Below are 57,671 nucleotides of genomic sequence, written 5' to 3'. Positions count from 1 at the left end.
TTTCTATGACCCGTTTATTGATGGTGGGGATGAAGGGGCGACAGTGCTACCGTTGGGGGCGATTGTTTTAGCTGCGCCGAACAATGTGGGCCACTACCGGGACCACTACGGCGAGGTTGGATGGGCTCGTGTGGAGTGCCCTGCGCTCGATGCGGAGACTCATCATCCATTGGTTGAAGTATGTGTTGCTGCAGCCAGAGTTGGTGCGATTGCGGCGTTTTCTGCGTAATCGCCGGGTGTCACCGAAGGCTTTTGGGCCTTCGGTGAGATTGGCGTGCTCGCGCCAGAAGTGACTATTAGAGGAGTGATACGGGCATGGAGCTGTTGGACCCCGTGCTGCAGTCGTACCCCTGGGGGTCTCGTACACATTTGGCGAGAATCACCGGTGCGGACGCTCCCACATCGAAGCCCTGGGCGGAACTGTGGTTTGGTGCGCATGCACTGGCATCGGCCACGGTGGCCGGCACGCCGCTGGATGAGCTCATTGCGCAGGATCCGGCAGCTGCGCTCGGATATGCAATTGACACCGACAACGGCAGGCTGCCGTTCCTGTTGAAGCTGCTCGCAGCCGATGAGCCGTTATCGCTGCAGGCACACCCCACCTTGGCAGAAGCTCAGGAGGGATTTGCACGCGAAAATGCGGAGGGCATTCCGGCCACTGCACATTTCCGAAATTACCGGGACAACAACCACAAGCCGGAACTTATTGTCGCCCTGACTACCTTCGACGCGTTGGCCGGATTCCGCCCGGTGGAGCGCACGAAGGAGTTGCTCGCGACGCTGGCGGTACCGGAGCTCGACCATTACATGGGACTGCTCGATGCCGCCGATGACGAGAGTGCTCTGCGGGCATTGTTTACAACGTGGTTGACGTTGCCCCAGGATGTCCTCGATGAGCTGGTCGAGGCCGTGGCTGCCAAGTGCGCGGATTACAGTGGCGATGACGAGGAGTTCTCGCGAGTAGCCGAGACCACTTGCGAATTGGCTCGAAAGTATCCGGGGGACCCGGGAGTCCTGGGGTCGATGCTGCTTAATCGCCTTCGCTTACAGCCGGGCGAAGCCATCTACCTTGGTGCTGGACAGCTGCATGCTTACCTCAATGGCATGGGCGTGGAAATCATGGCCAACTCCGACAACGTGCTGCGCGGAGGGCTGACCTCTAAGCACGTCGATGTCGTGGAGCTACTGCGCGTGCTCTCTTTCCGACCGCTGCCAGATCCGGTGCTGCAGTCGCGGCTGACCGATGATGGCTGGAATGACTATGACGCGCCGGTGCGCGAGTTTCGCCTTCGTTCGCGGGATCTGGAGCCGGGCGAACATGTTCTGCTCGACGAAGAATCCGCCACGGTTGTGTTGTCTACAGCGGGCACGGTGGCGTTGCGTCACGACGACTCCGTGGTTGAGGTTCCCAGCGGCCATGCGGCCTGGGTTCCGGCTGTCGACGCAGTCGATATTGAGCTGACTGCGCGCCAAGACGGGGCAACCGTCTTTGTCGCGACCGTCCCGCGGGTGGGTTAGTCCTCGTCGTTATCGAAGAGATTTCCCAGGAATCCGGAGTCCTTCGGCTTTTCCGGGATTGGGGAAATCTTGCTATTGCTAGCCCCATTGCCGCCAGTGGTGTCCTTCTCCGTCGAAGGGGTCTGGTCCTTCGGAGGTGTCGGCTCCTTCGGGGATGTCGGCTCCTTCGGAGGAGTCTTCTGAGGAGTCTCGGACGGAGTTGTGGTTTGCGTACCCGACTGGGACTGCGCCTGCGATGAAGGCGGCTTCGGCTCAGCTGCTGCACCACCATCGCCTTCCGGAAGACTGTCGTTCGGCTTTTCCGAGTTATCTTCCGGTAGCAGTGGCACCGGCTTGCTGGGCGTCGGCGAAGAAACGTCGTCAGAGGTGGGCTCTGTGGTCTCCGTGGTCGTCGGAGGTGTCGATGTCGTCGACGTCGGAGTTGTCGCACTTGAGCTTGTGGAAGTCGGGGGGATGTACGCCTGCGGTGGCAGGTACGGATCCTCAACGATCTCGGTGCTCGATGACGTGGTCGGACGAGATACTAGACTGTCGTTCGTCTCAGTCAGCGAGGAATCTGAATTCGGTTCAGTGGTCTGCTGCAGCTCGGCATCACTAGGAACTGGAGGCAGTGGAGCAGAGGTCTCCATTTCCGACTGAGAGCCGGCGTTTTCCGGATTTGCACCCTTGGCGGCATTGCTATCGGAGCAGCCTACGAGCGAAGCGCTCAGGGGAAGGGCTGCAAGCAGAAGAGCTCCAAAAGCCTTCTTCACCATGGTAGGTACTCCTTTCGTGTCATGCGTGAGGTCGCCCTGTAACGAAAAAGATAACAGTTGCATTACGAGGTCTGGGAACTAACTTAACATGCCCGTTATCTTCTCTCTAGGGTGAAAATTGTGTTGAAGGGATTAAATATGTCTCTCGAACTGTAAAAGTGACGAAAAGTCGGGTAGAACTTCGGTAAGGCCACATGCGGTTTTCCGGCTAGCGGTACGTGCAGGCGACAGCTTTTAGGTCGGCGGCCAGATTACCGTGGGCTCGTCGAAAAGCGCTCTTTGGAAAGCGCTCGTCGATAGGCGAAAACTGGCTATTGGTTCGAAGCGCGAAAGGAGCGTGGCCACCTATCATGTCCATCTGGGATACTGAGATTTTTGGTAGCGATTCGGTCATTGAACTCTTCGATGAGGTTCAGGATCTCGACTCACAGGATCGTGTTGGTGCATTGATTGATGCTGGCCGCATTGGGGTGGATTCCGAAAATAGCGATGAGAAAGCATGCGCACTCGCGGCGGCTGTGATCATTGCAATTTGGAATGGTGCGCCATTTAGCGGCGGTGACATTGTGGAGGACTACAGCTTCATCCGGGAGGGAATCTCCGAGGCGCACGGCAGCGAGGAAGATGCGTTGGCTATCGCATCCGAGGTCTTCGATAGTCTTCTGGGGGAACTCAGTGAGTCTGACCAGGCGGCGCTGGAAAACTGCGTCGAAGCGGTAGAGTAACTCTCGCGTCCCCAGTAGTAATTCTTTAAGAAGAATCTCACGTCAAAGAATCTAGAGAAAGCGTTACATGTCCTCGAAGAACATTGATTTCAAGGTTGCAGACCTCTCCCTGGCTGAGGCCGGTCGTCACCAGATTCGTCTGGCTGAGCACGAGATGCCAGGCCTAATGGCGCTGCGCGAAGAGTACGCAGAGCAGCAGCCACTGGCCGGTGCCCGTATTTCCGGCTCCATTCACATGACGGTTCAAACCGCAGTGCTCATCGAGACCTTGACGGCGCTGGGCGCAGAGGTCCGCTGGGCCTCGTGCAACATCTTCTCCACTCAGGATGAGGCCGCTGCGGCTGTCGTCGTTGGGCGAAACGGCACTCCGGAGGATCCGCAGGGTGTTCCGGTTTTCGCTTGGAAGGGCGAGACGCTGGAGGAGTACTGGTGGTGCCTCGACCGCATCTTTGACTGGGGCGATGAAGATGCCAACATGATTCTGGACGACGGCGGCGACGCCACCATGGCTGTCATTAAGGGTATGGAATTCGAGGATGCTGGCCTGGTGCCGCCTGCAGAAGAGTCGGATTCGGACGAGTTTATTGCCTTCAAGGACATGCTTCGCGCCAGCTTGGAGAAGGATGCCGGCCGTTGGCACCGAATTGCAAAGTCGGTCAAGGGTGTCACAGAGGAGACCACCACTGGTGTCCACCGCCTCTACCACTTCGCAGAGCAGGGCGTGCTGCCATTCCCGGCCATGAACGTCAACGATGCCGTCACCAAGTCCAAGTTCGATAACAAGTACGGCACCCGCCACAGCCTTCTGGACGGCATCAACCGCGGTACCGACATGCTGGTTGGCGGCAAGAATGTGCTGGTTTGCGGTTACGGCGATGTGGGTAAGGGCTGCGCGGAGGCGCTGGCGGGGCAGGGCGCTCGCGTTCAGGTCACCGAGGCCGACCCGATTAACGCATTGCAGGCATTGATGGACGGTTTCGACGTCGTCGCTACTGAGAGCGTCATCGCAGATGTCGACATTGTCATCACCGCCACAGGCAACAAGGACGTCATTACTTTCGAGCACATGCAGCAGATGAAGAACCACGCGCTGCTGGGCAACATCGGCCACTTTGACAACGAGATTGACATGCACAGCCTGCACCACCGCGATGATGTCCGTCGTGTGGAGATCAAGCCGCAGGTCACCGAGTACATCTTCCCGCATGCAGACGGCGAGGAGCGCTCTCTGATTGTGCTTTCCGAGGGGCGTCTGCTCAACCTGGGCAATGCCACCGGACACCCGTCCTTCGTAATGTCGACCTCCTTCGCCGACCAGACAATCGCGCAGATTGAGCTCTACTGCAACGGTGATAAGTACGACAACACTGTCCACCGTCTGCCGAAGATTCTGGATGAGAAGGTCGCTCGCATTCACGTCGAGGCACTCGGCGGTGAGCTCACCCGACTGTCCAAGGAACAGGCCGAATACATCGGCGTTGACGTCGAGGGCCCGTATAAGCCAGAGCACTACCGCTACTAGTTCTAGCCAAGGCTAGGCCGTAGCCATGTGTGCGAGGAGAAGAATTTGATTATCGCAGTCGAAGGAATCGACGGTGCTGGCAAGAACACGCTTGTCACAGCTGTTACCAATCAACTCCGAAGTCAAGGACACTCCGTTTCTTCGATGACCTTTCCGGCGTACCGGCAGACAATCTTCGCTGATTTCGCCGATCAAGCCTTGCACGGTCAGCTCGGCGACACCGCGGACTCCGCTTGGGCAATGGCACTCCTGTTCGCTCTGGACCGCAAAGAACGTCGTGAAGCGATTGTTGATGCAGTGCGCGAGAACGATGTTCTGATTATCGATCGCTACGTCGCATCCAACGCGGCATACTCCCTGGCGCGCACACAGGATCCGGCGATCGTCGGGTGGATTGAGAAGACCGAATTCGGAGATTTCCAACTTCCGCTTCCCGACGTTCAGGTCTGTCTGGCCACGTCGGTGGGAGTGGCAGCCGACCGCGCACGCAAGCGGGAAGCCTCTGATGTGCAGCGAACGAGGGATGCCTACGAAAAGGACTCGGGTTTGCAGGAGCGCACACTAGCGGCGTACCAGAAGTTCGCGGAAGGCTCGTGGCAGTCACCATGGTTGATGCTTACGGGGGATGATGGGGCGGACCGTCTTGTGGAATGGATCAGTGCACGCCTGCGCTAGCCACCTCAACGGGAAACTACAGAACTAGATAGCTTTACGTTTAGAATATGACGCATGAGCTCAAAAATCCTGGTTGTTGATGATGATCCGGCCATCGCCGAAATGCTCACGATGGTGATGGAGCGCGAGGGCTTCGACACAGTAGTAGTCGACGATGGCCTCGAAGCTGTCAAGGCAGCAGAGCGGGAGAATCCAGATTTGATTCTGCTGGATCTCATGTTGCCGGGCATGGGTGGTGTCGATGTCTGTCGCACTGTGCGAGAGACATCGGCGGTGCCGATCATCATGTTGACTGCGAAGACCGACACGGTCGATGTGGTCCTCGGCCTGGAATCCGGTGCGGATGACTATGTCACGAAGCCCTTTAAGCCGAAGGAGCTCGTGGCGCGTGTGCGCGCTCGGCTGCGTCGTCAAGAGGACAGCCCGAGTGAGACCCTCGAGGTCGGCGACCTGACTATCGACGTGCCCGGTCACGCCGTGTTCCGCGATGGCAAGGAGATTTCTCTGACCCCGTTGGAGTTTGACCTATTGCACACTCTTGCTTCCCGTCCGAAGCAGGTCTTTTCCCGTGATGAGTTGTTGGAAAAGGTCTGGGGATATCAGCACACCTCGGATACCCGACTCGTCAACGTTCACGTTCAGCGTCTGCGCTCGAAGATTGAATTGGATCCGGAAAACCCCCAGATTGTGCTGACCGTCCGCGGTGTCGGGTACAAGACGGGTGACTAATCAAGGTCAGTCAGCTTTAGTGGGAGCCGATTCTTGCGTCGATTAATAACGAAGCTTCGAGACTTCACCAACAGGGGAGTGACCTGGGCGGTTACGCTCTGGCGCACGTCTATCCAAGCGCGCATTCTGACCTCTGTGGTGGTACTGAGCGCGATGGTGATTGCGGTACTCGGTTTCGCGCTGGCGACTATTGTTACCCAGCGGCTTATCGACGCAAAGGTTACCGCTGCCGACGAGGAAATTGACCGTGCTCGCGCGGTGGTGGAGCAGGCGATTGAGAACTCTTCGTCCAACGAGCTGCAAGCTCTTCTCAACGTGGGGCGCGATGCCCTTGTGAACCGTGCAGCCGGTTCCGGTGCTGCGCCACTGACAAGTTATGAACCGCTGCTCGTGGCGCCGGTGCCACGAGGCACGGTGTTGGCTTCATCGCCGATTAAGGCCGATGTTCCAGAACGATTGCATGAAGTAGTCCGACAAGGGCAAATTGCGTATCAGGTACGCCAAGTCACTGATAACCGCGGCGATACGTACTCGGCGTTAATTATCGGTAGCCCTACTTCTACCTCGGTTGATGGGCTCGAGCTCTATCTGGTCACCTCTATGGCTGCAGAGGAATCGACTATTAAGTTGGTTCGTGGTCTCCTCGCCGGTGCGACAGTAGTCATCATGGCGCTTCTCGGCGGTATTACTTGGTTCTTCTCCAATCAGGTGACGACACCAGTGCGTTCCGCCGCCCAGATTGCCCAGCGCTTTGCCGACGGCCACTTGCGCGAACGCATGGTCGTGCAGGGTGAAGATGACATGGCGCGACTGGCCATGAGCTTTAACAAGATGGCCGAATCGCTGTCGACGCAGATTAGACAGCTGGAGGAATACGGCAGTCTGCAGCGACAGTTCACCTCCGATGTCTCGCATGAGTTGAGGACGCCTCTGACCACGGTGCGTATGGCCGCCGACCTTATTGCTGACGGCGCTGAGGACCTCGATCCGGCGACTCGCCGCGCAGCTGAGCTGATGAATGAGGAGCTTGAGCGTTTTGAGATGCTTCTCAATGACCTGCTTGAGATCTCACGCCACGATGCCGGCGTTGCTGATCTGTCCGCAGAAAAGGTCGATGTCCGTCGCTGCGTGGATGCTGCCTATCAGCAGGTAACGGTCGTGGCTAAGGAGACCGGTACACCCATCCGCTTCCACCTGCCCGATGAACCGGTAATGGCAACAGTCGACTCGCGTCGTATCGAGCGCGTGCTACGCAACCTTATGGCCAACGCTGTTGACCACAGTGAGGGCAATCCGGTGGATGTCACAGTGCGGGCGAGCAATTCCGCGGTCTCGTTTACGGTCGTTGACCACGGTGTGGGGCTAAAGCCGGAACAGCAAGAGCTGGTGTTTAACCGGTTCTGGCGCGCTGACCCCTCGCGTGTCCGACGCACCGGCGGGACCGGACTTGGCTTGGCGATCGCGCGTGAGGACGCACAATTGCATGGTGGGGAACTGGAGGCATTTGGCGTGCCGACGGTCGGTAGCTGTTTCCGCCTGACTGTGCCACTGGAGCCTGATGCGAGCTTCGGTGAGCATCCGCTCGGCCTGGAAGTTCCGCCGCTGCCCGATCAGATTCCGCATCAGCAGGAAATTGGTGCACGGGAGTTGGAATCGGATTCGATTGCACCGCAAGTCAAGAGCCAGGATCAGGGTAAGGGGCAGCCGACTAGCGATAGCGAATCCCGACAGGCACGAGAGGAGGATATTTAAATGACGGCGCAGCAACAGTCAAAGGCTCGTCGCGTCCTGCGTAAGACAGTGGCGCTTAGCTCAGTGATCATTTTGGGCACGGCCGCAGGATGTACCACCATTCCGAGAAACACCAGCCCCCAGGTGCTGCGTCCGTTTGAGCCGCCCCAAGTTCGTATTGAAGTTCCTCAGCCACGACCGAATGTCAATGCAGACATTGTCCTGCGCGACTTTTTCGCCGCGGCCGCGCATCCGGTTGATGATTTTCAAGCTATGCGTGCCTTCATGACCCCGGAACTTGCGGCCAGTTGGAAACCGCAGGATAGTGCCCGCATTCTCGACGGTGTCAACCTCATCGCCCAGAGGGATGAAGGAGGATCGCGACAGTCCTTCGTTGCCCGAGGTCGCAGCGTTGGTCAATTCGGTACTGATGGTGCGTATGAGCCCCAGTCCGGTGACTATGAGGAAACCGTGGAGATGAAGCTTGGTTCGGATGGGCAGTGGCGCATTTCCTCGCTGCCCGACGGTGTTGTCATGGAGCGTCAGGCATTCCTGGAAAACAATGTGCCTCGCAATATCTATTTCCTCGATCCGGCGGGTAATCATTTGGTCACAGATCGTCGTTGGCTCTATCGTGGCGTCACCGATGGCGCGACCAATCTGTTGACGAAGCTGAAGAACGGCCCATCAGCACCACTGCGGCCGGGCGTCACCACCGTGCTCAAGCCCAATGCCTCAATTGCGGTGGAAGCAGGACCTGTGTCCAACGCGGACGGTCGCAGGGTCGAAATCACCGGATTGGGTGATGTTTCCGAGGAACTGCGTGTCATGCTCGCGGCGCAGATTATCTGGACTCTCGACTCGGCAGATTTCCGTGGTCCGTGGATCCTCATGGCCGACGGCGAACCACTAGTTGCCAGCCACGACGAGCCGTGGACGAAGGACACCGACACAATCCAGCTCTACGACCCGAATCATCTACCGGCTGATAACGCACCGTTACGGACGGTCGACCGCAGCGGTATCTACGAGATCGCTGACGGCCACGCCACACCTGTGGGACGCGGCTGGACCGCCAGCGGCAGCACCGCGGTGTTCTCCGCGGCAGTGGGCACCAACCCCAATGGCAGCGAGCTCATTGCCGCCGTGTTCCGCTCGGCCGTGGATGGTCGTGCTGGGTCGTATGACCTCGGGGAGTCCACATTGATGCTCGGCGGAATACAAGATCAGCCGGTTCCTGTGCTGACTGGCGAGAGTCTCACCCGTCCGACATGGTCTCCAGACGCCGAGGCGGTCTGGACAGTGAAGGACGGTACAACCGTCGTACGCCTGGTTCGGCAGTCGACGTCATCTCGGATTCAGCAGGAGGAGGTTGATACCTCTGAGCTCAATCACCTTCTTGACGGCGGCGCAGGCACGGGGCGCCCGAGCGCCGGTATTTCTGAATTCCGCGTCGATTCTTCAGGCACGCAGGTAGCGATGATTATCGCTGGTGAAGTCTATATCGCCACCATCGAAAGGCATGACGATAAACCGTGGAAGTTGACGCACCCGCGTGCTCTGCCGCTCCCTGAAAACGTTTCCCCGGTGTCGCTGACGTGGTCGCCGAATCAAACGGTCACGGTGGGCGGTTACAGCGGGGACACCCCGATGTGGAGCGCCTTCCCGGACGGTGCGACCAGCTCTGTTCTGCCGAAGCTCAACCTGACACCGCCAATTCCTGTGGTTACCGCGACCTCGTCGAAGCGTTACGCATTAGATGCCACCGGTGTTATGGAGCTGATCTCCAGCGAGGGGCAGCAGCAGTTCTGGCGCCAGGTTCCGGGTGCGCGTGGTCGAATGGCTCCGGTGTCTGTGGAATAAGCGCAAATCGGGGAGGGGATTAATGGCGCAGGGGAGGTCATCGCAGGAATTTCTGCGCGTGCTTTACGACGTTACCCGCGATGCAATCGGCCTCGTGATACCGGAAACCTGTCCGGTGTGCGGCTGCTCCGGGACGCTGTGTCGCGATTGCAAGGACGATCTTCAGCAACCTCCAGTGCGGTTTTCACCGCGGGCTGCGTTACGCGCAGCAGCGTGGACCTGCGGTCCGTACTCGGGTGCGAGGAGACATCTCATTTTGTCGGCCAAAGAACGGGGCAGTGGTGAAGCCAGACGAATCATGGGGGCCGTGTTCGCCGCTGCGGTACGAAGGCTAGCCTCTGATGGCCATATAATGCCCCCGGAAATTACCCCCGTCATTTTGATTCCCGCGCCGACAAGATCGTCATCCCGTCGACAACGGGGTGGGGACCCGGTAACAATTGCCTGCGACTTTGCTTGCAGTCAGCTCCCCTCCAGTTCGGTATTGCCCCTGGTGCGCATTGGCGGGCGCACGCGGGATTCCGCGGAGCTGGGGGCTTCTCAACGCAGACGAAATCTTTCTGGCCACATTGTGCCGCTGACGCAATTCAAGCGCGGAATTAGCGACAAGCTGCGACAACGCTGTGCGCAGGCGACAGTAATTCTGGTTGATGATGTGGCCACTACTGGTGCCACTGCAGCGGAAACCGAGTTGGTGGCAGCGTCATTGGGGATTCGCATCGACATGGTGTTGGTGCTCGCCCGGGCGTAGACGCAGGGGTGTCGTCGGCAAGCGAAAAATAAACGAGGGGAACGTGGCATTGGTTACCCCCGGAACTGTATCCTGGGGGTGCAGAAAGACTCGTCACCGTAGACGCCGTGAGTAATCCCGCTCACGGAAGGGCGGTGGCCATACCGGGAGGTAGGTAGCAAGTGTCCACACCTGCTGACAACAACGAGGTACTCAGCCCGAACGCTCAGGTGACCATCACCGGGCGCAATGTTGAGGTTCCAGAGCACTTCGCAGATCGTGTTAAGGCGAAGCTGGCGAAGATTGAGCGCCTCGACCCGACTTTGACCTTCTTCCACGTGGAGCTCCAGCACGAGCCGAATCCGCGCCGTGCAGACCGCTCTGACCGTATTCAGATCACCGCTACTGGCAAGGGTCACCTGGCTCGTGCGGAAGCCAAGGAAGATAGCTTCTACGCTGCACTGGAGTCTGCTCTGGGCAAGATGGAGCGCTCCCTGCGTAAGGTGAAGGCTCGCCGCAAGATTAGCCGTTCTGGCCACCGTGCACCGATGTCCGTCGGCGAGGCAACTGCTTCGCTGGTTGCAGAGGCTGAGGCAGCGGCTCCGGAAAAGGCTGATCCGTACGAGGATCTGGTTGAGGACGTGACCCCGGGTCAGGTTGTGCGTACCAAGCAGCACTCCGCAACTCCGATGACGGTGGAAGATGCTTTGTCTGAGATGGAGCTCGTCGGTCACGACTTCTACCTCTTCGTTAACGAGGCAACCTCTCGTCCGTCCGTGGTCTACCGTCGTCACGCGTACGACTACGGTCTGATTGAGCTGGCAGACGAAGACGAGAAGTAAGTCTTCACCAAAAAGAGCACGCAATACCGCGCAGAGCTGTGTATTGGTAAGTAATTGCTCACATGAGCCCGTCTTCTCTTAGAAGGGAAGGCGGGTTCGTCGTATAATCAACCGTTGCACATTAAAGTTCGACGTGAATCGGCCGGAAAGGTCCCAATTTAGTGTTTTCGCTCAGCAAGTTGCTCCGCATTGGTGAAGGCCGCGCTGTCAAGAGGCTTGGCAATATTGCAGATCAGGTCATCGCCAAGGAAGACGAGTACGCAGCTCTTTCAGACGATGAACTCCGTGCCAAGACCGAGGAGTTTAAGAAGCAGCTGGCTGACGGTGCCGATGTAGACGATTTGCTTCTGGATGCTTTCGCCACGGCGCGCGAGGCATCCTGGCGCGTGCTGGGGCAGAAGCACTACCGCGTCCAGGTTATGGGCGGTGCGGCACTGCACTTCGGCAACGTTGCCGAGATGGGTACTGGTGAAGGTAAGACCCTGACCTGTGTGCTGCCCGCATACCTCAATGCGTTGGCAGGCAAGGGTGTTCATGTCGTTACGGTTAATGACTACCTGGCTAAGCGTGACGCGGAGTGGATGGGTCGAGTCCACCGCTTCCTGGGGCTTGAGACTTCCGTGATTCTCTCTGAGCTCAGCCCGGACCAGCGCCGCAAGGCCTATGCTGCCGACATCACCTACGGCACGAACAACGAGTTCGGCTTTGACTACCTGCGCGATAACATGGCGCATTCGCTCGACGATTTGGTGCAGCGTGGGCACCACTTTGCCATCGTCGATGAGGTTGACTCGATTCTGATTGACGAGGCCCGTACCCCGTTAATTATTTCCGGTCCGGCAGATGGCGATCCACACTGGTACCTGGCGTTTTCCAAGATCGTGCCGCGTATGAAGCGCGATATTCACTACGAAGTCGATGAGCGAAAGCGCACCATCGGTATTCGTGAAGAGGGTGTTGAATTCGTTGAGGATCAGCTGGGCATTGCCAACCTGTATGCTCCGGAAAACTCTTCGCTGGTCAGTTACCTGAACAATGCCCTGAAGGCCAAGGAGCTGTTCACCCGCGACAAGGATTACATTATTCGTAATGGTGAGATCCTCATTGTCGATGAGTTCACCGGTCGTGTGCTGGCAGGCCGTCGCTATAACGAGGGCATGCACCAGGCAATTGAGGCCAAGGAAGGGGTGGAGATTAAAAACGAGAACCAGACGCTGGCAACCGTTACGCTCCAGAACTACTTCCGCCTCTACGACAAGCTGTCCGGTATGACCGGTACGGCTGAGACCGAAGCGGCTGAGCTGCACCAGATTTACAAGCTGAATGTCATGTCGATTCCGCCGAATCGCCCGAAGCAGCGTGAGGATCTGCCCGACCTGATTTACAAGACGCAGGAGGCAAAGTTTGCCGCTGTTGTCGAGGACATCCGCGAATGCCACGAAAAGGGCCAGCCAGTTCTCGTTGGTACGACGTCAGTTGAGAAGTCCGAGTACCTTTCCAAGCTCCTGCAGCGCGAAGGTATTCCTCACTCTGTGCTGAACGCTAAGCACCACGAGAAGGAAGCTGAGATTGTCGCAGTGGCGGGTCGCCTCGGAGGCGTTACCGTGGCAACTAACATGGCCGGTCGTGGTACTGACATTGTGCTGGGCGGTAACCCGGACATCATCGCTGACCTGAATCTGCGCTCTCGTGGTCTGGACCCGGTGGAAACTCCGGAAGACTACGAAGAGGCGTGGGACGCTGAGATTGAGCGTGTTCGTCAGCAGTCGAAGGAAGAAGCTGACAAGGTACGTGAGGCCGGTGGCCTCTACGTCCTGGGTACTGAGCGTCATGAGTCACGCCGCATTGACAACCAGTTGCGTGGTCGTACCGGTCGTCAGGGTGACCCGGGCGTTACCCGCTTCTACCTGTCCATGCGCGATGATCTCATGGTTCGCTTCAACGGCCAGCGCATGGAAGCGCTGATGAACACTCTGAATGTCCCGGATGACGTTCCTATTGACTCCAAGGTCGTCTCCAACTCCATTAAGAGCGTTCAGGCTCAGGTGGAAAGCCAGAACTTCGAAATCCGTAAGAATGTTCTGAAGTATGACGAGGTTATGAACCAGCAGCGTAAGGTCATCTACGCTGAGCGCCGTCGCATCCTCGAAGGTGAGGATTTGAAGACTCAGGTCCGTGACATGCAGGACGACGTCGTCGATGCGTATGTCAACGGTGCCACCGCTGACGGTTACGTGGAGGATTGGGACCTCGACGAGCTGTGGAATGCCCTAGAGCAGCTCTACAGCCCGACGTTTACGGCACAAGAGCTTATTGATGGCTCTGACTTCGGTACCCCGGGTGACCTCTCGGCCGATGAGCTGTCCAAGGCTCTGCACACGGACATCTCGGCCAGCTACGACCAGCTTGAGGATGCGGTCTCCGCAATTGGCGGCGACGACCAGATGCGCAACATCGAGCGCTTCACCATCCTGAACGTCATGGACCAGAAGTGGCGCGAGCACCTCTACGAGATGGACTACCTCAAGGAGGGCATTGGCTTGCGCGCCATGGCCCAGGCTGACCCGCTGGTGGAGTACCAGCGTGAGGGCTACGACATGTTCACCGCGATGATGGACGGCATCAAGGAAGAATCGGTTCGTCAGTTGTTCCTGATCCGTAAGCAGGTTATGCCCGCAGTGGAAAACGCCGAGGGGCAGGAGAACCAGGCTCCAGCTCTGCCAACGGAAGCTGCTGAGCAAAATCAGCAGATGACTTACTCCGGCCCCAGCGAGGACGGCAGTGCAGAGCAGCAGCGCGTGGATCAAGAGTCTGAGGGCAACCGAGCGCAGCGTCGGAAGGCGGCTCGCAAGCGCCGTCGCTAAGCACTAAAGCACACGAAACGCGGTCATGGTCCATGGCCGCGTTTTTGCTGTTCCGCGGCGGAAAGTGCCCGTGAACGCGCGAACGCGCGGACCGACACGGCAACTACCCAGGAACTCGACCTTTTTGCCGTCCGCGGAAGCGCTGGCGTGGAAGGATTGCAACGCGACACCCTTGAGGCTGGTGTTCTTCGACAGCGTGAGTATCGCAGCGTGAATAATCGGGTCGATATTGATGCGACGCAAATCGTTGACTCGCCTGCGACCCGCGATGATGTCGAAGACGCGGCGAGTAATCGTGCCAAGCTCCTGTCTCAGATTCTGCTCACAGTGCTGGACGACGTGCGGTGTTTGCGGCGTCTTTTTCGCAGCAGGAGTGGCCACGGCGGGCGGTAATGCCGTCATGACAGCGGTCCCGGTGGCAGCGGAGCATCCGCTATAGGTCGGTGCCACTTTTGCGGTTTGAGAGGCGGCGGCATTAGCTGACTGGCCGAGTTGAATTGTGTGGAGAAGCGAAAAGCCCGTTGCCGGTTCAATGGATTCCCTGCCACTGGAGCGGTGCTCAGCGGCGTGCGACAGCGCGTAAGGCATCGGTGTCTGAGATTTTGGTACGTGAGACGTTGGTGCCATGGATTAATCCCCCTAAAAACTCTCCATTGGCAAGTTCCCCCTTGCTGAAGACCATTGTCCTACAAGTGCTTTAAGTGTGCAGCTTGTGAAGGGGAATTCACGGCCGGCGTGGGGGGATTGTGGAGAAGGCGCAGTCGCGAAATGGGCTGAGTGTTTCGCTGTTAATGGTCCTATCGGTTTCCGTCAAGGCCGTTCTGGTCGTCTACAAATGGGCGTAACGAACAGCCAATTAACACGCTGAACTGGAAAAAAGGCAAACGTGCAGGTCATGCGATAAACTACAGGCCATGCGCGGAATGATTATCGATTACTGTGGTGTCCTTGACGGCACGGATGAAGACCAGGCACGTTGGCGTAATTTGCTGGTAGAGGCGCGTGCAAATGGTGTTGGCCTGGCAGTCCTGTCGAATGACCCAGGTGGCCCATCGGCGGATCCGATTCGCAAGCTCGAAGATGAGGGCCTGGTAGACGCAGTTGTGCTCTCTGGTGAAATTGGCCATGAGAAGCCTTCGGCAGAGGCTTTTAATGCAGCCGCTGCGGCTATTGAACTGCCGGCACGGGACTGCGTGCTGGTAGATGATTCGATTGAGAACATCCATGCGGCCGTCTCTAACGGCATGGTGGGAGTCTTCTATCAGCAGTTCGACCGCGCAGTGGTCGAGATTGCCGGTCTGCTGGGTCTCGAGGGCGAGTTCTAATGCGCGTCTATATCCCAGCGACTTTCTCCATGCTTGAGGCGCTTAAGGAGGATGAGCTCTTCCACGCCCGCGGTGGTTGGGGCTTTGCTGTCACTGAAGCGCTGCGCGATTTCTTTACTGAGGGCGATGATGAGGAACTGGCAGACGTAGCCTTTGATGAGGCTGCGCGTGCGTCGCTCCGTCTGCTCGATGCCGCAGAAGAGAAGTTCCCGCACCGTCGAGTGGTCATTTCCGTTGATGTGGAGGCGGAGCCGCAGTCGGATATGGGAGATGCTGTGGTTAAGGTCGGCGGCCCAATTTCGCTTGCCGACGTTGCAGCTCTCCACATTGATGTGGAAGAGGCGGAAAGCAAGGTTGAGGCTGCGATTGATGCCGTCGATAAGGCAGATCTCGGTGACGAGGATGCGGAGCTGACTGTCGGCGATGCGCTGGAGATCCCGCTGGCGTGGTACGACGTAGCTGAGCTCGGCATGGTGGTCGACTTCCTGTAGTAGCGCGTGCTCGGCGTTAAAGAAGGGGACTGGGTTTAGGAACCCAGCCCCTTTTTTGTATGGCACAAGTGTTTTCAGTGGGGGTATAAAAGACGGGATTGTTTTGTGTGGATAAGCTCCATGTCAAAGGGGGTGTTTCGCACGGGAGTGGGGGTAATGACAATTTCGCTATTTGTGTCAAAATCATTTGTTTCTCTTGACCAATAACTTACCGCTCCGTAGTCTACGTCTAAGTAACCTACGGACACGTAATAATGAATCGGGTGGGGTATGTCTGCTGATGAACAGTGTTATTACTTGTTCGCCCGTGACAGTCAGGAGGGCCAAAAATGGGGCTTAAGACCAAAGTTTCCCGGGTATTCAAGCATTTATCCACGCCACTTTTGCCCGATGACTACACGCATTTGCTAAATCCGCTGTGGTCAAGTCGCGAGCTGCGCGGTCAGATTGAGGCCATTAATCCCACATCTCCTACTTCAGCAGAGTTGATAATCCGTCCGGGTTGGGGGATGCCAACAGACTTCAAGCCAGGCCAGTTCATCGGACTTGGCGTAGAGGTCAAGGGGAAATACCTGTGGCGTTCCTACTCGCTGACAAATGCACCGCGGCCTCATGACGGGCTGCTGACTATCAACATCCGTGCGCTAAACGACGGCTATGTGTCCCAACACCTCGTCGCCAATGTAAGGCCGGGTACTGTCGTCCGCCTGGCTGCCCCGGCTGGGGATTTCCATCTTCCGGAGCCGCTCCCAGCCCGCATTGCGTTTGTTACCGCAGGCTCCGGCGTAACTCCGGTGATTTCCATGCTGCGTGATCTTTCAGCTCGCAATGCCTCAGTGGAAGTCGAACACATTCACTCCTACCGCGGCGAGGCAGAAGCTGTGTTTGTCAACGAACTTCGCGAACTGGAACAGCGCAGCGCTACTAGCGCGTTGAAGTATCACCTGCATGCCCGGAATACCGAGACGCAGCCGCGGATTGACGCTGCGGCGGTTACCGACATCATTGCGGACTTTGGAGCGCTGGCATCGTCGGCAAGCGCCTATGCCTGTGGTCCGGTTGAACTGTTGAAGAACCTTGAGCCGGAGTTTCCCGGGCTGCGGACGGAACGTTTCACCGTTGACCGCTCGGCGGCGGGGGAGGTCGGCGGCACGGTGAGTTTCGGCAGCCGAGGCGATATCGACGTAGACGGTGCAACGACCATCCTGGAGGCGGCCGAGAGCGTCGGGGTTGACCTGCCGTACGGCTGTCGGATGGGAATTTGTGCGACGTGCGTGCAGCAACTCTCCGACGGCGCAGCGCGGGACATCCGCACCGGGGCGACGTTTGTGGCGGGGGAGCGAGTCCGAACGTGCGTCTGTGCGCCGGCGGGGCACGCGCGTATCGAATTGTAAGTTCGCCCCACATCTATCTCAACCTGCATTAACCAGGAGAAACTACCTAAAGGAGTTGGGACCCTTCCCATGGCAATTTCCGATATCGCATCGTATGCGCACTTGAGCGAAGAAGACGTCGCAGAGATTGGGCGTCGGTTTGCGGAAATCGAAAAGCAACACCGCGATTCGCTGGGGCAGAAGGATGCTCGCTACATCCGCACGCTCATCCGCATTCAGCGCACCCTTGAGGTGACTGGTCGAGGCCTGCTGATGGTGCCGACCGCCGGCATGGCCCTGAACAAATTGGGGATGCTGCCGAAGTCGTGGAAGAACACCGCGCACTGGGGTTTCAAATGGGCGGGCGTCTCAGCGCTGGGGTTGGCAAAGATTTTGGAAAACCTCGAAATCGGCCACAACACCATGCACGGTCAGTGGGACTGGATGAATGACCCCGAGATTCACTCGGCCACCTGGGAGTGGGACAATTCCTGCCCATCCAGCGGGTGGAAGCACTCCCACAACTTTGTCCACCACAAGTACACCAACGTGCTCGGTATGGACAACGATGTGGGATATGGCATTCTCCGGGTGACTCGTGACCGCCGTTGGAAGCCATCGACGCTGCTGCAGCCGGTGACAAACGTGGTGTTGGCCAGCCTTTTCCAATGGGCAGTGGCCTTCTATGACGTCGAGCTCGGGCGCGTGTTCGCCGGCAAGAAATCCTGGGATGAGGCCCGACCGCAGCTCATGGAGGTGCTCAACAAGTCGGGGCGCCAGGTGCTCAAGGACTACGTTCTCTTCCCGGCGATGGCGGGTCCGCGTTACCGTGAGGTGGCCTTTGCGAACATGATGGCCAACCTCGCCCGTAATCTTTGGGCCTACGCGGTCATCTTCTGCGGACACTTTCCGGATGATGCCGAGACTTTCACCAAGGAGCAGTACAACACCGAGGACAAGAGTGAGTGGTATTTGCGCCAAATGCTGGGCTCGGCGAACTTCCACGGTGGGCTGGCGCTGTCGGTGCTCTCAGGAAATCTGAATTACCAGATTGAGCACCACCTGTTCCCGGACATGCCGTCCAACAGGCTCGCGCAGATTTCGAAGCAGGTTCAGCAGATCTGCCGGGAATACGACCTGCCATACAACACGGGGTCGTTCCCGAAGCAGTTCTTCCAGGTCCAGCGCACACTACTAAAGTTGTCGCTGCCGAATCGCTTCTTAGTCGCTGACCCGGACAACGCCCCAGAGGTACGTTCGGAGGCGGCGTTCAAGAAGTATCCGCAGGTTGAAGCGGAGCTCCAGTCCAGTTCCCCGCAACGCAAGGGCTTAGCGACGGGGCTGCGAATGCTCCGCCGTCTTCGCCCAGGCGTCCGGGAAATTGTCCGAGCCTATACAGGTCGCTCAACGCACACTGCTGCGCACGGTTAGCCCTCGGCCCGCTTGCGGATCGCAGCTGCGGCTGCCGGTTTGCGGTTCCATGGCATTGATTGCTTGTGGGGGAGCCGTAGCCAGGCGCGAATTATGGTCACAGTTAGTGTCGCAGTTGCACCAGCGAGGAAGAGCGCTAAGTAAGCCGAGGAATTCTGGCCGGTAAACTCCACGGTCACGATCAGTGCGAACAGTGGAGCTGCCATGGACGCCGACAGGAAGGCCGCCGCGCCGAGAATCGCAAAGTCGCTCAACGGAACTGAGGGCATCAATGGCTGTACGAAGCAGCCGACGATGAAACCGCTGAGCGCGCCAAGGGCAAAGCCGGGAGTCAAGAGACCACCGACGGCACCAGAACGGAAAGTAACGAGAACCGCGATAGCTTTCGCAATCAGCAGGATGACTGCAAAACCCAGCAGCGGGCGGTCCATGAGAACTGTGGTCGCAGCGATACGGCCATTGCCCAATACTTCTGGAACCCACAGTGAAATCACACCAACCAGTGTGAATGCGAGGGGGATGGCCCAGGCAGAGTGCCAGCCAGTCGGTGCTGTGTCCGACATTCGAGAGCTGAGAATGCGAAATGCGTAGCCAATGGCACCGCAGATAACACCGATGAGCAGTGCTGCCCCGAGGTTGCCCCAGCCGTCTGAGAGATTAATTGGGCTGTAGAGCGGGCTACTGCCGACCACGATGCCCGACGTCACCGTGGCGATGGCTGAACACGCCAGCACCACCATCACCGCGGTAATGCTCAGTGAGCCCAGCAGAATCTCCAACGAGAAAACCGCTCCAGCCAACGGGATGTGATAAATCGCCCCCAGGCCGGCACCGGCTGCTGCTGCGACCAGAATACGGCGGTGTAGCGGATCGATGCGCAGTCGATGCGACATCTGTGAAGCCACCATCGCACCGAGCTCACGCGGGGCATTCTCGCGTCCCATGGATGCACCTGCAGCGACGGTCGCCATCTGCAAAAACACATTGACAAGAGTTGACCACACCGGCATGAGTCGACCGTTCATGCCTGCCTCAACGCTCTCAATGGGCGTGGCCTTTGTGCGCAGCGCTGCCCACACCGGTCCTGCAATCAGTCCCGCCAACACAATTCCGACAAAGCGCTGGAGGCCAGTGGTGCCATCGGTCACGACGGCTACGTCGCCCTCATGTTGTCCGTAAACTGCGTACTCGATGCCGTGCATTATTAGTGCGAGGCCGGCTGCGCCGAGTCCTGTCGCAAGACCCACGATAAGCGTGTAGATACACAGCCGAATCCAACTGCCGGGAGCAGGGTAGAGTCCGGAGCCCGCTTTGTCCGACTCAGCACCAGCCGAAGCTTCAGTGGGCGTCTCCACAGAATCGGTGTGGCTAGTCTCTTTCAATGTCCAGCTCCCAATCCTCGTTGTCGCTGATTGCACTCAACAGGCGACGCACAGCCATCGCTCGGCGGTGCTGAACTCCCTCCAGCTTGTCGAGGGCACACTCTGGATCCGCGGGCGGTCCCAAATGGGTGCAACCACGTGGGCATTCATCTGTCGCTGCCTGGATATCTGGAAACGCCGCCAGCAGCGTCTCCGGTGTCACATGGGCTAGACCAAAGGAACGAATGCCCGGGGTGTCAATGATCCACGACGTCGCGCTGTCTTCGCTTTCCGACGGCAGCATCAGCGCCACCGACTGTGTGGAGGTATGGCGGCCCTTACCCACACCGCTGACTTCGCCGGTCTCACGGTTGGCTTCAGGAACAATCCGGTTGACAAGGGTTGATTTCCCCACACCGGAATGCCCAACCAAAGCTGTCACTCGTCCGGGGACATCGATGAGCTCTGACAAGGGAGCCAAGTCATCATTAATACCGCAGACAACGACATCCACTCCGAGTGCCGAGAACTCCCCGGCAAATTCCTTTGGGTCGGCCAGATCGGATTTAGTCAGACAGAGCACGGGGCGGACACCGCCGGCGTAGGCCGCGACCAGCGCGCGTTCGACAAAACCGGTGCGAGGTTCAGGATCGGCGACTGCGCACACAATGAGCAGCAGGCTGGCATTGGCCACGACGATGCGCTCATACGGGTCATTGTCATCGGCGGTGCGACGCAAAACCGTGCTGCGTTCTGCCAGCTTGACGATGCGGGCCAGTGTGCCCTCACGGCCGCTGACATCGCCTACGACACCGACACGGTCACCGACAACGATATTGGTGCGGCCGAGCTCGCGGGCACGCATGCATGTCACTGCAACATCAGGGTTGTTATCGAGGACTACACCCCAACGACCACGATCCTTGGTCACCACCATGCCCCAGTGGGCATCGGCGTGGCGGGGGCGATCCTTCGTCCGTGGCCGCGACCCTTTACCGGGGCGGATGCGTACATCGGACTCGTCCCATTGCCGTCCACGCCTGCGTGCCGCCACTGTTATTTCCCTGCCTCGGTTCCGTTGTCCACACCATCAAGTCGAGCTTCGACTGACTTTTCCAACGAACTAGGGCTGGGGGAGGCCAGTCCGAGCATCTCCAGCCAGCGCAGATCGAATCCAGGCATGGTCTTAGCAGTGGTACCGATATTTTCGACTTCCACGCCCTCCGTGCGCAGGCCAACAATGGCACCAGCGGTGGCCATTCGATGGTCGGCGTAGCTGTGCCAGAGACCACCGTGGAGCGGAACGGGGTCGATCGCAATGCCGTCGTCAAGCTCGGTCGCGCGACCGCCGAGACGGTTGATTTCCGTGGTGAGCGCGGCAAGACGGTTGGTCTCGTGACCGCGCAGGTGTGCGATACCCGTCAGCTCGGTGCGGGTAGTGGCCAAGGCGGCGATGGCCGCGACGGTGGGGGTCAGCTCGCCAATCTCGGACATGTCCAGCGTGATTCCGCGCAGCTCGGACGGCTTTGGGCCCACGACGGTGAGGCTGGTGCGGCCACCTTCGTGACGGTTGAACGTCACGGTAGCGCCCATAGCGGTGAGGATCTCGCGGATGCGGTCGCCCGGCTGCGTGGTGTGCTCTGGCCAGTCGGGCACGGTGACGCTGCCACCAGTGACAGCCGCAGCGGCCAGGAAAGCGGCGGCGTTAGACAGGTCGGGTTCGACCTGCCAAGTACGACCCATCATTTCGGTCGGGTGAATGGTGAACGTTGTGCGTGGTCCCTCAGGTGTGTCGGCCGTGGTCTCCTCGACCTGCACACCGGCCTCGCGAAGCATGTCCAGGGTCATGTCAATGTGCGGGCGGGAAGGAATCTCACCGGTCGGGCGAAGTACCAGGCCACGGCCGTAGCGCGGTGCTGACAGCAACAGACCAGAGACGAACTGGCTCGAAGCCGAAGCGTCAATTTCCACTTCGCCGCCGATGTCCGGCAGATCCTGCTCCTGGACCGAGTCACCGAGGCGGTTGCCCTGATTCGGACCCTGCGGATTGACCGTGAAGGGAAGCCCATTGCCCGCGATGTTCACACCGAGGCTGCGCAGGGCATCCAGCACGGCCGACATCGGGCGAGCCTTGGCTTCTACGTCGCCTTCGAAGAACACCGACCCCTGCGCAAGAGCTGCGATAGGTGGCACGAAGCGCATAACCGTACCTGCGAGACCACATTCCACGACACCACCGCGAAGCATGCGTGGAGTGACGCGGAGCGTGTGGTTCGGGGCACCCGAATATGTCGAGTCGGCACTGATGTCAGTTCCCAGGGCCTGCAGTGCGCGAATCATAAGATCGGTATCGCGAGAGCGCAGAGCACCATGGATAACCGATGGTGTCGAAGATATCGCCGCGATGACAAGGGCACGGTTCGTAATCGACTTCGAGCCGGCAATCTGCACCGTGGCGCTAAAAGGCTGTCGACCGGCCTCGGCACCGTCGACACTTACAGTAGGGGCGGACCAATTCTGATTTTGGGAACACACACAACCAATTATGGAACACTTTCACTCCATACCTCGACTAGAGGGGGAGTCAACGGCACAATCAGTTGGTATGTGTGGTCGTTTCGTCAATTTCACAGTCGCCGAAGAACTGCTCAGCACCACGGCTGAGATTCCCGGTTTGGCGCCCGTGCGTGCCGACGGCCCGTTGCCCACCTCCCGCTACAACATCGGACCGACCATGCCAATAGTTGCTCTTGCCCGCGAGCACCCCGGCCGCACAGGAACCATTGCTGCCACCGTGCGCTGGGGTTTAATTCCGCAGTGGGCCCGCGAAGTGCCAACAACACCTTTCTTCAATGCTCGTGCGGAAACCTGGCAGTCCAAACCGACTTTCCGGGACAGCCTGCCCTGCGCAATCCCCATGAACGGTTGGTACGAGTGGAAGAATCGCCAGCCCTACTTCGTCAGCTTCAGCGATGACGCACCGCTTTTCACCGTCGCGGGGCTGTGGGCGCGCTGGGGCGATATCGTCTCCGCCACAATTCTCACCACCGACGCCGTGGGACAGCTCGCGGATCTGCATCATCGTATGCCGCGCGTGCTTGCCGACGACGAAGTCAGTGACTGGTTGGATCTCTCGGCCTGGGCAGCAGACGGAAATGTTGGCATGACCAGCGCAGAAGTGGTGGACAAGCTGACCATCCGACCGGTCAACCGCGCCGTCGGCAATGTTGCGAATGAAGGGCCGCACCTGCTGAATGGGCCCGATGGAGCAGCACCCGGCCACAACGAGGAGCTGTTTTAAGGCCGTATCAGCGGGGAGGTTGCAGGAGTAGCCGCAGGGTTAGCGGGCGATGTCGGCGACCGTGGCGTCGCAAAGCGAAACCAGATCAGCGGGTGACAGTTCGATGTCCCACCCGCGGCGACCACCGGAGACAAACACAGTGTCGGCGAGAGTGGCTGTCTCATCAATGACTGTGGGGAGCTTGCGGCGACCGCCAAGCGGGGAGATGCCGCCGGGAACGTAGCCGGTGGCAAGTGACGCGTCATGGGGGTCGGCCATCGTTGCCTTGGAAGCCCCGACAGCCGCGGCGGCGGCCTTGAGGTTGAGCATTCCGGTGGCGGGGACGACGGCGATGGCCAGCCCAGTGCGTTTGCCGGATAGCTCGATAATGAGAGTTTTGAAGATGCGTTCGGGCTCGACTCCGAGATGCTCTAGTAGCCAAGAGGCGGCCTCTTCGCCGAAGTTGTCGCTGCCGTGGGGGAATTGGTGAACGTGGAAGTCGATTCCGGCGTTCTGACAGACGGCGATTGCCGGGGTGGCGGCAGCGGATTTCTTGGCGGACTTCTTCGACATAATTTCCCATCGTTGCACACCAGTGCAGCTACGCGACGAAATGCCTGGTGACGGGGGTCTGGCCGACTCGTGGGTGCGGATGTTTTAGGATAGGTAGCATGTCAGGTGATCAGACAGGAACATCGGCCATCCGGACTGATGAGTCGGATGAGGAGCTTGCGCAGCGCTTTGAGCGTGATGCCATGCCGCTTTTGGATCAGCTCTATGGAGCGGCGCTGCGGATGACACGCAACCCCGCCGATGCCGAAGACCTGGTGCAGGAGACCTATATCAAGGCTTTTCAGGGCTTCCGCTCCTACAAGCCGGGCACGAATCTGAAAGCGTGGCTCTACCGCATTCTGACGAATGCGTACATCAACAGCTACCGCAAGGCGCAGCGACGTCCTGCCGAGTACGCCACCGATGACATCACGGATTCACAGATCGCGGAAACCGCGTCGCACACTTCGATAGGGCTGCGCTCTGCTGAGGTTGAAGCGCTGGAAAAGCTTCCTGATGAGGAAATTCGTGACGCTTTGATGAGCCTCAAAGAGGACTACCGGATGGTGGTCTACTACGCCGATGTCGAGGGATTGCCCTACAAGGAAATCGCCGAAATCATGGGCACGCCCATCGGAACTGTGATGAGTCGGCTCCACCGTGGAAGAAAACAGCTCCGAGACGCGTTGCACAACGTAGCCGTGGAACGTGGATTCTTGAAAGAAGAGAAGGGAGATTCTCCGCGATGAGCCGAGAGTCGAGCCAAGATATGGAGCAGACGCCAGAGCGCGGGCACGCCTGTGAAGATGCTTTCTGTCAGGATGTCCACTCGCGCCTACACGCATTTTTGGATGGAGAGTGTGATTCGGAGGAACGCCGCTTTCTCGAGGAACACATTCACAAATGCCCTCAGTGCTTGGAAGAGTTCGGTTCCGAGCAAGCTATACGACGGCTGCTGCGCCGGTGCTGCCAGCAACCTGCCCCTGAGGACCTCCGTCAGCGCATTACCACTCGGATTCGTGTGTCCTATACGCGGGTGGAGTATCGCAGGTAGCTGCTGGCGGCTAGGTTAGGTGCGTCATCTTTTGGCGCGTATTCCTTTGATGCTTAATGCGATGTTGCGTAATACGGTAATGCGTAATGCGTAATGGGAAAATCCCAGGTCACGGTGATGTGGCCTGGGATATTTTTGTGGAGCTATTTGTGGAGCTAAGGGGAATCGAACCCCTGACCTTCGCATTGCGAACGCGACGCTCTACCAACTGAGCTATAGCCCCATTGCTTTCGAGCAACCTAGCTGGAGCTGCTGTAAAAGCTCTGTTTTCAGACGTTACTCCGGTGGGGTTTGGGCTCCAAACTCGCTGGTAAGGTTCTGGCGGATGGTTAATCCGGAAAGCGAGGATGCGGTATCGACGAGGCATCGAAAAGGTGTTGAAAGTGACTAGGTTTATGACAAAAAACCGCGGGTGAATTCAATTCATGTGTCATAAACCTAGTCACTTTCAAATCTGCTACCCGTTGAGGTATCCGCTGGAGGCTTAAAAAACTCCACCCCGTCCCTCGGTGCAATACCGAGTTGTGCTGGAGTGGAGTGAGATGTCTTAGCCGGTGATGGCTAAGACTGCTGCAACTAAGGGCAACTTAGCTGTTCGGACGCTTGCCGTGGTTAGCCTTGTTCTTACGGCGGTCCTTGCGCTTACGGCCACGCTTGCTCATAGCTGGGCTCTCTTTCTATCGGGTTAAACAGGTATCAACCGGTATAGATTACACGGTACGAGGGTAAGTCCTTTAATTAGACCGTGGTGCTGGTGCGAGTGCGACGGGTGCGGCCACGGTTGCGACGGCGCTTCAGTGCGCGACGCTCATCCTCGCTCATGCCGCCCCAGACACCTGCATCCTGGCCGGTCTCAAGTGCCCAGGCCAGGCACTGAGCAGTAACGGGGCAACGGTTGCAAACGACCTTGGCCTTAGCAATCTGGGCGAGGGCCGGGCCGGAGTTACCGACCGGGAAGAACAGCTCCGGATCCTCTTCACGACAAACGGCCTTGTGACGCCAATCCATGACAAACTCCTAAAACATTACGAGCCCCGGGTGAGGGCAGGGTTAAATTTCCTTGCGGGAAGGCAGCTCCGGAAATGGATTTCGTCAGACACGACAAATCGCCGTATCTCAACGAAGGTTGGGGTTCATTCCCGGTTGCCCAGGGGTATTAGGCATCTTGGGAGGGGCCACCTGTTCCATCGCCTATACGACGTGAAAGGTAGTGGGGACTCACCAAAGAGTTTGCGCCTAAAAAGGCGAGACTTGCATGGTTACACAACCAGTGAACTGCGTGCCTGTCTCGCTGACGATTTACATGTTTTCACGACTGGGGCGGTTCGTAAAGAGCAAAATGAATAAAAGTGCCAAACCTCACAGAAAAGTGAAGTTTTGGTTAAAACGCCAGGTCAAAACTAGCCCTTTGTGGGGGTAAAATTAGTTTTGGTAATTGCAGTAGTGAGGGTGTATGGCGCATTTTTGTTGGCTTGTCAGTAAACAGTTGCAGTTTAAGTCGGGTTTGCCTCGGCTTTTTGGCTAGCACTGAACAGTCGGCGTGTGCGATCCATGACCTTTTTTGGTCACCACAACGAGCAAGCGCTCGTCCACGGGGCGGGTAGCGACTTTCTTGGTGAACTGGTCCTCGGTGTAATCGTCGGCACGCGCCACAAAATTGATAGCGCCTTGCTTAACACGGATGTTGAGGGACTCACACTGATTGATGTACTCGCCGTCCAACTGGAGACGAAGTGGGGCAGTAGCGGTGAGCTCGATGTGCTGGACGTTGTCGGCGCGTCGTTCGCGGGCTTCGACGTGGAAGGGGGAACGCAGTCGGGTGAAGAAACCGGCTAAATTGGCTGCGGCGACAAGTCCCGTCACTCCCCTCAGGGAAGTGAAGCCATAAAAGCCCAGGCCCCTGCGTAGGGACACAGTGGGGTTGGTGACGATGGGGAGGTCGCCGAGGAATGTCCAGGGATTGGAGTTGGACACCACGGCCATTGCGAGATCACGGCCAAACTCCGTGCCGTCGATAGTTGCGGTGATTTGTGGCGGGCTTTTGCGCAACTGATTCCATGCGGTGAAAATTGCCGGCAAATAGCGCACGGCTTTGGCGCGGGTACCGTTTTGTCGGAGCTGTTCCATGGTGGAAATGACTTCCGCATCGATGCCGATACCGGCATTGACGACGAAGCATCGCTCTGCTGCATGTCCGACGCTAATAGCGCTGCGGGTTCGGGAGCGCAGCAGGCTTGCGATGTACCACGCGGCATCTACGGGGTCGCGGGGAATGCCCAACGCACCTGCCAAGACGTTGGCGCTGCCGGTGGGAATTGTCGCGATGGCAGGCAGTTCCGTGGCAGACAGTGCGGAGAATGGGTTGGAGTCCATGAGCCCATTGACAATCTCGTTAATGGTTCCGTCGCCGCCGAGAGAAATAATGACGTCGTAATCGCGAACCGTTATTCCCGCCACCATTTCCTCAGCATGGCCGGGGTAAGCGGTAAACATGGATGTCAAGCGGATCCCCTCGACTGAGCGAAGCGCCCGCACAATGCTGGGCATGCGTCGAGCAGAGTTACTGGTCGAATTCGGATTGGAGATTAGCAACGCACGCACAGGCACCAAGAGTAGTGCATGAACAGACTTGTGATGGGTGCATTGGCCGACTTGCCTCCAGGGTGTATTCATCGGTTCCCGCCGGGCTAACATGTAGGGCGTGAGTAACCAGAAAAACAGCAGCAATGCGTCCAAATCGCGTACTACTGACCAGCTTGCGGTAGCTGACGGACCGATGGCCGCACCTCAGGTTGTCATGGTCGGTGCGTGGATTGGTGTCGCCGAATGTGCCCTCGGTCTGGGCTACGGAGTCTTCCTTCTGATTCGTGATTTGATGGGGTACCGCGACGAGGCCGCAGTCATTTCCGGGTGGGGTACCGCGCTGTGGTTCTTTCTCATTTTTGGCTCGGTTCTCGCTGGTGCGATTATGCTGCTGCGTGGCGCCCGTTGGGGGCGCGGACCGATTATTATGCTCAACCTCTGCTTGCTGGGTGTGGCCTATTACATGTTCCGCTCGAGCGCTTTTCTGCTGGCTCTGCCGACAGCGGCAGCTTCAATTGCGGCGCTGGTCTGTATGTTTAGTCCGAAGGCGATTGACTGGGCTGCCCGCTCTTTTTAAATTTCGATGACGAACGCGTCGACTGACTCACCGCGCTGGACCAGTAGCGTGTCACCGACAACCGCAAGGCGCACGGGCAGTTCCGGCTTGTCCGCATCATTTGCATGAGTGGACTTCGCAGCTGCAGGCAACGGGAGTGTGCCGATAATTTCGAGAGTTGAGGCATTCAATACCGCGACTCCGTCAGCGACTGGCATGAAAACATGCTCACCCCATGGAGCTGGGGTCCCTGTGGCCTCAGGAAACTCGAAATCCGGTGCCAGGGTGCTCGGACGGAAGCCAAGTAATCCACGTGGCGACCACCACGTCATGTGATGGCGGAGATCCGTTGTAAAAGGCGCACGCGGGGCATCGCCGTCGGAGTTAGCTTCAGCCGGTGCTGGACGCAGGGTAGTCTCACCCAGCGCCAATTCAGTTAGCATCGTGCCGTCCATACGAAAAACGCGGATGCGATTGTCTGCCAGTACCGCTGCCGTGTCCTGGCCAATCGATACCAGCGACATATCTGCAGTTACTGGACCAAGGTCAATATCACTCTTGACCTCTGGTTTCCGCGATTCCTCCGGATTTGCCACCTGCATGACCAGACGTCCGTGACCATCGCAGTTGTTTACAACGGCCAGCAGCTCCACGCGTGTGAGCGCACTGATAATCGAACACTCTGGATGTGGCTGCATCTTCGGTTCCGGAGATGCTGGAACCTTGCCGTACTCGACTACTCGGACCAAGTCAGAGCGCCACAGCTCCAGGAATCCAGAGTCGTAGACACCCGCGTATGAATTCGAGCGCACGGCGGCAGGGCTGTCAGCAGCAATCGATTTTCGGGTCGCGACATACTGTCCCGAATCGGGTTTGAGTGCAACGGTCTCACCGCAGCCAGCTGCCCCACGAAAAGTCGCGAAAACTTGGCCATCACTGCCCGAGAGCGCACACAGCGGAATATCTCGTCGATAGTGCCATCGCTCCGTGCCGTCGTTAAGCGAGATAGCACGCACGCCCCGGTCCTCAGCAACGATGAGGGAGTTGTCCATCACCAGTGGCGCCGGGGAGATGGTGTGCGTGCTTGTGCTTGCCGACGATTCGGTGGACCACACCGGCCGGAGAGTATGTGGCATTGCCTCCGGATCGTTCGCAGCCGGGGCTTGCATTGCCGAGCCGGCAGAAGCCGTCGTTTCAGTGCGATCGACCTTGCGGGCCGGGGAAGCGACCCATGTCCAACCGATGACTAGCACTACGGCGATGATGAGAATGACTGATGCGATTCGATTTCGACGCAGTCGGGTCTCTGCAGTGGTGGGCTCAGCGTTGGCTTGTGGTGACTGCAGCACGGTTGGAATGTCCTGTCGACGAGTGGTCGTGGAGAGAAGTGAGGCGGGGGAGTTGGCACGCGCAGCAGTTTAGCGGCGGCGATGAGAATTGGAGTGGCCGTCCCGCCGTGAGTTTCGTCCTTGGCCGCGATTGCGATGATGAGGCTGTGAGCGGTTGTTTCGCGGACCTCTTCCGCCACGCCCGCGAGGCGGTCGGGACCCCAACACCGGACGGGCTGGCCCGACCTTCTCATCGATTCCCTCGGGGATGTCAAGAGCTTCGGCGAGCTCGGGGGAGGTGGAAAACCACGTCGGAATCTCGGCCATGTCCAGGTCGAGAGCATCTGAAATAGCCTTCCACTTTGCGGTCTCATCCCAGCCGACGAGCGTAACGGCGACACCGCTGTGTCCCGCGCGTCCGGTACGGCCGATGCGGTGGACATAAGTCATTTCGTCATCGGGCACCTGGTGGTTGATGACGTGGGTGACATCGTCGATGTCGATACCGCGAGCCGCGACATCGGTTGCGACCAGGACGTCGACGTCGCCATTGCGGAACGCCGTCAGTGAGCGCTCACGTGCAGGCTGGCCCATATCGCCGTGGACGGCGGTGACCAGGAAGCCCCGCTCGCCGAGCTGCTCAGCAATGGAAGCGGCACCACGCTTTGTACGAGCAAAAATGATGGTGCGACCACGACCGTTGGCTTGCAGGATGCGGGCAATGACTGAAACCTTATCCATTTGGTGCGATTGGAAAACAATCTGCTTAGTGGTCTCATGGACTGTGGCCTCTTCCTCGCCTGATTCAGCGCGGATGTGCACCGGGCGATTCATAAAGGTACGTGCGAGAGTCAGAATAGGGCCCGGCATTGTTGCCGAGAAGAGCATGGTCTGACGTTCATCCGGCACCGCAGCCAGAATCTTCTCGATGTCCGGCAGGAAACCCAAGTCGAGCATTTCGTCGGCCTCGTCGAGAACCAAAATCTTTACGCCTGACAGCTCTAGATTATTGCGCTGGTAAAGATCGATGAGACGGCCCGGAGTGCCGACGATGATGTCCACGCCGCGGTCTAGCTGTTCAATCTGTTCCTCATAGGGGCGGCCACCGTAAATGGTGCATACACGCAGATTGGTTGAGTGCGCAGCGCGGGCTAAGTCCTCGCCGACCTGCACGCACAGCTCACGGGTGGGAACGACGATGATTGCGCGGGCAGTGCCATCCGGTTCTGGAATGCGGGCGTCATCAAAGACGCGGTCAATGAGGGGGACACCAAACCCAAGGGTTTTTCCCATGCCAGTACGGGCTTGGCCGATGATGTCCGTGCCGTCGAGCGCCAAGGGCAGCGTCAGTTCCTGGATGGCAAATGTGCGGTTGATTCCTTCGTCGGCGAGTGCGTCGCAGATTTCCGCGGCGACCCCCAATTCGACGAATGTCGGGGACTGGGACTCTGCCACGGCGACTCCTTTGCTGTTTGTAACCTCACGTGACACGACGGCTTAATCGGTCTCTCTAATCCTAGCCGCTTTGGGAATGGTTATGATGTCACCTATGGACATCACTATTGGATTTGCAGACAATACGCGTGAGCTGAGCATTGAAAACGTCGCTGGTGGCGAGGAGGTCAAGGCTGCGATCTCCCAGAAGCTGGCTGCTGGCGAAGGTGTGATTGAGATCAGTGACGGCGCTGGTCAGGAGTACCTGATTAATGCTGCCAAGGTCGCCTACGTCCGTACCGGTAATAACGCAGACCGTAAGGTTGGCTTCTTCGCCTAATGACGCAAGAACCCTTTCTCGTACGCATTGCAAGGAGTTGGGGGTGGCGAGCCTATGCCATCCCCGTACTTGTGGTGCTCACAGTCATCATTCTCTTCGACATCTTCACTGCTGAAGATGATTCTCCAGGTTCCGGCAATGGCACTGTCACCTCGCAGAGTGGTAACAGTCGCCCTGGTCCGGTGCCCGGTGAGGGGTACGGTGATGGTTACGAGGGAGGACAGTTGCCACCTGGTCCGGCCTTTGCCACGGAACCCTCGGGAAATTTTAAAGATGTCACCGTGGCGCATCCCCGTGTCGGGGAGGGGCGCCGCAATGCGATCAGGTATTCCGTGGAAATTGAAGACAACATTGATGTTCCTTCAATTGGTGGCGAGCGCGCCTTTGCGGAGACGGTGAACTCGATTCTGGCCGATCCACGTGGCTGGACAGCTAATCCAGATTTTTCTTTCGAGGCAGTGCCTCGCGATCAGGATCCGACGATTGTCGTGCAGCTTTCCGCGACTGGAACCGCACATCAGCTGTGCGGAAACACCTTGGGAATGGAGACCTCCTGTTACCTGTCTGGGCAGCGGGAAGGTGAGCCTGGGCGCGTGGTCGTCAGTATCGCCCGGTGGGTTCGAGGTGCCCTGCCTTTTGAGGGGGACCTGGGATTGTATCGCCAATACCTTATTAATCACGAGGTTGGTCACGGACTTGGGTACGCGGTTCACGAGCCCTGTCCGAGGGACGGCGGTATCGCGCCAATCATGATGCAGCAGACCCTGAGCGTGTCGAACGATGAACTGCACAAAATCGACAGCAGCGAGGTCTATCAGGTCGATGGTAAGACGTGTTCTGTCAACGGCTGGCCGTACCCATTTGGGGCGGACGACGATACGGCCGCACCGACTCAGAAAGCAAGGTAGTAGCAGATTATGATCGCCACTCCTCCCGACCGTGTTTTAGAGGCCTTTGGTGCCGAGGGCGAGCCGCATCGTGCCGGGCGAGCTTGGGACAATGGCTGGGTCTACGACGATTCCATTGTCCTTTCGCCGGTACATAATTCGGCGCAGGCGCTGTGGTCTGCAAAGGTTCGCAGTGCGCTAGATGTCGATGGCGTCCGAGTGGCGAAATCTGTGCGTACCAGTGACGGCCGCTTGGTTATTGCTGGGTGGCAGGCTCGTCATTTCATCCCGGGGGGATTCGCGCCACGTGCCGATGAAACCATTGTGGCCGCTGGTCGCGTGGAAGAGTCGCTTGCCAGTATTGAACGGCCACAGTTTCTCCTTGATAAGGAGCCCGATTACTTCGTCATGTGTAATCGCGCAGCTTGGGACTCTGACCCAATCGGCATCCTCGAGCAGCTTCTCGACGCGGATAGCGTCCCCCGCGCCGATTGTGCCGAGGCTCTCACGATCTCCGGTGATCTTCTCCAGCTGCGGGCAGAGATGGTTGTGCCAACGGAGCTTCTGCAGGTCTGTCACGCAGACCTCGTCGGCACGCTGCTTTACGACGGCACGGCCGCCCCGGTTCTCACCGATATCGTGCCAGCGTGGCATGTCCGTGGTTGGACAGCTGCCTTGGCGGCAGTGGATTGCCTGTCCATGATGGGGGCTGATGAGGAGCTACTGCGGCGCTTCGATCACCTGCCGGATTTCGGTCAGTTGCTCGTTCGTGCGATGTGTTATCGACTTTTTGTCCACGCTGTTAGTCCAGAATCGCAGCCGAGTGCGTATCGCGGTCTGTTCCGCGCGGCTTCGCTAGTTCGCGCGTTTGTGTCTAAGTAACGCCGGGCAGTATTTACGGGAGTTTTTGGGGCGGGGGTATTTTTCTCCTTATTTCGAATGGGTGTTCGAGTATCGGTCCGGAGGTTGTGCCACAATGGTGCACATGAACGTAGATGGAATGCCGAAGGTTCGGTTCGTCCAGGAGGAACCTCCTCGTCGTCGGCAGTGGTTGGGTACTGCGGTAGAGGCGCTTTTCCCTTCCCATAATCAGGCGCTCGTGGTAGAGAACAAGCTTGTAAACCAGTCTGTTGTGCGCGTTTTAGGCGGCCCAGGGACTGGAAAGAGTTCGCTGCTGGCAGATCTCGCGGTGGACTACATGCAGGCGGGCATTCCGGCGGACAGCATTTTGGTGGTGTCACAGTCAAAAGAGGCCGCTGCGGAATTGAGGCGGGATATTGACAGGCGTTTTTCCTCTGAACTGGGGGAAGGTGGTTCGGTCGGGGCAGGTCAAGGTGGCATGGTGCGTGCCGTGCATTCGCTTGCCTATGCAGTAGTACGTGATGCCGCTGTCAGTCGGGGAGAGCCTGAACCATCGTTGACCACTGGTGCACGCCAAGATGCTGTCGTGCGGCAACTTTTGGCCGGTCATGCGGAAGATGGTGGTGCGTATTGGCCAGAGCGGTTGCGCCCGGCTCTTCCGTTAGTCGGTTTTTCCCGTGCGGTTCGTGACTTTCTGCTGCGTGCAGCTGAGCGGGGGATTGACGCCCCGAGGCTTCAGCAGCTCGGCGTGGACTATGGCATTGAGTCGTGGTGTGCGGCTGGCAAGTTTATGGCGGAGTATCAGCAGACTATGCGGTTGGCGTGGGAGCCCAGCCTGAACGCTGCAGAGATTGTCTCTGCGGCATTGATGGAGCTGGATACAGACGCGCAAGCACTGGCTCGGTGGGGAAAGTCGGTGGTGCTGGTCGATGATGCTGAACACCTATCCCCGGAAGCTGCGCGTCTTGTGGATCGGTTTGTGTCGCAGGCGGCCGTAGCCGTCATTACTGGTGATGAAGATCAATCGGTATTCCATTTCCGCGGTGCTAATAATGACTATCTCCGGAGGACTGGTGAGGCCGAGTGCAAGGCAATCCACTTGCAGCAGTCTTACCGCTGTAACGCTGATATCGCGGATTTAGTCAACGCAGTTTCTCAGCGCTTGCCTAAGGCTCCTGCATACCGTGGCATTGTCGGTTCAGTTGGAGCACAGGAAGCTCGTGAATCCGAAGTTGGAAACAACAGCGATACCGTCGCAGCGGAAAACTCGTACGCAGCTAAAAGTGCAGTAAAAATAGCTATTCATCCTTCTGAACGTGCACAGCGAGCCACAGTCGCGGACTACTTCCGGCGCCTTCATATTGACGAGGGAGTGGCATGGAAGGATATGGCGGTCATCGTCCGGTCCGGTGCAGGGGAGTCCTCTCTGTTCCGTGCGTTGTCGCGTGCGGGTGTGCCTGTGCAGATTGACCCAACGGACATCGTGCTAAGTCATCAGCGATTGGTGCGAGCGCTGATGGTGGCGTTGCGGGCAACTATGAACCAGCTCGATGACGTGGAGTGGGACGAGTTCCTCTCCGGCCCATTGGTCAACATGGATCCGATTGTCAAAGAGCGTCTGCTGCGCGGAATCCGAAAGGCCGACCTGTTCGGCGGGGCCGCGATGACTCAGCTCATCGGAATCTTGAAGGCAGAGGGACTCACAGCTGAACATCTGGAGCTTATTGAGTCTCTGTCGCAGCGTGAACGTCAGGCGCTGCAGGTGCCGCTGGATCTGTTGAGCGCAGCTCGTGAAGCGTTGCGCGATGGTGTGGAAGCAACTTTGTGGGCAATTTGGCAGTCCACTGGTTTGGCAGACCATCTGGTGGCGGCATCGTTGCGCGGCGGTACAGCTGGCGCATCGGCTGACCGCGATTTGGATGCTGTGATGGCACTGTTCGACTTTGCTGGTGACCGTGTGGAGCTGAATCCAAAACTGACGGTTGACGGTTTTATCGCTTCTGTGGAAGAGCAGGAGCTGCCCATCGGCGCACGTGACCGTAGCGGGGTAGAGCGCGATGCCGTGCGCATTCTCTCAGCCCATGCGGCTCTGGGCAGGCAGTGGAAAGCAGTAGCAGTTGTCGGAGTCCAGGAAGGCCAGTGGCCCAGCCTCGGTGTGACTGGCTCGGTGATGAAGCAGAACGAGTTCATCGGTCTCGTTGATCACGGAATTGAGCCGCGGGAGTACATCAATTCCATGGCGGATGCGCTGGCGGAGGAACGTCGTTTGCTGCACGTCGCGGTATCACGGGCGAGCGACAGGGTACTGCTGACCGCAGTCGATTCTCCTGACGATGTTGGAGTTCCCAGTCCGTTTATTATCGAGCTCGTTGAAAAGCTCGGTAATTCGGTGACGGAGCTGGTGAAACAGTCGGAAGCATCGTCGTCTGCGAACGGAGTCGGGGCTACGGCTAATGAAGCAAACGCCGGCAATCCGGATGTTGCAGAGGCAGAAGATGTCGCATGGGCCGGTGAAGGCCTGCCACGGGTGCTCTCTGTGGAGTCACTGCTGGCAGAACTGCGTGCAGCCGTTGTGGACGATGCGGAGACTGAGACGCGGCGTCGACAAGCTGCACGTCAACTCGCGCGATTGGCGCAGGTTGAGGTTGCTGGCGCACATCCAGACACCTGGTGGGGGCTCCGTGCACCGTCGACTTCGAAGCCGGTAAATGACAAGAAGCCGATGAGGATCAATCCCTCCAAGGTGGAAGCAACCCTGAGTTGTCCGTTGAAGGCCATGTTGGATAAATCAGCACCGACATCGGCCATGTATCTGGGCTCTCTACTGCATCAGGCGGTAGAAGCAGTCGCGAAGGGAGTGACTGTGCCTGAGGCTCAGTCTGAGATCCGGCGTGTTTTTGGGGACCTGTCCGATGATCCGGAGTGGCGTAAGCGTACTGAGGAAGAGACCTGGTTGACCGGGCTGGAGGATTGGCAGCGGTGGATTGAGACTAAGAAAGATATCGGAACCGAGGTCCCAGTAAATGTCAACATCAACGATGACATCGTGATTGTCGGACGAATCGACCGGTTGATTGAAGACGCTGATGGTGCAGTTCAAATCGTCGATATTAAAACCGGTAAGACAGCGCCCTCCGGTAAAGAAGTAGAAGGACACGCACAGCTAGCTACATATCAACTAGCGCTGTCGAAGGGGAAGCTCGTTGAAAGCGGAGATGGGCTCGCTGTGGACAACGGCGAAGGCATTGAACAATCTGGGGCATACCTGGTATTTCCGCGAAAGTCACACAATAAGACCATTATCACTAGCCGCGAACAGTCAAAGCTCACGGAAGACAAGTTGGCTGACTGGGAGCGTCGCGTGGAGCAGGTAGCACGTGCGACGTCTGGCCCGCGTGCCTTGGCGCTCGCTGGTGATCATTGCAAGTTCTGCACGCTTTCGAAGGCGTGCCCGGCAGCAGAAGGGAATCGGTAGTCATGTCGGAGGAACGAACCATCATTGATCCCGTCACCCTGTCGGAGATGATGGGGCAGGACTTTCCGCCCACCCCGCAACAAGCGGCGGTAATCGGTGCACCGATGGAACCAATGCTTGTTGTCGCCGGTGCCGGTGCTGGTAAAACAGCGACAATGGCTGCCCGTGTTGTGTGGTTGGTCGCCAACGGCTTTATCCGCCCAGAAGAAGTTCTAGGTTTGACCTTCACCAGGAAGGCAGCGCGCGAGCTCGGCGTCCGTATCCGCCAACAGCTGAATGCGCTTGCTTCCTCCGCTGCATTTCGTGCACAAGCTTCACCAGAGGTATTAGCAAGCCTCGAGGTCATTGCCCCAACCACGCTTACTTACGATGCTTATGCCTCTGAAGTCGTGAGCAATTATGGTCTTTTGCTGCCGACGGAGCCGGGGGTCACCATTATGGATGGCGCGACGCAGTGGCAGTTGGCCTGGGAAACAGCTCGCAATGTGACCGAAATTGATGTCGATATTGCGCCATCAACGCTGGCCAGTCGCATTATTGAGCTGGGGTCGAACATCGACTCAAACTTATCTACCCCGCAGGCGATTCGCGAGGAAACCGAAGCGTTCATCAGCAATATTGAGCAGACCCCGCAGAAGGGTAAACGCGAGGGACTAATTGGCGATCTACAGGGCATCGTCGATAAGCAGCGGGAGAGATTAGAGATTTTGCCGCTGGTAGAGCAGGTTCGAGCTCGGTGCAATGAAGAAAATGTCGCCACCTTCGGTATGCAGATGGCTCGGGCGGCCCGGCTAGCCACCGACTTCGCGGAAGTCGGGGAGGAGGAGCGGCGTCGCTTTAAGATCATCATGCTCGACGAGTACCAGGACACGTCGCACACACAGCGGCTGTTCCTGCGTGCGCTGTTCTCCGGTGGTTGTGTCACCGCTGTCGGCGATCCGATGCAGGCAATTTATGGCTGGCGAGGAGCAACGGCCGAAAACCTTGTGCAGTTTGTCAATGATTTTCCGCGGTCGGATGGGCAGCCAGCGGAGAAAAAGCAACTGACCATTTCTTGGCGAAACCCGCAGTCAGTGCTGCAGCTTGCTAACGCAGTCTCCGACCGTGCTTTTGCGGGGCAGGCTCGTACGGTAGAGGCACTGGATGCAGGGCCAAAAGCAGGCCAGGGCGAGGTGCAGCTTGCTTTCACTGCAACCGGTGAGGAAGAAGTTGCATACATCGCAGATTGCATGGAGACGCAATTACGCGAATGTGAAGCAGCTGGCAACAAGCTCGATGCCGCCATCCTGGTTCGGACAAATGCTGAATCGGCTGTCTATTTAGATGCACTGTCTGAGCGGGGTGTGCCTGCAATCATTGTGGGACTCGCTGGATTGCTGCACTTGCCCGAGGTCATGGATATCACCTCGGTGATGAAGATATTGGTCGACCCCAGTTCAGACCAGGATGCTCTGCGTCTGCTACTCAGCCCACAGTTCAATTTGGGTGCCGCGGACGTGGAGGCACTTCGCACTCGTGTAGATCAGCTGGCAATCGCAGGAAAGGACGAGTTGGCCCGCAAGAAGGGCAACGTCGAAGAGACTTCAGACTCCTCACCGCTTTCCCAGCTCGCTCGCCAGTATGACAAGCTCGTGGAAGATGCCGAAGCAGCATCGTCCGCGGTGGGGCTGGGGCACGCCATCGCCGACCCGGATATTCGTTTTTACGACGGCACCCCGCTGGCGCGCGGCAGTGTGGAAAAAAATGGGCGGTTGGTCTGTAGCGAGTCACTGAACTACACAGATGAAGCAATGGTGCGCATCGCACAGTTGGGTGCAAGCCTACGAAAACTACGCCGGTTCTCGCTGAATAAGCCTCTGCCGGAACTGGTCGAGGACATCGCTACTGAGTTTGGAATTCGCGTAGAAGCAGCGGCTGGACAGTACGGTTCTGCTACCGCGATAACCAGGCCGACAACCGCACATCTGGATAGGTTTGTCGATATCGCTGCGACGTATTCTCAAAATATCTCGGACGATGTGACAGGGTTTTTGAACTATCTGGAATTCGCTGTCGAACACGATGATGGCTTGGAACGGGCACCTATGAACATGCCGGAAAACTGTGTCCAAATCATGACTATGCACAAGTCAAAGGGCTTGGAGTGGGAAACGGTTGCTGTTCCGGGCATCACCACTAGCAAGTTCGACAGAGTTGATTTGTCATCGTGGCTGACCAATTCAGTTCAGCTTCCTCCTGGCGCAATTACTCAAGTGGATCCGCTAACGGCTAGTGCAGAAACAACAGAGGATGCAACGCAGCTTGCAGCAGGCGATTGGGCTCCTGTCGCTGATTCTGTCGACAGCAACGCCCCCGAACTGGACATATCAGGCACCGATAACCAGACCGACCTCAACAAGGTGATCAAAGCCTACAAGGAAGAGCTGCGAGAAGTGGAGAGGGAAGAAAAACAGCGCCTCTTCTACGTTGCCATGACTCGCTCCGCGAAAAAGCTCATTGTCACTGCAAGCAGGCGGCCTAATCCGAGCTTGAAGAAACCCACCGACGTGTCGGCGGACTTCGCAGCCATCGCCACTCAATTCAGTGACTATGTGGTGTCGTGGACAGATGGGGAGGACCCTGAGGTAGAGGACACTGAAGTCGATTTGGACTGCGACACTGCGGTTGATGGGGTGGTCTGGCCCGTCGATACCCTGGGCAACCGCCGAGATAGTGTGCAGCGAGCAGCCGAAAGCGTCATGCGCTACATGGGCGAAGACCAGGATGAGCGCCCCATTGCAGGTGACCTGTCTGAGGTATGGGAAACGGAAACGACCATTCTCGTGGATGAAATCCTTCGAGCTAAGGCCGCGGAGATTCATCTACCAATGCCGACAAGCATGTCCACTAGCGAATACCAAGCGATGATTGCGGATCCGGTCGCGTTTGCTCGTCGGAAAGCACGCCCGGTGCCGTTTAAGCCAAACCGATTCGCGCGCCGAGGTACGGCATTCCACGCTTGGTTGGAGAATCGCTTCGGTGCACACAGTCTGCTGGACGATGAGGATCTCTTCGGGGATCAACTGGATGACTTCCTCGGCACAGAACAAGTCGCGTCCGAACGCGAACTGGAGAAATTGAAGGCGAACTTCGAGGCATCTGTGTGGGCTGACCGCACGCCAACGCATGTAGAGGTGCCGTTTGAAATTGCCATCGGGCAGAGGCGGGTCGTCGGCCGAATCGACGCGGTGTTTAACGACAACGGGAAGTGGAGCGTCATTGACTGGAAGACAGGCCAGATGCCGCGCGGAAAGGAAAGGGAAGTAGCGGCGCTACAGCTGGCGATTTACCGCCTGGCGTGGTCGGATAGGCTGCGCGAGATGGGAATGGAAACTGCCCCCGAAGACATTGAAGCCGGGTTCTTCTACGTTTCGGCAGGACGGACGCTAATACCAGATGAAGCGCTACTGCCAAGCAGGATAGAGTTAGACAGGAAAATGCGCGAGCTGATTGGATAATCATCTACGTATGTAACTGCCGCGTGGCCGTGGCCAGTTATCCAGGTGAAAGCAGCAGTTTGTATGCGCTATTTTTCACCGGGAGGAGTTTTCATGAAAGGCAGGCGAGGAGCGGTTGCGTAATCCAATTCGGAAATCTTCGGGATACGAAACCGGGCTCAATGATCTTCCCGGGCATGCACTGCTGGGAGTCATTGGCCTGCCTGAGTCCGCGCCGAAGAATCCTTGGCGGCTAATCATACGTCGTTTGAACTACGCCGTATTTTTGCTGCTGATTGCATCCGTCGTGGTCTACTACGACCGCAACGGATATACGGAGCCTCTCACCTTCATCGATGCGGTGTATTACTCGGCTGTCAGCCTGTCGACGACGGGTTACGGTGACATCACGCCGGTGACACAGAGGGCTCGATTACTCAATATTTTGATCATTACGCCACTGCGCGTGGCCTTCCTTGCTCTCTTGGTCGGTACTACTCTGACCGTTTTGACCCAAGAATCTCGGAAAACCCTGCAAATTCAGCGCTGGAGGAGACAGTTGCGCAACCACACCGTCGTTATCGGATACGGCACCAAGGGTCGTTCTGCCATTGCAGCTCTTCTCGCGGACGGCGTAGATCCGGCAGAAATCGTTGTTATTGATACGGACAAGGAAGCACTCGATCACGCTTCGAATCAAGGCTTGGCGACGGTGCATGGGTCGGCTACCAAATCCGATGTGCTGAAGTTAGCTGGTATTCAGCGTGCCCGCTCTATAGTCGTTGCACCGAACAAAGATGACACAGCGGTGCTGGTCACGTTGTCGGTCCGTGAGTTGGCGCCGGGTGCCTCAATTGTGGCCTCGGTGCGTGAATCAGAAAACCGCCACTTGTTGACGCAGTCAGGTGCAGACCAAGTGGTTATTTCTTCTGAAACCGCCGGCCGAATGCTGGGGCTGGCCACGGTGACTCCTTCGGTGGTTGAGATGATGGAAGACCTCCTGAGCCCGGATGAAGGATTCTCTGTTGCAGAGAGGCTGGTCACCGAAGAGGAAATCGGTGCCAGCCCACGGCACCTCGCGGATATTGCACTCGGCGTGGTGCGCTCGGGTGAGCTGTACCGAATTGATTCACCGGAGTGTGAGTCGGTGGAGCCAGGCGACCGGCTGCTGTACGTCCGCCGTGTCTACAGCAATGACGAATAGCACTCGACCAGTTTAAAAATGGGGTCTAACAACTTTTGACTTACTCAGAGGCGGATGTGAACAAGCCGGATTATCTAGCTGGGCTGGATCCAGACCAGCGCGAGGCAGCAACGGCTCCGATGGGGCCGGTGTGCATTCTTGCTGGAGCCGGTACAGGTAAGACCCGAACAATTACTCATCGCATCAAGTACCTCATTGACCAGGGGTTTGTGCAGCCGCAGAAGGTATTAGCGGTGACATTTACCTCGCGTGCAGCAGGGGAGATGCGCGACCGCCTGGCAAAGATGGGAACGCCTGGAGTCCAGGCGCGTACTTTCCACTCGGCAGCTCTTCGCCAGCTGCGCTACTTCTGGCCCCAAGTCGCCGGTGATATGCCCTGGCAGCTGTTGGATGACAAGAAATTCCGTGTCGTCGCCCAAGCAGTACGCCGGGTGGGCCTGGACACCTCCAAGGAAACGATCCGCGATGTCATGGGCGAGATTGAGTGGGCGAAGGCCACTCTGGCCGGTGCGGATCAGTACCAGGCCGCGCTGCGGGAGCATGGGCGCACGGCACCTCTGTCTGCGGAAAAAATTGTCGATTGCTATCGCGCTTACGAGGACATAAAAACCACTCCTGACGGGCTATTGCTTGACTTCGACGACCTGCTCATTCACACCGCCGGTGCGATGGAGAATTCCCGTGCAGTGGCGGAGGAATTCCGCAACCAGTATCGGTGCTTCGTCGTCGATGAGTACCAGGATGTCACCCCGTTACAGCAGCGAGTTCTCAACGCCTGGCTGGGAGACCGTGACAACCTGACAGTTGTCGGGGACGCCAACCAGACGATTTACTCTTTCACAGGCGCGACTCCGCAATACCTGATGAACTTCTCTCGGGACTACCCGGAAGCCACAGTGGTCCGCCTGCAGCGGGACTACCGATCGACCCCACAGGTCGTCGAGCTGGCCAACAATGTCATCGGCCGTGCGCAGGGCCGTATCGCCGGCTCGCGGCTGAAGCTGATTGGGCAGCGTGAAGACGGCCCGGAGCCGACTTTCAATCAGTACGACGATGAGCCGATGGAAGCTCGCGCGACCGCGCGCAGCATCAAGCGACTTATCGACGCGGGTACGCCGGCATCGGAGATTGCCGTTTTGTACCGGATTAACGCACAGTCCGCAGTTTTTGAGCAGGCTTTGTCCGAGGTAGGAGTCGCCTACCAGGTTCGTGGCGGGGACGGTTTCTACCAGCGTCCCGAGATCCGCGATGCCATCGCAGCACTTGTGCGAGTTTCCCGTTCCTCACGGACTGTTCCGACATTGCAGGGCACGAATCTGTTGGATTTGGTCAAGCAGGTTTTCGCGGGTCTTGGCATGACTGACCAAGAGCCGGAAGGCGCTGGTGCCAGGGAACGTTGGCAGTCACTACGCGCCCTATTTGACCTGTGTAAAGACATCGTTCATGCCAACACCGAGGTCAATATCCAGGCGCTCCTCGGCCAATTGCACACCCGGCAGCAGGCCAAACATCCACCGACGCTGGATGGCGTGACGCTGGCTAGCCTGCATGCAGCCAAGGGGCTGGAGTGGGATGCGGTGTTCCTCGTTGGGCTTACCGACGGTTCGCTGCCTATCCAACATGCGCTGAATAAATTCGACCGTTCTCCTGCGCAGGGGGCGGAAGCCATCGAAGAAGAGCGCCGTCTGTTCTATGTCGGCATTACTCGAGCCCGCGAACATCTGGAGCTATCTTGGTCATTGTCGCGGACAGAAGGCGGCCGCAGGTCACGTCGCCGCACACGATTCCTCGATGAACTCGACATTGATGTCTCTGACTACTCGGCTGAGGCACAGCGAAGCTCAAGGAGCTCTAGTTCCCGCAGTAAGCGTCAGCAGTCCAAACAGTGCAAGGGCTGTACTAAGCCATTGCACACCGATGCCGAGCGGATCTCAGGGCGTTGTGAAGAGTGCCCAGTCAGTGCGGATCCTGCACTACTGGAAGCATTGCGTGCATGGCGCTTGGAAATGTCGAGGGAAATGACGGTCCCCGCATTCGTGATCTTCTCCGATGCGACCCTTCTGGCCATCGGTGAGCAGCAGCCGACTACGCCGGAGGAACTTCTGCAGATTCCCGGAATTGGAGAAGCGAAGCTCAATCATTTCGGCGAAGGCATCTTGGGAATCGTCAATTCTTTCGTGAATTCCTAGTCAGATTCTGCTCAAGGCACTTCGAATTACATGAACTGCATATGCGAGTTGCCATGACCACACACTGGGCACTGCGGGTGGGGAGCAACAGTAGTGCGGGTGATATCGAGGCTTTCCAGATCTATGCGCACCTCCGTTGCACATAGATCTGAGAGATCCGGCCGCCGCAGCTGCCCAACCAACAGTGGCACCGCTGTGTTCAGCCATTCCGGTGCGGCCACGGGCGTAAAAGTGCGAAGCTGTAGCGCAATCAGTGCCCGGACGGGGTCGCGGTCTCGTCGATAAGCTTCGAAACACATCGAGCAGGGCCCTTGACCTGGTTGAACAAGCGGCCCAAGAATCAGTGCCCCATCGCGGAAATGCGTGTGCAGATGCTCAATTCCACGATGAAACAGAGCGCGAACCAAGGGCATGCTCGGTACTTCCATGCCCGTGACCACCGCGAGCCCGATCTCTTCCGGTGTGGATTGAGATATTTTTAGCGTCGCATTGCGAGTGGGCGACATTGCCGTCGTCCAACTACCACAACCCGTGCGACGAAGCTCCTTTAAAAGTCCGGTGCGCAAGCTGTCCCGACCGATCAGCGTAATCCTCCGCCGTGTCGGTGGTTTTTGGACCAGCGCGGCTCGGTGAAGGTCGGAGATAAGTGCGGTAATGAACTGCGGTGACAGTTTGTCGTGACTGTCAGTAAAGGCCTCGCTTAAGGTGCTACCTCTATGAGCTGCAAGAAGCGCCGAGAAGACAGGCCCCGGCGGGGTGCCGTCGGAAAGCGGCAGAATCATGCTGCGCTCCGGTTCCACGCCGAACTGAATCCGCGCGCCTGGGCGCATGACAATCGGTACCTCCGGCCGCAGCGCGTAGTCCGTGGCAGGCGCGGCAAGTGTTTGTGCAGCGGGTGCGTGCGAACCTATTACGCCAGCCGTACCATCCCGCCCCCGAGACGTATCCCTGTATTCCCCCATAAAAATATCTTTTACCCCGGGGCCAGCTTTTACGCAATCGCAGCGCAGAGCATATACGCTTAAAAAGCATGAGCACCAAGCGACCTGAGTACGGCCCGGATGTTGAGGTTCGGCGCTCGAAGCGCCGCCGCCGTACTGTGTCCGCCCGCGCGGAGGGAAACCGGATCATTGTCATGGTTCCGGACGATCTCAGCGCCGCTGCGGAAAAACAGCAGGTCAATGAAATTGTTGCGCGAGTGCGGAAGAAAGTTGGCAGCAACCTGGATAATTCCGAGCTGGAGCGCCGCGCACGGCTGCTCTCTCGTACGGTGCTGGAAGATCGCCCGCGGTTCGAGTCAATCAAATGGGTCAAGAACATGTCGCGCAGGTGGGCATCCGTCACCGGCGGTGTCGATAGTCCTGGGCGCATTCGCATTTCGCACAGGCTTGCCGACGTCCCGGGGTACGTCCTCGACGATGTCATTGTGCACGAACTGGTGCACACTTTCGTCGACGGTGGTCATACCGAAGAGTTCTGGTATTGGGCGGCAAAAGCCCCGTACCACGAACGGGCACGGGGCTATTTAGAGGCGTATCAACGCTGGGGAACCCAGAGCTAACTCGCTACTTATCGTCGTCGGCGTCACTGTCGTTGCCCTCAGCCGCGCGCTTTTCGGCCTCTTTGCGCAGCTGCTCTTCAAGCTCTGCGATCGGGTCGAAGTCATCGTTTTCCGAGCCGCCAAGGACCGAATCAATAAAGGCCGCGGGTTCATCCAAATCCTCTGCCACGGGCAGGAAGTCCGGGTGATCCCAGACCTTGTCGCGTCGCTCGATGCCCACAGCGGTGGTCAGACGGTGCCACAAGTTGGTTGCCTCACGCACCTTGGGGGATCCGAGGTCAATGCCGGTGGCTTTCTCCAGCGCCTGTTCAGCACCTTCGGTGGCGCGGCGACGACGCCAGGCTTCATCCAGCTGTGCGGCACCCGATAGACGCTCACCGAGGGCATCGGTGACAACCATGTCCACCCATCCCTCGACCAGTGCTAGCAGCGTCTGGAAACGAGTACGAGCATTCTCGTTACGAGAACGAATCTTCGGGCTCAGATCCATATTCTGCAGCTCGCTCATAGCCTCCTGCATACGCTGCGGATCCTGCATGTTCTCAATATCCAGACCGCGGGCGGCCTCTTCAATCGCCGAGTAATCGATGACGATGCCGGCAGCGTATTCCTCGACAGAGGAAATCATGCGTTCAGCCAGCCATGGCACGCGGTCGAAGAGACGTTGGTGGGCAGCTTCGCGGGCAGTGGCGTAGATAAACAGATCGCGCGCTGGAACCTCGAGTTCCTCCGCGAGAGCGACGAGATGCGTTGGCAGCAGTACCGCCGCACCAGTGGTGTGTAGCGGCAGCCCGAGGTCAGAACCAGTCAGGCTCGTCTGTGCCAACTCCGCCAGCGCATTTCCTAGCTGAGTACCGAAACTCATCGAGTTCATCTGGCGCATGATGCCCAGCATCGGCCCCATCATCTCGCGAGCTTCCTCTGGAACACCCTCGAGGGAGGCATCACTCATGCGGCTGGCGACGGGATCGACAAGGCGAGTCCATGTCGACTTGGTGTTCTCCAACCACTGCAGGCTATTCCACGCTTCTACGCGGTTGACACCAGCCGGCAGGGAGGTGACGTCATCTAGCCACAGTTCGGCCAGGCGCAGGGAATCAGTCAGCGCCTCGCGGGCCGAGTCCTTCACCGGAGCCGGGTTACCAAGACGGGTCCGCGCAACGCGCTCGGCCGCGTCGTAGTTGACAGGGCCAGAGTTAGACTCCTGGAATCGCTGCCCCATGCCGGAGAACATCTCGCCGAACTGGTTGAGAATATCGCCCAAGTTCGGCTGGTCCCCCTTGCCGGAGGCGCCGCTGCCGGGCTGCCCGGGGCCGCCGAAACCGAAGCCACCGGCGCCGCCCATGCCACCGAAGGGAAACCCGAAGAAACCGAAAGGACCGCCCTGGCCGCCCTGACCGCCCTGACCGGAGTCATTGTTGCCAGCGTCGTCGCGATCGTCATCATTGTCGTTCGGACCAAAGCCAAATCCGTTAGAACTCATGCTCCCACCGTACCGGGCAATGACCCGCGTGAGTACTTAAAAGCACCACTTTATTGGCAACTTCGCGCCCAGCGAACAGACACGGACAAGATTCATCAGGTGTCCAGTAGGCAGATAGCGAGAATGTAGGGTGTTATTTGTGAATCGTCGTACCCAAACTCTTGTTGCGGGCGCTGTGCCCATCGCCGCGTTGGCAACTGTGCTCTCGCTGCCAACGCTGACAGTGCCCTATGCCGCGCAGGGGCCTGGCCCGGTCTTCGATGTTCTCAGCGATGTCGAGGGCAAGAGCATTATCTCGGTCAGTGGCAGTGCTGCGGACTCCGAACTCTCTAAGGGCACGCTGGATATGACAACCGTCGCAGTCAGACATAACCTGACATTGCCGCAGGTCATTGGCCTGTGGTTCGATCGTGACAACGATATCGTCCCCATTGAGGCGGTCTTCCCTCCGGGCCAGAGTCAGGACGAGGTGGAAGAGGAGAACAAGGCTGCATTCACCGAGTCAGAGGCCAACGCCACCTCCGCTGCGCTGGCACATCTCGGGTTGCCGATGGAAGTCACCGTCGCCTACACAGTGCCGGATAGTCCCGTCGATGGGCGACTGCATGAAGACGATGTGATTCTCGCCGTGGATGGGGTGGCCGTAAGCAAGCCTGAGCAAGTCAAGGCGATTATTGCCGGACGCAACCCGGGCGATACTGTCACGTTGAGGGTCAAGTCTGCGACCGTCGACAAGCAGAAGACTGCTAAGGGCGAGGACTCTGACCCCGAGAAAGCCGTCGATATTTCTGTGACACTGGCGGAAAATCCGCATCAGAAGAATGCCGCGCTGCTCGGCGTTGGGATGGGGGCGCAATCCGCGGACGACACCAAGGTTGAGTACCAGCTCAGCGGCATTGGAGGTCCGTCTGCGGGGCTCATGATGACGCTCGGAGTGATTGACAAGCTGAGTCCAGGCGATTTGACCGAGGGGCAGCACCTCGCTGGCACCGGCACTATTGACGCTGCCGGCAACGTGGGCGAAATCGGTGGCATTACACACAAAATCTCGGCCGCCCGAGATGAGGGCGCCGAGATGTTCTTCGTGCCGGAAGGCAATTGCGCAGAGGCTGTGACTGCCGACCGAGGCGATATGAAGTTGGTAAAGGTCTCTGTGCTTGACGACGCGCTTGCGGCAATCGAAAAGCCGGAGACCGCGCAGACCTGCTCGTAGTTTTTGTCGTAGTCCCTACGAGCAGCTGCTAGTTTCAGCTAGTTCTTGCTGAAGGCCTCGAAGTTTTGCTGAGACTGCCATTTATCAATCTCTGCCGCCGTTGCGCGCAACTGCGGGTCAAATTTGAGGTAGGCCTTTGTCTCGCGCGCAATGAGCCCGGACAGGACAATCAGACCGATGAGGTTCGGTAGCGCCATCAGGCCGTTGAGAGCCGAGGCGACGGACCAGACGGTTTCCAGATGAGTAACAGCGCCGACGAAGACTACGCAGGTGAAGACCGCACGGTAGAGACCGGTGCCGCGGCGACCGACCAGGGACTCGAATGCGCGCTCACCGTAGTAGGACCAGCCCAGCATGGTGGAGAATGCGAAGAAGACAACCGACAGCGTGACGATTGTGCCACCCCAGTGGCCAGGTAGACCGCGGGAGAATGCCTCAGCAGTCAGAGCGCCAGTGTCGACGTTGCCATCCTGCCAAACACCGGTGCTGATGATAACCAGGCCGGTGAAGGACACGACGATGATGGTGTCAATGAAGGTCTGAGTCATGGAGACCAGACCCTGACGAACCGGGTGAGTGGTCGATGCGGCGGCAGCGGCGATAGCACCGGAACCCAGGCCCGACTCGTTGGAGAACAGGCCGCGGGCAACACCCATCTGCAGGGCGAGAATGAGCGTGGAGCCTGCGAACCCACCAACGGCCGCGGTGCCGGTGAAAGCATCGGTGAAGATGAGCTTGAAGGTCTCGGGCAGCGCCGAGACATTGGCGACGAGCACCCACACGGCCGCACCGATGTAGAGCACAATCATCATCGGCACAAAGCCGGCGGTGATGCGGCCAATCGACTTAATGCCACCCATCAGCGCCGCACCTACCAGGATGAACATGATCATGCCGGAGAGCGTCGGATTGATGTCGAAGCTGTTTTCCAGGTTCGAGGCCACGGCATTGCCCTGGGTCAGGTTGCCGATACCAAACGCTGCCAGCGCAGCAAAGACGGCGAAGAGAATACCGAGCGTCTTACCAAAACCATTCGGGATGGCCTTGCGCAGGTAGTACTGCGGGCCACCGGACTGTTCGCCAGCTGCATCGACCTGACGGTACTTCACACCCAGGAATGCCTCGGAGTACTTCGATGCCATACCAAGCAGGCCGGTCACCCACATCCAGAACAGCGCACCGGGTCCACCCAGGCCGATCGCGGTAGCGACACCGACAATGTTGCCGACACCGACTGTTGCCGCGAGAGCCGTCGCAAGCGCCTGGTAGTTGGTGATATCTCCCTCGGCGTCTTCGTCGTTACGGTCGATGAGTCCGAGGCGCAGTGCCGGGCCGAGTTTGACCAGGTGAATTGCACCCAGGCGAATGGTCAAAATGATTCCGGTGCCGATCAGCGCGGGGATCAGGAGATACGGACTCCAAATAAAACTATCCGCCGCTGAGGCAAAATCGCTGAAGCTTTCCATGCTGTGGAACTTTACTGGTAGAAAGCCTAAATTCGATCATTAATTTCTCAGAAAATGATTATTGTGCTACTAATTCGCCACAAGTGGGGGTAAACACATTCCGACGAAAGCAAAAACTATTCCGCCAATCAGTGTGAGAGCAAGGTACCCACATGCCCTCCAAAAGTGTTGGTTCTTAAGGCGTACGATCTCTCCGGCGAGTGTGGACCACGTCGACAGGCCGCCGGCGAAGCCAATCATTACCGTCGCATAGGCCAGAGCAGGCGTCATGCCATTGCTTATCGACGTTCCCCGCGACCACACCACAGCAGCGACACCGGCGACGAAGCAGGCAATCATATTCGCGGTCCACGTTCCGGGTAGTTTGGAATCAGCCCACTTCACCGCAAGTTCGGCCAGCGCATAGCGCAGCGCTCCACCTACTGCCGCGCCAACTGCGATAGCGAGGATGGCAGAGAGTGCCGAGGAAAAAGAGCCGAGGAGATCGCCGGTCATTCCGCGACCTCCCGTGCGCACTTGGTGCCCAACCAGTAGGCGAGAGGGCAGCACAGCAGATGAATAAGTCCGACGCTCACAATCAGTACGACTGACGTGTCCGCTTGCACCAACAAGAGAATGACAAATGCGGAGAAAGTGGTGAAACCGCCACAAAAGCCAGTACCGCAGAAAGCGGAAAGCCGAGGATTAGCAAACGCGATACTGCTGACCAGGCCGAAGAGAAAGCAGCCCAACAAGTTGATGGCAGTGGTCGAAACTGCGCTAGTTCCCGAGCTCACAATCGCATCGATTGCCGCGCCGAGCAGAAAGCGACTTACCGCGCCAATAGCGGCACCGCCGGCGACAACCAGGGCCATGAGAACCTGCGCCCGTCCTGCTGATGGCAGTTTCGCAACGACAGATTCCTCATTCACGGTGAAAACGCTAGCACAGTGGCGAAAGGGGAGGTAGGCGCCGACAATTCGGAATCTTTCACCAGGAGGTGTTCCCGTCGGCACGCGACAATCTACCTACTGCACCCTATTGCAGGGGCGAGTTTGCCTTACCGAGTGGTTCTTGCCATGCGCGCTGACCCTAAAACGGGGACACTGGGGAAGAGGAAGCGCATTTAAGTCCGGTTTCCCCATTCCGGCCGGCTCGTCGGCGGTGAAATCGGTGGTTGCGCAGTTCGCCGATTCAGCAGGAGGATACCCACAATGGCTCATGAGCGCGCCGGGCAATTGGCCCAGCCATCCGACCTTATCGATGTCGCGGAACTGGTCACTGCTTACTACACAAAGCACCCGGACCCGAATAACCCCGACCAGAAGGTCGTCTTCGGTACTTCCGGTCACCGCGGTTCCTCCCTCGACGGCGCTTTCAACGAAGACCACATTCACGCCACTACTCAGGCAATCGTGGATTACCGCAAGGGCCAGGGCATTGAAGGTCCGCTCTACGTCGGTCGCGATACCCACGGCCTGTCCGAGCCGGCAATGATTTCCGCCCTCGAGGTGCTCACGGCCAACGGCATCACCGTGATGGTTGACGCTCAGGATCGCTACACGCCGACTCCGGCAGTCAGCCACGCGATTCTGACGTACAACCGCGACGTGGAGGGAGGTCCGACGGGGAGTAGCGCCGCGCGTGCCGACGGCATCGTGATTACCCCTTCCCACAATCCGCCACGGGATGGTGGTTTTAAGTACAACCCGCCGACCGGTGGTCCGGCGGACGCGGATGCGACGGACTGGATTGCAGCTCGTGCTAATGAATACTTGGCTAAGGGCCTGGATGGGGTTAAGCGCCAGCTGGTGGATAAGGCCGGAGACCTCGTCGTAAAGCACGACTACCTCAACGCATACGTGTCGGACCTGCCGAATGTTGTCAACCTCGACGCCATCCGTGATGCCGGCGTGCGTATCGGCGCCGACCCAATGGGTGGTGCGTCGGTGGATTACTGGGGCGCAATTGGCGATGCGCATAACCTAAACCTGACCGTGGTCAATCCGCTGGTTGATGCGACCTGGCGTTTTATGACGCTGGATACAGACGGCAAGATTCGTATGGACTGCTCCTCGCCGAATGCGATGGCGTCCTTGATTGGTAACCGCGATGAGTTCGACATCTCCACCGGCAATGACGCGGACTCCGATCGCCACGGAATTGTCACACCGGACGCGGGTCTTATGAACCCGAACCACTACCTGGCCGTTGCCATTGACTACCTCTTTGCGCACCGTCCGGGCTGGTCGCAGGAGACCGCGGTCGGTAAGACGCTGGTGTCTTCGTCGATGATTGACCGCGTCGTTGCCAATTTGGGCCGCAAGCTCGTGGAAGTTCCAGTCGGTTTCAAGTGGTTCGTCCCGGGTCTGCTCGGCGGCACCATCGGCTTCGGCGGTGAAGAATCCGCTGGTGCATCGTTCCTGCGTCACGACGGAACTGTGTGGTCTACCGATAAGGACGGCATCATCCTGGATCTCCTGGCCAGCGAGATCAAGGCCGTGACTGAGAAGACTCCATCACAGCTCTACGCAGAGCTCGCCGATAAGTACGGTGCCCCGGCTTACGCCCGCACCGATGCGGACGCAACCCGTGAGCAGAAGGCAATCCTGAAGAAGCTCTCGCCGGAGCAGGTCAAGGCCGACACCCTGGCAGGGGAGACCATTACAGCCAAACTGACTGAAGCACCGGGCAACGGCGCTGCGATTGGTGGCCTCAAGGTGGTTACGGAGAACGCTTGGTTCGCGGCACGTCCGTCGGGCACTGAAGATAAGTACAAGATCTACGCGGAGTCCTTCAAAGGCGCGGATCACCTGGCACAGGTTCAGGCTGAGGCACAGGACGTGGTTTCGGCAGTTCTGAACGGGTAATCGGTAACCATTGGGCTAGCTGTAAACAGTTAGCCTGTACTAACATTTCTGTGTATGAAGAATTTCGTAGGCGTGGTGGCACGATTCGGCCTGGCTGCAGTTTGGTTGTACTCGGGTCTTATCAAACTACTGAACCCGCTGGAATCGCGTCAGGCAGTTCAAGCTTATGAGCTGCTGCCGAGCGATTTGGTGCCGATGGTAGCGGTTGCGCTGCCCGCTTTCGAAGTTATCCTCGGACTCCTGCTGGTATTGGGGCTTTTCTTGCGCCCGGTAGCGGTGTTGTCTGGCGCGCTCTTGCTGGTGTTTATCGGCGGCATTATCTCGGCGTGGGCGCGCGGCCTGCAGATTGACTGCGGTTGCTTTGGTGGCGGTGGCTACGACGAGAACGCTGACGCGGTTTCATATCTAAAGTCAATCGCCCGAGACATCGGTTTTCTGGCCTTGGCTGTATTTGTGTACGTGTGGCCGTGGAAGAAGTTTGCCATTTACGCCTAGTCCGCTGGCTAGAGGGGAAGCCTAGGGGATAGGCCAGGGGAATGGGGCAAGGTGATGGGGCCTAGCGATGCGGCCTAGCAACCATTTCTGTTTTCTCAGGCGCAATTGTGTCATTGGCAAGAAAACACCGCTATCGTAAGCGGTGTGAGTCAGAAGATTAAGAATCCAAATGAAAAGGGCAGTGGCTTCGTCGTCGGCCTGATTGCTCTTCTTGCTGTCGTTGCAGTTGTTATTGGTGGCGTTATCTACATCGGCCGGTCGCAGCCGATTGAGGGACTGCCAGATGAGGACGTCGACTTCTCCGTCGCACTCGACGGCGATGTCATCCGACTGAGCAAGGACGGCGCCGAAGGGGCTAAAACAGCCACGATTTTTGAGGACTTCTCGTGCCACTACTGTGCTCAGATGAGCGAAGAGGGTCACGATGATGAGCTCAAGGCGCTAAACGACGGCAAGCTTGTCGCTGAATACCGCACGCTGAACTTCCTGGATGGTCAGGAGAAGGAGCAGCGTGACGGTCACTCCACTCGCGTCTTCGCGGTTGCCCGCAAGATTGCTGAGACCGGTGATGCTCGCGCATATTGGAACTTCCGCACAATGATGATGGCTGACCAGCAGAACTCTGTCACGTGGAGCGATGATGAGTTGGCTGACCGTCTGGAGCAGCTCGGTGTTGCTGACGAAATTGTCAGCGAAGTCCGTTCCGGCATCGACACCACCGAGGCTAAGGCAAGCGCAAATGCCAACTTCGATGACCTTGAGAAGCGCTTGGGCAAGGTTTCCTCACCGCACGTCTTTGTCGATGGCAAGGATATTCTGGAGAACATTTCCGGTGATGGCGGACTGGGGCAGTGGGTCAAGGTGGCCCTGCGCTAGGTTCCGTGCACGCTCACACGATTCATCTTCAGTTCATGTTCGGCAGATCTGCTCTAGGGCACTCGACGAATACGTAAAAGAGTGTTCTACATGCGGATTTGGTGATACATGACAGTGCCATGTAGCCTTTGAGGAGTCCACCGCGGAGGGTGAAAGCCACTTCGATGTTGATTCTGGGGCTATGGCGCAGCTGGTAGCGCACCACACTGGCAGTGTGGGGGTCACGGGTTCGAGTCCCGTTAGCTCCACCAGTATGAAATCCCTCGGTCGAAATGACCGGGGGTTTTCTTGTATCTACCCCTGGGTAGTGTGCTCGCCGTTTACCTCAATGATTGGTAATCCGTATGGCTGTAGCAACTTTGTCTGAACGGTGGAATACTGGGGGTATGGCAAACAACGACTCCGTTATTCAGAAACTGTCCACCGAAGAATCCCTTGAGCTGCTGGCTACGCAGACTTTTGGGCGACTGGTTGTTCGTCGTAAAGACGATATGGACCTTTTCCCGCTGAACTACGTCGTTCATGAGGGAAGCATTTACTTCCGCACTGCCGAGGGGTCGAAGCTCTTTACTGTTTCTCTGAACCACGATGTTCTTTTTGAGGCCGACTTTGTTGACAAGGATGCTCAGAAGGCCTGGTCGGTCATCGTAAAGGGTGACGCAGAGGTTCTCACCTCCCGCGCGGATATTAACGCTGCAGATGAGCTGCCGCTGAAGCCCTGGCTGCCGACGTTAAAGTACAACTACGTGCGCATTACCCCGAACGATGTTTCGGGTCGCCATTTCCACCTCGGGGAGGAGCCGAATCGCTACGAAGTGTAGCGGTGGCATACGGCACTTTTGCTTTACGACGGTGGGGGCTCCGTCGTGAAGCAAAGCTTGTAGCGTGCAAAGGCAGCTTTTAGTGACTGAGCACCGCCGTTAGCTGTTTTTTAAAAAATTGTTGGGTTAAATTACCCAAAAGCGCCCTAAGTGAGATTCAACGCGTTACAGTCGCAAATGTGACGTGCACCATAGAATCGACCGATGGGGTGCCAGCGCAGCCCGATGTGCGCAGGCAGTCCCCACGTATGCAGAAGATCGTAGATGAAGCGCGCGCGATGCTGCGCGAATCGGGCTGGAGTGCTATCAGCATGCGCCGCCTAGCGGCGCGGCTCGATGTGAAGGCGCCATCGCTGTACAAGCACATCAGCGGCAAAGAAGAGCTCCTTCAGCTGCTGCTGACCGAGAGCCTCGAGAATCTGGGCAAGCGTATTCACGCTGCCATTGATGAGGAATGCACTTCGGCGTCTCTGCTGCAGGCGTACCGCCAGGCAGTTCTCGACGATCCGCATGGTTACCGGCTGATGAGTCGCACTAATTTCGTGAATGTCGTCTCGCCTTCGTCGTTGGATGCCTGGATTCGTGATGCATTCATTAAGGTTGCCGGCGATGAGCCTAAGGGATTGGCCATGTGGGCGTTCGCCCACGGTTTGGTGACCGCCGAGCTCGTCCAGGATGGTTCACCTGCGCTGGAACCCAGCGCCGAAGCCGGTGTGGCAGACAGCTTGGCCGCAGTTGGGGCTATTTGGGACGCTGGAGCGGAGGCCTTCTCTTAAGGGGTTTCTCTTAAGGGGTTTGCTGCTCTGTCCGGGACGCTAGATCGGTGGCCCGGGGCAGTAGCCTAGCGCCACCAGGAATCGGCCGGTCCGGGCGGGACGGCTCGCTTGTGCCGGGAAATGGAGTAGAGGTGCTCGATTCGCGCGGCATCCTCATCTGAGACAGCCTTGCCTTCGAGGTAGTCGTCGATGGCGGTATAGGTCACCCCGAGCGCAACTTCGTCGGGAAGCGCAGGGCGGTCTTCTTCCAGGTCGGCCGTCGGCACCTTCTCCCACGTACTGGCTGGTGCGCCGGGGTGACGGAGTAAGGCCGCGCCCTGGCGCTTGCTCAGCCCCTGCAGCGGGACGAGGTCGCAGGCGCCGTCGCCGTGCTTGGTGTAGAAGCCGGTGACCGCCTCCGCGGCGTGATCTGTGCCGATGACCAAAGCGCCGTCAACACCCGCCACTGCGTACTGGGCAATCATTCGCATGCGGGCCTTAATATTTCCCTTGTTGAAATCGCTGATAGTGCTGCCGGCCAGGGCATCGGTGACCTGGGTGGTTATCGCGGCGGTGGCCGGTGCGATATCGATAGTTAGCCTTTGGTCAGGCTGAATGAATTGCAGTGCCACCTGTGCGTCGTCCTCATCGGCCTGGACGCCGTGGGGGAGGCGAATGGCAATGAAAGTGGCATCCTCACCGCCGTCGCGAAGCTTTTCGACGGCCAACTGCGCTAGACGCCCGGCCAGCGTGGAGTCTTGGCCGCCAGAAATTCCGAGCACGAATCCCTTGGCGTGCGCGGTGCGGAAATAATCGCAGAGAAAATCGACTCGGCGGCTGATTTCCTCGGCGGCATTGATGGTGGGCTGGACGTGGAGGTCGTTAATAATCTCCGACTGGAGGGGATGCGGGAAATCCTGTGTGCCTACTGGGGTCATGAGCCTCACTCTACCGCTAGTTCCGGACGGGAAAAGGGATGATTTTCCTGCCAGAAGAGTGCCAAAACTCTCATCTTTATCGAGTAAGTGCTGTTCGGATAGGGGGTCTTTGGCCGGACGGTGGCAAGATTTCCAGCGTGAGTACAACCGAACAGAATAAGACTGGACCGAACCGGGAAACCACCACAACTCGGTCGATAGCCGTGGCTATCATCGCCGCTCTGGGCGGCCTCCTCTTTGGTTACGACACCGGTGTCATCTCGGGCGCGCTGCTGTATATCCAGCGCTCTTTTGAGCTGACTCCAGGACAGGAGTCCACTGTCACCGCCATGCTCTTGGTCGGTGCGGCTATCGGTGCGTTCCTGGGCGGTCGCGTAGCGGACTCCCTGGGGCGCCGTGGCACCATCCTGCTCGGAGCGGTCGGCTTCATCATCGGCAGTATCTGGTGTGCTTTCGCTACTAGTGCGTTTTCGCTGGGTGCTGCGCGTACTTTGCTCGGCGTCTGTATCGGTGGTGTTTCCATCGTCGTACCGATGTACATCTCCGAAATGGCACCACCGCATGTGCGTGGACGCCTGGTCAGCCTGAACTCGCTGATGATCGTGATTGGTCAGCTGGTGGCGTTCCTCACCAACTCCGCCCTAGCCTCCTCCGGTAACTGGCGACTCATGCTTGGACTCGGCGCTGTCCCCGGCATCGTGCTGCTCATCGGCATGCTGGTTCTGCCGGACACTCCGGCCTACCTCGTCCGTCGAGGACAGGAGGGCAAGGCGCTGGCCGTGCTGCGTCAGATGCAGGGAGATGAGGCGACCCTGGCTGAGGTTGCCGTTGATGAGGCGTCGTCAAGCGCCGATCAGCGTGCAGCCGAGCGCCTTGCCGTGAAAACCCCGTGGGTGCGACGCACCGTCATTATTGCGATGCTCATTGGTGTGACGCAACAGGTCACGGGCGCGAACGCGATTATGTATTTCGCGCCGACGATGATGAACAAGGTTGGCTTGTCGACGGAAAGCTCTGTCTATACCTCCATCATCATCGGTATCGCCTCGGTGATTTCGTGTGCAATTGGTATGAGCATCATTGACCGCGTTGGTCGTCGGCGAATGCTGATTATCGGTTTGGTGGGCTGTGCAAGCTCGCTGCTCGTGCTGGCGCCCGTCTATGGTTTGTCGAGTAACTCTTCGACGGGTGCCATGATGTCGCTTCTGCTGATGACCGTATTTATCGTGTTTCAGCAGGCGGCTGTGTCGGTGGCGACCTGGCTCCTGATTTCCGAGATCATCCCGACAGAGGCTCGTGGCCTGGGTATGGGGCTGGCAGGGCTCGCGCTATGGGTTGCGAATTGGTTTGTGGCGCAGGCTTTTCTTCCGATGGTGGATGCTGTCGGTGGTGCGTGGTCGTTCTTCTTCTTTGCCATTACGGGCGCAATTGCGCTGGTATTCACCATCAAGGCGGTGCCGGAGACCTCAGGTAAGACGCTTGCCGAGGTCCGCGAGTACATGATTGCCGCTGCCAAGTAGAGAAGTGGAAGCAGTTGCAACGTGGGGAGTCGCGATCTTGGGGTTGCCCGTCAAAGAACATGTTTCCCCCGGATTTTTGGAGTTATTCCGCTTATTAGGTAGTATGGCAACTCGTGTCGTAACGCATCCTCTTTGATATTTCTTCGGATTATCAGGAAGGGTGCGTTGCCAGGCAGTCACTGGGGTGATTGTCCGGGGAGAGTGCAGTGTGCACATTCCCGTTTCGGAGCCGAGTAGAAAGGAGCGCCCGAATGAAGGTCCGCAAGTCCCTTCGGTCGCTGAAGAACAAGCCGGGCGCTCAGGTCGTGCGCCGTCGTGGCAAGGTCTACGTGATCAACAAGAAGGAGCCGCGCTTCAAGGCCCGTCAGGGCTAAGCCTTATTTAGGCTAGCGCGAAGCAAATAGCTTCCTCATTTATTGCCAAAACCGCAATCTGAAGTCGCAGTTTTACTGTGGCCAAAGGTTGCGGTTTTTGGTTTTTGGAGGAGGTAGGTTCAGGCGGTGACAGCGTTTATGGGTTAAGTGACAAAAAGTGTGTCCG

At 58.1% G+C, this 57,671-nt stretch carries 52 protein-coding genes and 2 tRNA genes (1 of these 54 running past the window's edge); 36 read left to right on the top strand and 18 right to left on the bottom strand.

The genetic code is table 11. From position 1 onward, the window contains the following. Both HMPREF2849_RS04700 and manA read left to right on the top strand, forming a co-directional pair. Positions 1–229, top strand: the final stretch of a protein-coding gene (locus HMPREF2849_RS04700) for a hypothetical protein (protein ID WP_049172792.1). 788 nt of this gene lie to the left of the window's left edge; the window shows 229 of its 1,017 coding nt (coding positions 789–1,017); the start codon falls outside the window, past its left edge; it ends in the stop codon at positions 227–229. Between the two features lie 86 nt (positions 230–315). Further along, a complete protein-coding gene (gene manA, locus HMPREF2849_RS04695; RefSeq protein WP_049172794.1) occupies positions 316–1,518 on the top strand; it encodes a mannose-6-phosphate isomerase, class I in 1,203 nt (400 codons plus the stop codon). Here manA and HMPREF2849_RS04690 read toward each other — a convergent pair. Continuing rightward, positions 1,515–2,273, bottom strand: coding sequence for a hypothetical protein (locus HMPREF2849_RS04690; RefSeq protein WP_070862649.1), 759 nt, complete (start codon positions 2,271–2,273; stop codon positions 1,515–1,517). The two genes, manA and HMPREF2849_RS04690, sit on opposite strands and share 4 nt — an antisense overlap. Before the next feature lie 350 nt (positions 2,274–2,623). Here HMPREF2849_RS04690 and HMPREF2849_RS04685 point away from each other — a divergent pair, with 350 nt between their 5' ends. The 9 genes from HMPREF2849_RS04685 (at position 2,624) to secA (ending at position 13,954) form a co-directional block, all read left to right on the top strand. Further along, positions 2,624–2,998: a DUF4259 domain-containing protein gene (locus HMPREF2849_RS04685; protein WP_038627901.1), complete on the top strand. Its 375-nt coding sequence runs from the start codon at positions 2,624–2,626 to the stop codon at positions 2,996–2,998. Between the two features lie 67 nt (positions 2,999–3,065). Beyond that, positions 3,066–4,520 (top strand): adenosylhomocysteinase, encoded by a 1,455-nt coding sequence (gene ahcY, locus HMPREF2849_RS04680; protein WP_049172800.1) that lies wholly within the window; start codon positions 3,066–3,068, stop codon positions 4,518–4,520. Between the two features lie 45 nt (positions 4,521–4,565). Continuing rightward, complete coding sequence (locus HMPREF2849_RS04675; protein WP_049172929.1) at positions 4,566–5,195, top strand: dTMP kinase; 630 nt, start codon at positions 4,566–4,568, stop codon at positions 5,193–5,195. A 54-nt stretch (positions 5,196–5,249) separates the two neighbouring features. Beyond that, positions 5,250–5,924 (top strand): MtrAB system response regulator MtrA, encoded by a 675-nt coding sequence (mtrA, locus tag HMPREF2849_RS04670; RefSeq protein WP_048731669.1) that lies wholly within the window; start codon positions 5,250–5,252, stop codon positions 5,922–5,924. Positions 5,925–6,002: 78 nt separating this feature from the next. After that, on the top strand, positions 6,003–7,676 hold the full coding sequence (gene mtrB / locus HMPREF2849_RS04665; protein ID WP_070429795.1) for an MtrAB system histidine kinase MtrB: 1,674 nt from the start codon (positions 6,003–6,005) through the stop codon (positions 7,674–7,676). Continuing rightward, positions 7,677–9,518 carry an LpqB family beta-propeller domain-containing protein gene (locus tag HMPREF2849_RS04660; protein ID WP_049193303.1) on the top strand — a complete coding sequence of 614 codons (1,842 nt, stop codon included), beginning with the start codon at positions 7,677–7,679 and terminating at the stop codon, positions 9,516–9,518. Between the two features lie 493 nt (positions 9,519–10,011). Then, positions 10,012–10,269, top strand: coding sequence for a hypothetical protein (locus HMPREF2849_RS10935; protein WP_141737802.1), 258 nt, complete (start codon positions 10,012–10,014; stop codon positions 10,267–10,269). A 161-nt stretch (positions 10,270–10,430) separates the two neighbouring features. Next, complete coding sequence (gene hpf / locus HMPREF2849_RS04650) at positions 10,431–11,090, top strand: ribosome hibernation-promoting factor, HPF/YfiA family (RefSeq protein WP_016422210.1); 660 nt, start codon at positions 10,431–10,433, stop codon at positions 11,088–11,090. A gap of 161 nt (positions 11,091–11,251) precedes the next feature. Further along, positions 11,252–13,954, top strand: a complete 2,703-nt coding sequence (secA, locus tag HMPREF2849_RS04645) for a preprotein translocase subunit SecA (protein WP_069359455.1) — start codon at positions 11,252–11,254, stop codon at positions 13,952–13,954. A 3-nt stretch (positions 13,955–13,957) separates the two neighbouring features. On the opposite strand, the gene HMPREF2849_RS04640 is transcribed toward secA, so the two are convergent. Then, positions 13,958–14,581, bottom strand: a complete 624-nt coding sequence (locus HMPREF2849_RS04640; protein ID WP_069359456.1) for a hypothetical protein — start codon at positions 14,579–14,581, stop codon at positions 13,958–13,960. Positions 14,582–14,868: 287 nt separating this feature from the next. Between HMPREF2849_RS04640 and HMPREF2849_RS04635 the strand changes: the two genes are divergently transcribed. The 4 genes from HMPREF2849_RS04635 (at position 14,869) to HMPREF2849_RS04620 (ending at position 18,574) form a co-directional block, all read left to right on the top strand. Continuing rightward, positions 14,869–15,279, top strand: coding sequence for an HAD-IA family hydrolase (locus HMPREF2849_RS04635; protein WP_038627918.1), 411 nt, complete (start codon positions 14,869–14,871; stop codon positions 15,277–15,279). Further along, complete coding sequence (locus HMPREF2849_RS04630) at positions 15,279–15,770, top strand: DUF6912 family protein (protein ID WP_049172814.1); 492 nt, start codon at positions 15,279–15,281, stop codon at positions 15,768–15,770. The genes HMPREF2849_RS04635 and HMPREF2849_RS04630 overlap by 1 nt, the downstream gene beginning before the upstream one ends. Positions 15,771–16,099: 329 nt before the next feature. Beyond that, positions 16,100–17,164, top strand: a complete 1,065-nt coding sequence (locus HMPREF2849_RS04625) for a flavin reductase family protein (protein ID WP_016422214.1) — start codon at positions 16,100–16,102, stop codon at positions 17,162–17,164. A gap of 69 nt (positions 17,165–17,233) precedes the next feature. Beyond that, complete coding sequence (locus HMPREF2849_RS04620) at positions 17,234–18,574, top strand: fatty acid desaturase family protein (protein WP_070862648.1); 1,341 nt, start codon at positions 17,234–17,236, stop codon at positions 18,572–18,574. Here HMPREF2849_RS04620 and HMPREF2849_RS04615 read toward each other — a convergent pair. The 3 genes from HMPREF2849_RS04615 to aroA are packed head-to-tail and all read right to left on the bottom strand — an operon-like array spanning position 18,571 to position 22,470. After that, complete coding sequence (locus tag HMPREF2849_RS04615) at positions 18,571–19,956, bottom strand: chloride channel protein (RefSeq protein WP_070862647.1); 1,386 nt, start codon at positions 19,954–19,956, stop codon at positions 18,571–18,573. The two genes, HMPREF2849_RS04620 and HMPREF2849_RS04615, sit on opposite strands and share 4 nt — an antisense overlap. After that, positions 19,943–20,989, bottom strand: coding sequence for a ribosome small subunit-dependent GTPase A (gene rsgA / locus HMPREF2849_RS04610; RefSeq protein WP_070429789.1), 1,047 nt, complete (start codon positions 20,987–20,989; stop codon positions 19,943–19,945). The genes HMPREF2849_RS04615 and rsgA overlap by 14 nt, the downstream gene beginning before the upstream one ends. 2 nt (positions 20,990–20,991) lie before the next feature. Then, positions 20,992–22,470: a 3-phosphoshikimate 1-carboxyvinyltransferase gene (gene aroA / locus HMPREF2849_RS04605; protein WP_070429788.1), complete on the bottom strand. Its 1,479-nt coding sequence runs from the start codon at positions 22,468–22,470 to the stop codon at positions 20,992–20,994. 70 nt (positions 22,471–22,540) lie between these two features. Between aroA and HMPREF2849_RS04600 the strand changes: the two genes are divergently transcribed. Next, a complete protein-coding gene (locus tag HMPREF2849_RS04600; protein ID WP_049172825.1) occupies positions 22,541–23,236 on the top strand; it encodes an SOS response-associated peptidase in 696 nt (231 codons plus the stop codon). A 39-nt stretch (positions 23,237–23,275) separates the two neighbouring features. Here HMPREF2849_RS04600 and ybaK read toward each other — a convergent pair whose 3' ends face one another. Then, positions 23,276–23,788, bottom strand: coding sequence for a Cys-tRNA(Pro) deacylase (ybaK, locus tag HMPREF2849_RS04595; RefSeq protein WP_049193314.1), 513 nt, complete (start codon positions 23,786–23,788; stop codon positions 23,276–23,278). A 98-nt stretch (positions 23,789–23,886) separates the two neighbouring features. Here ybaK and HMPREF2849_RS04590 point away from each other — a divergent pair, with 98 nt between their 5' ends. Together HMPREF2849_RS04590 and rsrA are read left to right on the top strand one after the other, a co-directional pair. Continuing rightward, on the top strand, positions 23,887–24,516 hold the full coding sequence (locus HMPREF2849_RS04590; protein ID WP_049172829.1) for a sigma-70 family RNA polymerase sigma factor: 630 nt from the start codon (positions 23,887–23,889) through the stop codon (positions 24,514–24,516). Beyond that, entirely contained in the window at positions 24,513–24,821 is a 309-nt protein-coding gene (gene rsrA / locus HMPREF2849_RS11540; RefSeq protein WP_016422222.1) for a mycothiol system anti-sigma-R factor, read from the top strand. Before HMPREF2849_RS04590 ends, rsrA begins: the two co-directional genes overlap by 4 nt. Before the next feature lie 150 nt (positions 24,822–24,971). Here rsrA and HMPREF2849_RS04580 read toward each other — a convergent pair. The 4 genes from HMPREF2849_RS04580 to HMPREF2849_RS04570 form a co-directional block, all read right to left on the bottom strand. Then, positions 24,972–25,044, bottom strand: a tRNA-Ala gene (locus HMPREF2849_RS04580). Positions 25,045–25,408: 364 nt separating this feature from the next. Beyond that, positions 25,409–25,483, bottom strand: a complete 75-nt coding sequence (locus HMPREF2849_RS11535; RefSeq protein WP_014300525.1) for a 50S ribosomal protein bL37 — start codon at positions 25,481–25,483, stop codon at positions 25,409–25,411. Positions 25,484–25,559: 76 nt separating this feature from the next. Further along, positions 25,560–25,829 (bottom strand): WhiB family transcriptional regulator, encoded by a 270-nt coding sequence (locus HMPREF2849_RS04575; protein ID WP_016422223.1) that lies wholly within the window; start codon positions 25,827–25,829, stop codon positions 25,560–25,562. Positions 25,830–26,342: 513 nt separating this feature from the next. Then, the gene (locus tag HMPREF2849_RS04570) at positions 26,343–27,422 is read right to left on the bottom strand and encodes a diacylglycerol/lipid kinase family protein (RefSeq protein ID WP_246822105.1); all 1,080 of its coding nucleotides are present in this window, start codon (positions 27,420–27,422) and stop codon (positions 26,343–26,345) included. Between the two features lie 100 nt (positions 27,423–27,522). On the opposite strand from HMPREF2849_RS04570, the gene HMPREF2849_RS04565 reads away from it, so the two are divergent. Then, positions 27,523–27,981 (top strand): hypothetical protein, encoded by a 459-nt coding sequence (locus HMPREF2849_RS04565; protein WP_246822104.1) that lies wholly within the window; start codon positions 27,523–27,525, stop codon positions 27,979–27,981. Here HMPREF2849_RS04565 and HMPREF2849_RS04560 read toward each other — a convergent pair. Next, entirely contained in the window at positions 27,978–29,309 is a 1,332-nt protein-coding gene (locus HMPREF2849_RS04560) for an Rv3212 family protein (protein WP_070862646.1), read from the bottom strand. The genes HMPREF2849_RS04565 and HMPREF2849_RS04560 overlap by 4 nt on opposite strands. Before the next feature lie 69 nt (positions 29,310–29,378). Continuing rightward, a complete protein-coding gene (locus tag HMPREF2849_RS04555) occupies positions 29,379–30,743 on the bottom strand; it encodes a DEAD/DEAH box helicase (RefSeq protein ID WP_070862645.1) in 1,365 nt (454 codons plus the stop codon). A gap of 94 nt (positions 30,744–30,837) precedes the next feature. Here HMPREF2849_RS04555 and HMPREF2849_RS04550 point away from each other — a divergent pair, with 94 nt between their 5' ends. From HMPREF2849_RS04550 to HMPREF2849_RS04520, 7 genes are all read left to right on the top strand, one after another. Next, complete coding sequence (locus HMPREF2849_RS04550; protein WP_070851115.1) at positions 30,838–31,062, top strand: DUF3107 domain-containing protein; 225 nt, start codon at positions 30,838–30,840, stop codon at positions 31,060–31,062. Next, positions 31,062–31,970 carry a DUF3152 domain-containing protein gene (locus tag HMPREF2849_RS04545; RefSeq protein ID WP_070862644.1) on the top strand — a complete coding sequence of 303 codons (909 nt, stop codon included), beginning with the start codon at positions 31,062–31,064 and terminating at the stop codon, positions 31,968–31,970. Before HMPREF2849_RS04550 ends, HMPREF2849_RS04545 begins: the two co-directional genes overlap by 1 nt. Positions 31,971–31,979: 9 nt before the next feature. After that, positions 31,980–32,831 (top strand): TIGR02569 family protein, encoded by an 852-nt coding sequence (locus HMPREF2849_RS04540; protein WP_048733339.1) that lies wholly within the window; start codon positions 31,980–31,982, stop codon positions 32,829–32,831. 103 nt (positions 32,832–32,934) lie between these two features. Continuing rightward, positions 32,935–36,285, top strand: a complete 3,351-nt coding sequence (locus tag HMPREF2849_RS04535) for an ATP-dependent helicase (protein WP_241486334.1) — start codon at positions 32,935–32,937, stop codon at positions 36,283–36,285. A 2-nt stretch (positions 36,286–36,287) separates the two neighbouring features. Next, a complete protein-coding gene (locus HMPREF2849_RS04530) occupies positions 36,288–39,782 on the top strand; it encodes an ATP-dependent helicase (protein ID WP_049193358.1) in 3,495 nt (1,164 codons plus the stop codon). A 115-nt stretch (positions 39,783–39,897) separates the two neighbouring features. Then, a complete protein-coding gene (locus tag HMPREF2849_RS04525; protein WP_016422233.1) occupies positions 39,898–40,965 on the top strand; it encodes a potassium channel family protein in 1,068 nt (355 codons plus the stop codon). Positions 40,966–41,084: 119 nt separating this feature from the next. Then, positions 41,085–43,154, top strand: coding sequence for an ATP-dependent DNA helicase UvrD2 (locus HMPREF2849_RS04520; RefSeq protein ID WP_042389201.1), 2,070 nt, complete (start codon positions 41,085–41,087; stop codon positions 43,152–43,154). Positions 43,155–43,180: 26 nt separating this feature from the next. Here HMPREF2849_RS04520 and HMPREF2849_RS04515 read toward each other — a convergent pair whose 3' ends face one another. After that, positions 43,181–44,116, bottom strand: coding sequence for a TOMM precursor leader peptide-binding protein (locus HMPREF2849_RS04515; protein WP_246822102.1), 936 nt, complete (start codon positions 44,114–44,116; stop codon positions 43,181–43,183). A 68-nt stretch (positions 44,117–44,184) separates the two neighbouring features. On the opposite strand from HMPREF2849_RS04515, the gene HMPREF2849_RS04510 reads away from it, so the two are divergent. After that, positions 44,185–44,715, top strand: coding sequence for a YgjP-like metallopeptidase domain-containing protein (locus HMPREF2849_RS04510; RefSeq protein ID WP_016422236.1), 531 nt, complete (start codon positions 44,185–44,187; stop codon positions 44,713–44,715). A 4-nt stretch (positions 44,716–44,719) separates the two neighbouring features. On the opposite strand, the gene HMPREF2849_RS04505 is transcribed toward HMPREF2849_RS04510, so the two are convergent. Continuing rightward, complete coding sequence (locus HMPREF2849_RS04505) at positions 44,720–46,198, bottom strand: zinc-dependent metalloprotease (RefSeq protein WP_069359468.1); 1,479 nt, start codon at positions 46,196–46,198, stop codon at positions 44,720–44,722. Between the two features lie 139 nt (positions 46,199–46,337). Here HMPREF2849_RS04505 and HMPREF2849_RS04500 point away from each other — a divergent pair, with 139 nt between their 5' ends. Beyond that, complete coding sequence (locus HMPREF2849_RS04500; RefSeq protein ID WP_048733327.1) at positions 46,338–47,411, top strand: YlbL family protein; 1,074 nt, start codon at positions 46,338–46,340, stop codon at positions 47,409–47,411. A 38-nt stretch (positions 47,412–47,449) separates the two neighbouring features. Here HMPREF2849_RS04500 and HMPREF2849_RS04495 read toward each other — a convergent pair whose 3' ends face one another. The 3 genes from HMPREF2849_RS04495 to HMPREF2849_RS04485 all read right to left on the bottom strand — a co-directional run bounded on the left by HMPREF2849_RS04495 (position 47,450) and on the right by HMPREF2849_RS04485 (position 49,788). Beyond that, positions 47,450–48,877, bottom strand: coding sequence for an alanine/glycine:cation symporter family protein (locus tag HMPREF2849_RS04495; RefSeq protein WP_070862643.1), 1,428 nt, complete (start codon positions 48,875–48,877; stop codon positions 47,450–47,452). A gap of 69 nt (positions 48,878–48,946) precedes the next feature. Further along, positions 48,947–49,372 carry a fluoride efflux transporter FluC gene (locus HMPREF2849_RS04490; protein WP_049172850.1) on the bottom strand — a complete coding sequence of 142 codons (426 nt, stop codon included), beginning with the start codon at positions 49,370–49,372 and terminating at the stop codon, positions 48,947–48,949. Beyond that, a complete protein-coding gene (locus HMPREF2849_RS04485) occupies positions 49,369–49,788 on the bottom strand; it encodes a fluoride efflux transporter FluC (protein WP_224784093.1) in 420 nt (139 codons plus the stop codon). Before HMPREF2849_RS04485 ends, HMPREF2849_RS04490 begins: the two co-directional genes overlap by 4 nt. A gap of 282 nt (positions 49,789–50,070) precedes the next feature. Here HMPREF2849_RS04485 and pgm point away from each other — a divergent pair, with 282 nt between their 5' ends. The 6 genes from pgm (at position 50,071) to HMPREF2849_RS04455 (ending at position 54,694) form a co-directional block, all read left to right on the top strand. Continuing rightward, the gene (pgm, locus tag HMPREF2849_RS04480) at positions 50,071–51,726 is read left to right on the top strand and encodes a phosphoglucomutase (alpha-D-glucose-1,6-bisphosphate-dependent) (protein WP_070862642.1); all 1,656 of its coding nucleotides are present in this window, start codon (positions 50,071–50,073) and stop codon (positions 51,724–51,726) included. A 54-nt stretch (positions 51,727–51,780) separates the two neighbouring features. Then, positions 51,781–52,221 carry a MauE/DoxX family redox-associated membrane protein gene (locus HMPREF2849_RS04475; RefSeq protein ID WP_048733317.1) on the top strand — a complete coding sequence of 147 codons (441 nt, stop codon included), beginning with the start codon at positions 51,781–51,783 and terminating at the stop codon, positions 52,219–52,221. Positions 52,222–52,365: 144 nt separating this feature from the next. Further along, complete coding sequence (locus HMPREF2849_RS04470; protein WP_016422244.1) at positions 52,366–53,097, top strand: DsbA family protein; 732 nt, start codon at positions 52,366–52,368, stop codon at positions 53,095–53,097. A 175-nt stretch (positions 53,098–53,272) separates the two neighbouring features. After that, positions 53,273–53,348: transfer RNA gene (locus tag HMPREF2849_RS04465), tRNA-Ala, on the top strand. Between the two features lie 135 nt (positions 53,349–53,483). Next, a complete protein-coding gene (locus tag HMPREF2849_RS04460; RefSeq protein ID WP_048732964.1) occupies positions 53,484–53,918 on the top strand; it encodes a pyridoxamine 5'-phosphate oxidase family protein in 435 nt (144 codons plus the stop codon). A gap of 179 nt (positions 53,919–54,097) precedes the next feature. Then, positions 54,098–54,694, top strand: a complete 597-nt coding sequence (locus HMPREF2849_RS04455) for a TetR/AcrR family transcriptional regulator (protein ID WP_052317807.1) — start codon at positions 54,098–54,100, stop codon at positions 54,692–54,694. Between the two features lie 65 nt (positions 54,695–54,759). Here the strand turns inward: HMPREF2849_RS04455 and nadE are convergent, their stop codons facing one another. Continuing rightward, positions 54,760–55,611: an ammonia-dependent NAD(+) synthetase gene (nadE, locus tag HMPREF2849_RS04450; protein ID WP_070862641.1), complete on the bottom strand. Its 852-nt coding sequence runs from the start codon at positions 55,609–55,611 to the stop codon at positions 54,760–54,762. Between the two features lie 38 nt (positions 55,612–55,649). On the opposite strand from nadE, the gene HMPREF2849_RS04445 reads away from it, so the two are divergent. Both HMPREF2849_RS04445 and ykgO read left to right on the top strand, forming a co-directional pair. After that, positions 55,650–57,131, top strand: a complete 1,482-nt coding sequence (locus tag HMPREF2849_RS04445) for a sugar porter family MFS transporter (protein ID WP_141744329.1) — start codon at positions 55,650–55,652, stop codon at positions 57,129–57,131. 251 nt (positions 57,132–57,382) lie between these two features. After that, positions 57,383–57,505, top strand: a complete 123-nt coding sequence (gene ykgO, locus HMPREF2849_RS04440) for a type B 50S ribosomal protein L36 (protein WP_005511141.1) — start codon at positions 57,383–57,385, stop codon at positions 57,503–57,505. The last annotated feature ends 166 nt before the right edge of the window (positions 57,506–57,671 follow it).

Origin of the sequence: Corynebacterium sp. HMSC073B01, assembly GCF_001838255.1 — a bacterium.
Taxonomy (GTDB): domain Bacteria; phylum Actinomycetota; class Actinomycetes; order Mycobacteriales; family Mycobacteriaceae; genus Corynebacterium; species Corynebacterium jeikeium_D.
Note: the sequence above shows the minus strand (reverse complement) of the source record. Positions and strands in the feature narration are given on the sequence as shown.

What these genes read in the sequence shown, in the direction of transcription:
- HMPREF2849_RS04685 (WP_038627901.1), top strand. Translation starts at nt 2,624, where the DNA reads ATGTCCATCTGGGATACTGAGATTTTTGGTAGCGATTCGGTCATTGAA.
- HMPREF2849_RS04660 (WP_049193303.1), top strand. Translation starts at nt 7,677, where the DNA reads ATGACGGCGCAGCAACAGTCAAAGGCTCGTCGCGTCCTGCGTAAGACA.
- HMPREF2849_RS04640 (WP_069359456.1), bottom strand. Translation starts at nt 14,581, where the DNA reads ATGGCACCAACGTCTCACGTACCAAAATCTCAGACACCGATGCCTTAC.
- HMPREF2849_RS04460 (WP_048732964.1), top strand. Translation starts at nt 53,484, where the DNA reads ATGGCAAACAACGACTCCGTTATTCAGAAACTGTCCACCGAAGAATCC.
- HMPREF2849_RS04545 (WP_070862644.1), top strand. Translation starts at nt 31,062, where the DNA reads ATGACGCAAGAACCCTTTCTCGTACGCATTGCAAGGAGTTGGGGGTGG.
- HMPREF2849_RS04590 (WP_049172829.1), top strand. Translation starts at nt 23,887, where the DNA reads ATGTCAGGTGATCAGACAGGAACATCGGCCATCCGGACTGATGAGTCG.
- HMPREF2849_RS04510 (WP_016422236.1), top strand. Translation starts at nt 44,185, where the DNA reads ATGAGCACCAAGCGACCTGAGTACGGCCCGGATGTTGAGGTTCGGCGC.
- HMPREF2849_RS04635 (WP_038627918.1), top strand. Translation starts at nt 14,869, where the DNA reads ATGCGCGGAATGATTATCGATTACTGTGGTGTCCTTGACGGCACGGAT.
- ykgO (WP_005511141.1), top strand. Translation starts at nt 57,383, where the DNA reads ATGAAGGTCCGCAAGTCCCTTCGGTCGCTGAAGAACAAGCCGGGCGCT.
- HMPREF2849_RS04490 (WP_049172850.1), bottom strand. Translation starts at nt 49,372, where the DNA reads ATGACCGGCGATCTCCTCGGCTCTTTTTCCTCGGCACTCTCTGCCATC.
- HMPREF2849_RS04505 (WP_069359468.1), bottom strand. Translation starts at nt 46,198, where the DNA reads ATGAGTTCTAACGGATTTGGCTTTGGTCCGAACGACAATGATGACGAT.
- rsrA (WP_016422222.1), top strand. Translation starts at nt 24,513, where the DNA reads ATGAGCCGAGAGTCGAGCCAAGATATGGAGCAGACGCCAGAGCGCGGG.
- nadE (WP_070862641.1), bottom strand. Translation starts at nt 55,611, where the DNA reads ATGACCCCAGTAGGCACACAGGATTTCCCGCATCCCCTCCAGTCGGAG.
- mtrA (WP_048731669.1), top strand. Translation starts at nt 5,250, where the DNA reads ATGAGCTCAAAAATCCTGGTTGTTGATGATGATCCGGCCATCGCCGAA.
- HMPREF2849_RS04445 (WP_141744329.1), top strand. Translation starts at nt 55,650, where the DNA reads ATGATTTTCCTGCCAGAAGAGTGCCAAAACTCTCATCTTTATCGAGTA.
- HMPREF2849_RS04625 (WP_016422214.1), top strand. Translation starts at nt 16,100, where the DNA reads ATGGGGCTTAAGACCAAAGTTTCCCGGGTATTCAAGCATTTATCCACG.
- HMPREF2849_RS04515 (WP_246822102.1), bottom strand. Translation starts at nt 44,116, where the DNA reads ATGGGGGAATACAGGGATACGTCTCGGGGGCGGGATGGTACGGCTGGC.
- HMPREF2849_RS04620 (WP_070862648.1), top strand. Translation starts at nt 17,234, where the DNA reads ATGGCAATTTCCGATATCGCATCGTATGCGCACTTGAGCGAAGAAGAC.
- HMPREF2849_RS04495 (WP_070862643.1), bottom strand. Translation starts at nt 48,877, where the DNA reads ATGGAAAGCTTCAGCGATTTTGCCTCAGCGGCGGATAGTTTTATTTGG.
- HMPREF2849_RS04550 (WP_070851115.1), top strand. Translation starts at nt 30,838, where the DNA reads ATGGACATCACTATTGGATTTGCAGACAATACGCGTGAGCTGAGCATT.
- HMPREF2849_RS04540 (WP_048733339.1), top strand. Translation starts at nt 31,980, where the DNA reads ATGATCGCCACTCCTCCCGACCGTGTTTTAGAGGCCTTTGGTGCCGAG.
- manA (WP_049172794.1), top strand. Translation starts at nt 316, where the DNA reads ATGGAGCTGTTGGACCCCGTGCTGCAGTCGTACCCCTGGGGGTCTCGT.
- HMPREF2849_RS04575 (WP_016422223.1), bottom strand. Translation starts at nt 25,829, where the DNA reads ATGGATTGGCGTCACAAGGCCGTTTGTCGTGAAGAGGATCCGGAGCTG.
- pgm (WP_070862642.1), top strand. Translation starts at nt 50,071, where the DNA reads ATGGCTCATGAGCGCGCCGGGCAATTGGCCCAGCCATCCGACCTTATC.
- HMPREF2849_RS04520 (WP_042389201.1), top strand. Translation starts at nt 41,085, where the DNA reads ATGGGGCCGGTGTGCATTCTTGCTGGAGCCGGTACAGGTAAGACCCGA.
- HMPREF2849_RS04600 (WP_049172825.1), top strand. Translation starts at nt 22,541, where the DNA reads ATGTGTGGTCGTTTCGTCAATTTCACAGTCGCCGAAGAACTGCTCAGC.
- HMPREF2849_RS04530 (WP_049193358.1), top strand. Translation starts at nt 36,288, where the DNA reads ATGTCGGAGGAACGAACCATCATTGATCCCGTCACCCTGTCGGAGATG.
- HMPREF2849_RS04535 (WP_241486334.1), top strand. Translation starts at nt 32,935, where the DNA reads ATGAACGTAGATGGAATGCCGAAGGTTCGGTTCGTCCAGGAGGAACCT.
- ybaK (WP_049193314.1), bottom strand. Translation starts at nt 23,788, where the DNA reads ATGTCGAAGAAGTCCGCCAAGAAATCCGCTGCCGCCACCCCGGCAATC.
- HMPREF2849_RS04475 (WP_048733317.1), top strand. Translation starts at nt 51,781, where the DNA reads ATGAAGAATTTCGTAGGCGTGGTGGCACGATTCGGCCTGGCTGCAGTT.
- HMPREF2849_RS04630 (WP_049172814.1), top strand. Translation starts at nt 15,279, where the DNA reads ATGCGCGTCTATATCCCAGCGACTTTCTCCATGCTTGAGGCGCTTAAG.
- ahcY (WP_049172800.1), top strand. Translation starts at nt 3,066, where the DNA reads ATGTCCTCGAAGAACATTGATTTCAAGGTTGCAGACCTCTCCCTGGCT.
- HMPREF2849_RS04690 (WP_070862649.1), bottom strand. Translation starts at nt 2,273, where the DNA reads ATGGTGAAGAAGGCTTTTGGAGCTCTTCTGCTTGCAGCCCTTCCCCTG.